Annotated in this window: 59 protein-coding genes, 3 tRNA genes and 1 pseudogene (2 of these 63 only partly in view); 26 read left to right on the top strand and 37 right to left on the bottom strand. The window is 70.4% G+C overall.

Features of this window, described 5'->3' with window-relative positions:
• Nucleotides 1-289 carry the 5' end (the start) of a CCA tRNA nucleotidyltransferase gene (gene cca / locus FGM06_RS13355; RefSeq protein ID WP_144799722.1) on the bottom strand. 1,130 nt of this gene lie to the left of the window's left edge, so the window shows 289 of its 1,419 coding nt (coding positions 1-289); its start codon is at nt 287-289; its stop codon lies off the left edge, out of view.
• Nucleotides 290-454: 165 nt separating this feature from the next.
• On the opposite strand from cca, the gene FGM06_RS13350 reads away from it, so the two are divergent.
• The 3 genes from FGM06_RS13350 (at nt 455) to FGM06_RS13340 (ending at nt 1,209) form a co-directional block, all read left to right on the top strand.
• Nucleotides 455-562: transfer RNA gene (locus FGM06_RS13350), tRNA-Asn, on the top strand.
• Nucleotides 563-624: 62 nt separating this feature from the next.
• A complete protein-coding gene (locus FGM06_RS13345) occupies nt 625-1,089 on the top strand; it encodes a group I intron-associated PD-(D/E)XK endonuclease (RefSeq protein WP_144799721.1) in 465 nt (154 codons plus the stop codon).
• Between the two features lie 44 nt (nt 1,090-1,133).
• Nucleotides 1,134-1,209, top strand: a tRNA-Ile gene (locus tag FGM06_RS13340).
• Nucleotides 1,210-1,259: 50 nt separating this feature from the next.
• Here FGM06_RS13340 and FGM06_RS13335 read toward each other — a convergent pair.
• Both FGM06_RS13335 and FGM06_RS13330 read right to left on the bottom strand, forming a co-directional pair.
• Nucleotides 1,260-2,123, bottom strand: a complete 864-nt coding sequence (locus FGM06_RS13335) for a TIGR01548 family HAD-type hydrolase (protein ID WP_144799720.1) — start codon at nt 2,121-2,123, stop codon at nt 1,260-1,262.
• 64 nt (nt 2,124-2,187) lie between these two features.
• Nucleotides 2,188-2,691, bottom strand: coding sequence for a UPF0146 family protein (locus FGM06_RS13330; protein ID WP_144799719.1), 504 nt, complete (start codon nt 2,689-2,691; stop codon nt 2,188-2,190).
• A gap of 39 nt (nt 2,692-2,730) precedes the next feature.
• On the opposite strand from FGM06_RS13330, the gene FGM06_RS13325 reads away from it, so the two are divergent.
• From FGM06_RS13325 to ygfZ, 3 genes are read left to right on the top strand one after another with little or no spacing between them, the layout of a single operon-like run.
• On the top strand, nt 2,731-3,252 hold the full coding sequence (locus FGM06_RS13325) for an archaemetzincin family Zn-dependent metalloprotease (protein WP_092564926.1): 522 nt from the start codon (nt 2,731-2,733) through the stop codon (nt 3,250-3,252).
• 43 nt (nt 3,253-3,295) lie between these two features.
• Entirely contained in the window at nt 3,296-3,595 is a 300-nt protein-coding gene (locus tag FGM06_RS13320; RefSeq protein ID WP_144799718.1) for a DUF6432 family protein, read from the top strand.
• A gap of 51 nt (nt 3,596-3,646) precedes the next feature.
• Entirely contained in the window at nt 3,647-4,801 is a 1,155-nt protein-coding gene (gene ygfZ, locus FGM06_RS13315; protein WP_144799717.1) for a CAF17-like 4Fe-4S cluster assembly/insertion protein YgfZ, read from the top strand.
• A gap of 307 nt (nt 4,802-5,108) precedes the next feature.
• Here ygfZ and FGM06_RS13310 read toward each other — a convergent pair whose 3' ends face one another.
• The 8 genes and pseudogenes from FGM06_RS13310 to FGM06_RS13280 form a co-directional block, all read right to left on the bottom strand.
• Nucleotides 5,109-6,287: an inorganic phosphate transporter gene (locus FGM06_RS13310; RefSeq protein WP_144799716.1), complete on the bottom strand. Its 1,179-nt coding sequence runs from the start codon at nt 6,285-6,287 to the stop codon at nt 5,109-5,111.
• Nucleotides 6,287-6,430 (bottom strand): annotated as a pseudogene (locus FGM06_RS16360) (DUF7859 family protein); the annotation flags it as partial. The gene FGM06_RS13310 and the pseudogene FGM06_RS16360, both read right to left, overlap by 1 nt.
• 285 nt (nt 6,431-6,715) lie before the next feature.
• Complete coding sequence (locus FGM06_RS13305) at nt 6,716-7,243, bottom strand: metallophosphoesterase (protein ID WP_144799715.1); 528 nt, start codon at nt 7,241-7,243, stop codon at nt 6,716-6,718.
• A 176-nt stretch (nt 7,244-7,419) separates the two neighbouring features.
• The gene (locus FGM06_RS13300) at nt 7,420-8,403 is read right to left on the bottom strand and encodes a replication factor C small subunit (protein ID WP_144799714.1); all 984 of its coding nucleotides are present in this window, start codon (nt 8,401-8,403) and stop codon (nt 7,420-7,422) included.
• Between the two features lie 79 nt (nt 8,404-8,482).
• Nucleotides 8,483-9,421 carry a DUF5995 family protein gene (locus FGM06_RS13295; protein WP_144799713.1) on the bottom strand — a complete coding sequence of 313 codons (939 nt, stop codon included), beginning with the start codon at nt 9,419-9,421 and terminating at the stop codon, nt 8,483-8,485.
• 87 nt (nt 9,422-9,508) lie between these two features.
• Nucleotides 9,509-10,456 carry an electron transfer flavoprotein subunit alpha/FixB family protein gene (locus FGM06_RS13290; RefSeq protein ID WP_144799712.1) on the bottom strand — a complete coding sequence of 316 codons (948 nt, stop codon included), beginning with the start codon at nt 10,454-10,456 and terminating at the stop codon, nt 9,509-9,511.
• Entirely contained in the window at nt 10,456-11,244 is a 789-nt protein-coding gene (locus tag FGM06_RS13285) for an electron transfer flavoprotein subunit beta/FixA family protein (RefSeq protein WP_144799711.1), read from the bottom strand. Before FGM06_RS13285 ends, FGM06_RS13290 begins: the two co-directional genes overlap by 1 nt.
• Nucleotides 11,245-11,349: 105 nt before the next feature.
• Nucleotides 11,350-12,669: a helix-turn-helix transcriptional regulator gene (locus FGM06_RS13280; protein WP_144799710.1), complete on the bottom strand. Its 1,320-nt coding sequence runs from the start codon at nt 12,667-12,669 to the stop codon at nt 11,350-11,352.
• Nucleotides 12,670-12,813: 144 nt separating this feature from the next.
• Between FGM06_RS13280 and FGM06_RS13275 the strand changes: the two genes are divergently transcribed.
• Nucleotides 12,814-14,115: a DUF7094 domain-containing protein gene (locus FGM06_RS13275; RefSeq protein WP_144799709.1), complete on the top strand. Its 1,302-nt coding sequence runs from the start codon at nt 12,814-12,816 to the stop codon at nt 14,113-14,115.
• Between the two features lie 196 nt (nt 14,116-14,311).
• The gene (locus tag FGM06_RS13270; RefSeq protein WP_144799966.1) at nt 14,312-14,764 is read left to right on the top strand and encodes a type IV pilin; all 453 of its coding nucleotides are present in this window, start codon (nt 14,312-14,314) and stop codon (nt 14,762-14,764) included.
• A gap of 31 nt (nt 14,765-14,795) precedes the next feature.
• On the opposite strand, the gene FGM06_RS13265 is transcribed toward FGM06_RS13270, so the two are convergent.
• On the bottom strand, nt 14,796-15,419 hold the full coding sequence (locus tag FGM06_RS13265; protein ID WP_144799708.1) for a methyltransferase domain-containing protein: 624 nt from the start codon (nt 15,417-15,419) through the stop codon (nt 14,796-14,798).
• A 179-nt stretch (nt 15,420-15,598) separates the two neighbouring features.
• Here FGM06_RS13265 and FGM06_RS13260 point away from each other — a divergent pair, with 179 nt between their 5' ends.
• Nucleotides 15,599-16,462 (top strand): DUF6663 family protein, encoded by an 864-nt coding sequence (locus tag FGM06_RS13260; RefSeq protein ID WP_144799707.1) that lies wholly within the window; start codon nt 15,599-15,601, stop codon nt 16,460-16,462.
• Nucleotides 16,463-16,500: 38 nt separating this feature from the next.
• On the opposite strand, the gene FGM06_RS13255 is transcribed toward FGM06_RS13260, so the two are convergent.
• Entirely contained in the window at nt 16,501-17,475 is a 975-nt protein-coding gene (locus FGM06_RS13255) for a C-terminal binding protein (RefSeq protein ID WP_144799706.1), read from the bottom strand.
• Between the two features lie 151 nt (nt 17,476-17,626).
• Between FGM06_RS13255 and FGM06_RS13250 the strand changes: the two genes are divergently transcribed.
• Nucleotides 17,627-17,935: a DUF7536 family protein gene (locus FGM06_RS13250; RefSeq protein WP_449405047.1), complete on the top strand. Its 309-nt coding sequence runs from the start codon at nt 17,627-17,629 to the stop codon at nt 17,933-17,935.
• Between the two features lie 201 nt (nt 17,936-18,136).
• Here FGM06_RS13250 and FGM06_RS13240 read toward each other — a convergent pair whose 3' ends face one another.
• Nucleotides 18,137-18,418, bottom strand: a complete 282-nt coding sequence (locus FGM06_RS13240) for a MarR family transcriptional regulator (protein WP_144799705.1) — start codon at nt 18,416-18,418, stop codon at nt 18,137-18,139.
• Nucleotides 18,419-18,709: 291 nt separating this feature from the next.
• Here FGM06_RS13240 and FGM06_RS13235 point away from each other — a divergent pair, with 291 nt between their 5' ends.
• From FGM06_RS13235 to FGM06_RS13210, 6 genes are all read left to right on the top strand, one after another.
• Nucleotides 18,710-19,018, top strand: coding sequence for an EMC6-like membrane protein (locus tag FGM06_RS13235; RefSeq protein WP_144799704.1), 309 nt, complete (start codon nt 18,710-18,712; stop codon nt 19,016-19,018).
• Nucleotide 19,019: 1 nt separating this feature from the next.
• A complete protein-coding gene (locus FGM06_RS13230) occupies nt 19,020-20,840 on the top strand; it encodes a ribosome biogenesis/translation initiation ATPase RLI (RefSeq protein WP_144799703.1) in 1,821 nt (606 codons plus the stop codon).
• 286 nt (nt 20,841-21,126) lie between these two features.
• Nucleotides 21,127-21,813, top strand: a complete 687-nt coding sequence (locus FGM06_RS13225; protein WP_144799702.1) for a DUF4129 domain-containing protein — start codon at nt 21,127-21,129, stop codon at nt 21,811-21,813.
• On the top strand, nt 21,810-22,727 hold the full coding sequence (locus tag FGM06_RS13220) for a DUF7269 family protein (protein ID WP_144799701.1): 918 nt from the start codon (nt 21,810-21,812) through the stop codon (nt 22,725-22,727). The genes FGM06_RS13225 and FGM06_RS13220 overlap by 4 nt, the downstream gene beginning before the upstream one ends.
• Before the next feature lie 365 nt (nt 22,728-23,092).
• Entirely contained in the window at nt 23,093-24,220 is a 1,128-nt protein-coding gene (locus FGM06_RS13215) for a DUF58 domain-containing protein (RefSeq protein WP_241662576.1), read from the top strand.
• A complete protein-coding gene (locus tag FGM06_RS13210) occupies nt 24,217-24,966 on the top strand; it encodes a DUF7519 family protein (RefSeq protein WP_144799699.1) in 750 nt (249 codons plus the stop codon). Before FGM06_RS13215 ends, FGM06_RS13210 begins: the two co-directional genes overlap by 4 nt.
• 141 nt (nt 24,967-25,107) lie before the next feature.
• Here the strand turns inward: FGM06_RS13210 and FGM06_RS13205 are convergent, their stop codons facing one another.
• Nucleotides 25,108-26,061, bottom strand: a complete 954-nt coding sequence (locus FGM06_RS13205; protein WP_144799698.1) for an AAA family ATPase — start codon at nt 26,059-26,061, stop codon at nt 25,108-25,110.
• A 293-nt stretch (nt 26,062-26,354) separates the two neighbouring features.
• On the opposite strand from FGM06_RS13205, the gene FGM06_RS13200 reads away from it, so the two are divergent.
• Nucleotides 26,355-26,621 (top strand): HAH_0734 family protein, encoded by a 267-nt coding sequence (locus FGM06_RS13200; protein WP_144799697.1) that lies wholly within the window; start codon nt 26,355-26,357, stop codon nt 26,619-26,621.
• A 32-nt stretch (nt 26,622-26,653) separates the two neighbouring features.
• On the opposite strand, the gene FGM06_RS13195 is transcribed toward FGM06_RS13200, so the two are convergent.
• From FGM06_RS13195 to FGM06_RS13185, 3 genes are all read right to left on the bottom strand, one after another.
• Nucleotides 26,654-27,316, bottom strand: coding sequence for an L-threonylcarbamoyladenylate synthase (locus tag FGM06_RS13195; RefSeq protein WP_144799696.1), 663 nt, complete (start codon nt 27,314-27,316; stop codon nt 26,654-26,656).
• A 108-nt stretch (nt 27,317-27,424) separates the two neighbouring features.
• The gene (locus FGM06_RS13190) at nt 27,425-27,934 is read right to left on the bottom strand and encodes a redoxin domain-containing protein (RefSeq protein ID WP_144799695.1); all 510 of its coding nucleotides are present in this window, start codon (nt 27,932-27,934) and stop codon (nt 27,425-27,427) included.
• A gap of 1 nt (nt 27,935) precedes the next feature.
• Complete coding sequence (locus FGM06_RS13185) at nt 27,936-28,265, bottom strand: glutaredoxin family protein (protein WP_144799694.1); 330 nt, start codon at nt 28,263-28,265, stop codon at nt 27,936-27,938.
• A 151-nt stretch (nt 28,266-28,416) separates the two neighbouring features.
• Between FGM06_RS13185 and FGM06_RS13180 the strand changes: the two genes are divergently transcribed.
• On the top strand, nt 28,417-29,787 hold the full coding sequence (locus FGM06_RS13180; protein ID WP_144799693.1) for a hemolysin family protein: 1,371 nt from the start codon (nt 28,417-28,419) through the stop codon (nt 29,785-29,787).
• A 251-nt stretch (nt 29,788-30,038) separates the two neighbouring features.
• Here the strand turns inward: FGM06_RS13180 and FGM06_RS13175 are convergent, their stop codons facing one another.
• On the bottom strand, nt 30,039-30,770 hold the full coding sequence (locus tag FGM06_RS13175) for a DUF5781 family protein (RefSeq protein WP_144799692.1): 732 nt from the start codon (nt 30,768-30,770) through the stop codon (nt 30,039-30,041).
• A gap of 81 nt (nt 30,771-30,851) precedes the next feature.
• On the opposite strand from FGM06_RS13175, the gene FGM06_RS13170 reads away from it, so the two are divergent.
• Complete coding sequence (locus FGM06_RS13170) at nt 30,852-31,898, top strand: WD40/YVTN/BNR-like repeat-containing protein (RefSeq protein ID WP_144799691.1); 1,047 nt, start codon at nt 30,852-30,854, stop codon at nt 31,896-31,898.
• A 23-nt stretch (nt 31,899-31,921) separates the two neighbouring features.
• On the opposite strand, the gene FGM06_RS13165 is transcribed toward FGM06_RS13170, so the two are convergent.
• From FGM06_RS13165 to FGM06_RS13150, 4 genes are all read right to left on the bottom strand, one after another.
• Complete coding sequence (locus FGM06_RS13165; protein WP_144799690.1) at nt 31,922-32,647, bottom strand: queuosine precursor transporter; 726 nt, start codon at nt 32,645-32,647, stop codon at nt 31,922-31,924.
• Nucleotides 32,640-32,846: a ribbon-helix-helix domain-containing protein gene (locus FGM06_RS13160; RefSeq protein ID WP_144799689.1), complete on the bottom strand. Its 207-nt coding sequence runs from the start codon at nt 32,844-32,846 to the stop codon at nt 32,640-32,642. The genes FGM06_RS13165 and FGM06_RS13160 overlap by 8 nt, the downstream gene beginning before the upstream one ends.
• 397 nt (nt 32,847-33,243) lie before the next feature.
• The gene (locus tag FGM06_RS13155) at nt 33,244-35,712 is read right to left on the bottom strand and encodes an efflux RND transporter permease subunit (RefSeq protein ID WP_144799688.1); all 2,469 of its coding nucleotides are present in this window, start codon (nt 35,710-35,712) and stop codon (nt 33,244-33,246) included.
• Complete coding sequence (locus tag FGM06_RS13150) at nt 35,713-37,422, bottom strand: COG1361 S-layer family protein (RefSeq protein WP_241662575.1); 1,710 nt, start codon at nt 37,420-37,422, stop codon at nt 35,713-35,715. It lies immediately after the preceding gene.
• A gap of 247 nt (nt 37,423-37,669) precedes the next feature.
• Between FGM06_RS13150 and FGM06_RS13145 the strand changes: the two genes are divergently transcribed.
• Nucleotides 37,670-38,284: a TetR/AcrR family transcriptional regulator gene (locus FGM06_RS13145; protein WP_144799687.1), complete on the top strand. Its 615-nt coding sequence runs from the start codon at nt 37,670-37,672 to the stop codon at nt 38,282-38,284.
• A gap of 220 nt (nt 38,285-38,504) precedes the next feature.
• Entirely contained in the window at nt 38,505-39,095 is a 591-nt protein-coding gene (locus FGM06_RS13140; RefSeq protein WP_144799686.1) for a 50S ribosomal protein L15e, read from the top strand.
• Nucleotides 39,096-39,479: 384 nt separating this feature from the next.
• Here FGM06_RS13140 and thsB read toward each other — a convergent pair whose 3' ends face one another.
• The 5 genes from thsB to FGM06_RS13120 form a co-directional block, all read right to left on the bottom strand.
• The gene (thsB, locus tag FGM06_RS13135) at nt 39,480-41,108 is read right to left on the bottom strand and encodes a thermosome subunit beta (RefSeq protein WP_186311037.1); all 1,629 of its coding nucleotides are present in this window, start codon (nt 41,106-41,108) and stop codon (nt 39,480-39,482) included.
• 394 nt (nt 41,109-41,502) lie between these two features.
• Complete coding sequence (locus FGM06_RS16095; protein WP_186311021.1) at nt 41,503-41,667, bottom strand: hypothetical protein; 165 nt, start codon at nt 41,665-41,667, stop codon at nt 41,503-41,505.
• 262 nt (nt 41,668-41,929) lie between these two features.
• Nucleotides 41,930-42,011 (bottom strand) — tRNA-Ser (locus FGM06_RS13130).
• A gap of 41 nt (nt 42,012-42,052) precedes the next feature.
• Nucleotides 42,053-42,355 carry a hypothetical protein gene (locus FGM06_RS13125; protein ID WP_144799685.1) on the bottom strand — a complete coding sequence of 101 codons (303 nt, stop codon included), beginning with the start codon at nt 42,353-42,355 and terminating at the stop codon, nt 42,053-42,055.
• The gene (locus FGM06_RS13120; protein WP_144799684.1) at nt 42,356-42,736 is read right to left on the bottom strand and encodes a Rid family detoxifying hydrolase; all 381 of its coding nucleotides are present in this window, start codon (nt 42,734-42,736) and stop codon (nt 42,356-42,358) included. It abuts the gene before it with no gap.
• Between the two features lie 103 nt (nt 42,737-42,839).
• Here FGM06_RS13120 and FGM06_RS13115 point away from each other — a divergent pair, with 103 nt between their 5' ends.
• Entirely contained in the window at nt 42,840-43,256 is a 417-nt protein-coding gene (locus FGM06_RS13115; RefSeq protein WP_144799683.1) for a DUF7577 domain-containing protein, read from the top strand.
• 38 nt (nt 43,257-43,294) lie between these two features.
• On the opposite strand, the gene ubaA is transcribed toward FGM06_RS13115, so the two are convergent.
• Nucleotides 43,295-44,107, bottom strand: coding sequence for an SAMP-activating enzyme E1 (gene ubaA, locus FGM06_RS13110; RefSeq protein ID WP_144799682.1), 813 nt, complete (start codon nt 44,105-44,107; stop codon nt 43,295-43,297).
• A gap of 184 nt (nt 44,108-44,291) precedes the next feature.
• Between ubaA and FGM06_RS13105 the strand changes: the two genes are divergently transcribed.
• Both FGM06_RS13105 and FGM06_RS13100 read left to right on the top strand, forming a co-directional pair.
• Nucleotides 44,292-45,350: an ornithine cyclodeaminase family protein gene (locus tag FGM06_RS13105; protein WP_144799681.1), complete on the top strand. Its 1,059-nt coding sequence runs from the start codon at nt 44,292-44,294 to the stop codon at nt 45,348-45,350.
• A 62-nt stretch (nt 45,351-45,412) separates the two neighbouring features.
• Nucleotides 45,413-46,027: a dihydrofolate reductase gene (locus FGM06_RS13100; RefSeq protein ID WP_144799680.1), complete on the top strand. Its 615-nt coding sequence runs from the start codon at nt 45,413-45,415 to the stop codon at nt 46,025-46,027.
• Nucleotides 46,028-46,079: 52 nt separating this feature from the next.
• Here the strand turns inward: FGM06_RS13100 and FGM06_RS13095 are convergent, their stop codons facing one another.
• The 5 genes from FGM06_RS13095 to gatB form a co-directional block, all read right to left on the bottom strand.
• Nucleotides 46,080-46,862, bottom strand: a complete 783-nt coding sequence (locus tag FGM06_RS13095) for an RlmE family RNA methyltransferase (protein ID WP_144799679.1) — start codon at nt 46,860-46,862, stop codon at nt 46,080-46,082.
• Between the two features lie 169 nt (nt 46,863-47,031).
• Complete coding sequence (locus FGM06_RS13090; RefSeq protein ID WP_144799678.1) at nt 47,032-47,481, bottom strand: hypothetical protein; 450 nt, start codon at nt 47,479-47,481, stop codon at nt 47,032-47,034.
• A gap of 81 nt (nt 47,482-47,562) precedes the next feature.
• Nucleotides 47,563-48,099 (bottom strand): GNAT family N-acetyltransferase, encoded by a 537-nt coding sequence (locus FGM06_RS13085; protein ID WP_394348619.1) that lies wholly within the window; start codon nt 48,097-48,099, stop codon nt 47,563-47,565.
• Nucleotides 48,096-48,344, bottom strand: a complete 249-nt coding sequence (gene samp2 / locus FGM06_RS13080) for a ubiquitin-like small modifier protein SAMP2 (RefSeq protein WP_144799677.1) — start codon at nt 48,342-48,344, stop codon at nt 48,096-48,098. Before samp2 ends, FGM06_RS13085 begins: the two co-directional genes overlap by 4 nt.
• Nucleotides 48,345-48,351: 7 nt before the next feature.
• Complete coding sequence (gatB, locus tag FGM06_RS13075) at nt 48,352-49,839, bottom strand: Asp-tRNA(Asn)/Glu-tRNA(Gln) amidotransferase subunit GatB (protein ID WP_144799676.1); 1,488 nt, start codon at nt 49,837-49,839, stop codon at nt 48,352-48,354.
• 532 nt (nt 49,840-50,371) lie between these two features.
• Here gatB and FGM06_RS13070 point away from each other — a divergent pair.
• On the top strand, nt 50,372-51,067 hold the full coding sequence (locus FGM06_RS13070) for a phosphoribosyltransferase (protein WP_144799675.1): 696 nt from the start codon (nt 50,372-50,374) through the stop codon (nt 51,065-51,067).
• A gap of 9 nt (nt 51,068-51,076) precedes the next feature.
• Nucleotides 51,077-51,718: an HD domain-containing protein gene (locus tag FGM06_RS13065; protein WP_144799674.1), complete on the top strand. Its 642-nt coding sequence runs from the start codon at nt 51,077-51,079 to the stop codon at nt 51,716-51,718.
• Between the two features lie 25 nt (nt 51,719-51,743).
• Here the strand turns inward: FGM06_RS13065 and FGM06_RS13060 are convergent, their stop codons facing one another.
• From FGM06_RS13060 to FGM06_RS13050, 3 genes are all read right to left on the bottom strand, one after another.
• On the bottom strand, nt 51,744-52,553 hold the full coding sequence (locus FGM06_RS13060) for a nucleoside phosphorylase (RefSeq protein ID WP_144799673.1): 810 nt from the start codon (nt 52,551-52,553) through the stop codon (nt 51,744-51,746).
• 38 nt (nt 52,554-52,591) lie between these two features.
• Entirely contained in the window at nt 52,592-53,197 is a 606-nt protein-coding gene (locus FGM06_RS13055) for a class I SAM-dependent methyltransferase (protein ID WP_144799672.1), read from the bottom strand.
• A gap of 138 nt (nt 53,198-53,335) precedes the next feature.
• Nucleotides 53,336-53,781 carry the 3' portion of a helix-turn-helix domain-containing protein gene (locus FGM06_RS13050; RefSeq protein ID WP_144799671.1) on the bottom strand. The gene runs 289 nt beyond the window's last position, so only the last 446 of its 735 coding nucleotides appear in the window; its start codon lies beyond the right edge, outside the window; its stop codon occupies nt 53,336-53,338.

The following is a 53,781-nucleotide window of genomic DNA, read 5'->3' as shown; positions in this document are numbered from 1 at the left end:
GCCCGTACTCCTCCAGCTCGGCGCGGTCGAGGTCCGGTTCGAACCGAACGAACAGGTCGACGTCGCGGTCGCCGGAGACCCACGTCCCCCGGGCCGTCGACCCGACCTGCACCACGTCCGCCTCGACGGGGAGATCGGCGATCGCCTCGCGGGCGCGCTCGACGAGCTCGGCCGCGACCGCCCGCAGGTGCTCGCGTTCCTCGGATTCCGGGATCACCCGGTCGCGGACGCGCGCGAGGACCGCTTCGAGGTCGTCGGACCCGGGATCGTCCGACTCGGGATCGTCCATACCCGTTTCTCTCGCGGTCCGGCCGAAAACGTGTCGGTCGGTGAGGGCGGCGGAGCGGTCCGCGGATCGATGGCGGCCGCGTTCCCCGTCGCCTTGTCAACCCGTCTCCCCCGAGTCAGGCGGAAACGAAAGCCATATCAAAACAACGCGAGTACCGGAAGATGAGCCGAAGTAGCTCAGTTGGTAGAGCGCCTCGCTGTTACGACGCTCGGCGGACTTCCCCCGAACGTCACAGTCACGAGGCGGTCCCAGGTTCGAGTCCTGGCTTCGGCGCTTCCTTTGCGCGGCTCTGATCGTGACCATACACTTTGTACGATATCGACGTAACAGGTCGTATGTCGCGCTCCGAACAGTACGACCGGCTTGATGAGCCACAGAAACGCGGTCAGGCAACCGAAGCGATCGTCACGGGAGAACTGATCGCTCGTGACGTCTCCGTTCTTACACCGGCATGCGACAACGAACCGTACGACCTCGTGGCGGAGGTCGCCGGTGAATTCTATCGACTTCAGGTCAAAACTGCTTATGATAGCAAACGCGATGGCGCCGTGGTATTTCGGACCCGAAGCGTCCGAACCAAAAGCGAGGGATACGAGCGGGAAGGATACGAGGGCGAGATCGATTACTTCGCCGTGTTCAACGTCGGAGAAGAGGAGATATATCTCGTCCCGATCGAGGACGCCGGAGCGACGACGACCACGATCCGATACGAACCCGCCGCGAACAACAATCGGGCGAACGTGAACTGGCACGCGGAGTATCGGCTCGATACCGTCCTCTCTCATCTCCGATCGGGGTAATGCGGTAATCTAAAGAGTGCCGCTCGTATAACACGGATCGACGCGGGCCTTTAGCTTAGTCTGGCTCAAAGCCCTCCGCTCATAACGGAGTGATCGCCGGTTCAAATCCGGCAAGGCCCATCCTTCCGCGGTGAGCGTCCCCGCGAGCCACGGGTGCGACCTCGTCTCGGCTACTCCAACAGCTCGACCAGTTCGTTCACGTCGTCGACGACCGCGTCGGCCCCGTTTTCGGCGAACTTCCGGCGACCGTCCTCGCCGGTCAGGCCGCCCGTCAGCACGCCGATCCCGTAGTAGACCCGGCCCGGGTCCTCGTCGTCGGCGTTGCGCGCGGTCCGGACGTCGTCGAGGGTGTCGCCGGCGAACGCGACGCGCTCGGCGCCGAACCGCTCCGCGAGCTCGACGAGCGCCCGCGGATGGGGTTTTCCCTCCTCCCAGTCGTCCATCGTGAACCGCCGGTCCTCGGGGACGTCGAGGCCGACGCGCTCCAAGGCGATCTCCGCCTCGGCCGCGGGCCGCCCCGTCAACACGCCCACGTCGAACCGCTCGGTGAGGTTCGCGATCGTCTCCGGGTCGACCAGCGTCGGCTCGTCGTGGATGTACCCCGGCGCCGACAGCGGCGGTTCGCCCCCCTCGAGCTCCCGGTACAGCTCCTCGCCGAGGTACAGCGCCTGGAACGTCTCGCGGAGGAGTTCGGTGTCCCACTGGTCGCGGACCCGCGCCTGCGCGACTCGGGGGAGGTCGCCGACGACCGCCTTCGCCGCGGCGAGGCCGCCCCCGGCCTCGGCGACCCGGTCGGTGAACGCGTCGGGGTCCATCCCGAGCCCTTCGCGGCGCGCCAGCACGTACAGCGCGGCCGCGTCCGTCAGCTCCCAGTCGTTGTTGAATCCGCCGGCGTCTTTGAACGCCTGGACCGTGTCGCGGTCGATCGTCTTGCCGCACACCCTGTCGACGGACTCGATTATCGCCCGCCGGTACGAGTCGCCCACGTCGACGAGGACGCCGTCGATGTCGAGAACGACTGCGTCGACCTGCATACCCGTACGCCGGCAGGTGAGGGAAAGAACGTTCGGGTTCGCGGCCGATTCGGCCGGAAGCGCGTCACCGTCCGCGGCCGGTTCCGGGGGAGCCGCTTCCCGCCGAGCCGCCGCGAGCGACGTAGACGGTGGTTCCGGCGAGCGACCGGCGACGGACCGGCACCGTCGGCTCCTCGAAGCCGAGGGTGGTGAACAGGCACGCGGCGTCGAGGCGCTCGGCGAGCGCGACCGTCGGGCGCTGGAGCTCCGCGGGGAGGTTGCAGGCGTACACCGCGTCGGGGTCGCCGACCGTCTCGCGGAGGTCGGGATCGACCCCGCCGCCCGCGGCCTCCGCGAGACCCAGCACGTCGGCCTCGACGGCGCGGAGCGAGCCGGTGACCGTCGACGCCTCCGTCTCGCCGGCGGCCGCCAGCGTGCGCTCGCCGACGGCGACGTCGATCGCGACGACGTCGCGGCCGCGCTCGGCGAGCGATCGCGCGACGCCGGGACGGTCGCCGACGCCGACCTCCAGCAGCCGGTCGTGGCGGGCGAGCTCCTCGACGAGCGCCCGACGGGGCGGTGAGACCACGGCGCGGGCTTTATGATTGGGGCGGTCATAAGCGGTTCCATGCTCGTGGACATCGTCCCCGTCGGGGAGGTCACCCCCCGCGTGAAACGGGAGGCCTCCGGCGCGCTCCGATCGGTATACGACTGTGACGTCACGGTCCACGACGATCAGCCGATCCCCGAGACCGCCTACGACGAGGGTCGCGACCAGTACCGCGCCGAGGACCTGATCGAGACGGTCAGTCGGGTCGGGGGCGGCGAGAAGAACATCGGTATCACCCCGCAGGACCTCTACTACCGCCGCCGGAACTACGTGTTCGGGCTCGCGTACCTCAACGGCAACGGCTCCGTGATCTCCACCCACCGGCTCCGCACCTCCTCCGACGGGGGAGTGTCCACGAAGCCCGCGGTCGACGTGTTCTCGGACCGCGTCCGGAAGGAAGTGGTCCACGAGATCGGCCACACGCTCGGGCTGGAACACTGCGACAACAGCAAGTGCGTCATGTCCTTCTCCCCGACCGTCCGCGAGGTCGATGTGAAAGAGGAGAACCTCTGCGGCTCCTGTTCTCGGCTCGTGCGGTAACCCCGCCGGTAGAAGTAAACCCCGTCCTGTTCAACTAACGCCCATGGCCGCAAAGCCGGAATACCGCGACCGCCCCGACGTCGAGGTCGCGCTGCTGGACGCCCTCGTCGACCGCGGCGACGAGGGGATGACGGTCTTGGAGCTCCGCGCGGCCGTCGACGCCGACATCGACGCCGTCGAGGAGGCGCTCTCCGCGCTGAAGGAGGACTCGCTCATCACCGTCGAGAGCGAGGAGAGCGTCCGCGTCTACGCGCACGACCGCGTGATCCCCGACCCCGATGCGCCGAGCGAGGAGCGCCACGGCGGGCTCGTCGACACCATCCGCGACCGGCTCGGGCTGTAGGCTCGTCCGCGAGCCAGCGACCTTTTGCCGCTCCCCGGCCTCCGTTGCGGTATGACTCTCGTCTCCGGCACGCACGGCGCCCACGGCGCGACGTACCGCGACCGCGGCGGCCGCCGCGTGGTCGATCACTACGGGAAGCCAGAGCGCGTCGGGAAGGCGGTCCGCAACGTCGTCGGCGTCGTCGAGATGGGGTACGGCGTGCTCGCGATCACCGGCGAGGACCGCGTCGAGTTCGTCGACAACGCCGTCACCAACCGCGTCCCGGCCGAGGACGGACAGGGGGTGTACGCCCTCCTGCTCGATCCGCAGGGCGGCATCGAGACGGACATGTACGTGTACAACGCCGACGAGCGGCTCCTCGTCTTCCTCCCGCCCGAGCGCACCGACGACGTCGCCGAGGACTGGTCGAGCAAGGTGTTCATCCAGGACGTGACGGTCGCGGACGCCTCCGACGAGTTCGGCGTCTTCGGCGTCCACGGCCCGAAGTCGACCGAGAAGATCGCCTCGGTCCTCGGCGGGCCCGGCGCCCCGGAGAAGCCGCTCTCGTTCGTCCGCGGCTCGATGGTCGACGCCGGCGTCACCGTGATCGCGACCGACGCGCCGCTCGGAGAGGAAGGGTACGAGGTCGTCTGCGCGGCCGACCACGCCGAGGAGGTGTTCGACACGCTGATCAACCGCGGGCTCAACGCGGCCCCGTTCGGCTACCGGACGTGGGACGCGCTCTCCGCCGAGGCCGGCACGCCGCTCTTCGAGTACGAGCTGGAGGGGACGGTGCCGAACGTCCTCGGGCTCCGGAACGCCTTAGACTTCGAGAAGGGGTGTTACGTCGGCCAGGAGGTCGTCTCCCGCGTCGAGAACCAGGGTCGCCCGAGCCGCCGACTCGTCGGGCTCAGGCTCGGCGGGCTCGCCGACGCGACCGCCGAGATCGACGGCGACGCCGACCCGGAGGGGTACGACGAGGTCCTGCCGACCCCCGGCGCGGCCGTCTTCGCCGGCGACGAGGCGGTCGGCGAGGTGACCCGCGCGGCGGTCGGTCCCGCCTCGGGCGAGCCGATCGCGCTGGCGCTGGTACGGTACGACGCCGACCTCGACCCCGTGACCGTGCGCGTCGACGGCGACGAGGTCGCGGCGGCCCGCGCCGATCTCCCGTTCGTCGACGGGAGTGCTCGGTCCGGACGGATTCCGACGTACCCGAGCGACGAGTAGCCACACCGGGGTTGCGGTCGGCGCGTGCCGCCGAGCGCCTGTAAGGCGCGAGGTGCACGCGCGAGGGAGCCGGTGAGCGCTCGGAGAGCGCGAACCGCGAGGCTGGGGAGGCGTGAGGCTGCGGTGCGGAGCGGTTGGGTGGGACTCAAAGGGGCAGCCTCACGGCTGGGGCTTTGGAGGCGTTCGATATGGATCCCCAATCGACTGTTTATAAACGATCAGCTGGATGTTCGGCGGTGTTCGCCGACGCTCCGCCGATACCATCGGTGTATAGCGAATCACCTCAGTCAGACGGTCCGGTCGCTCGTCAGAGCACGAACCGCACCGCCGAGTAGATCCCGTAGCCGAGTGCGAGCGACCCGACGAGCGATCCGATCCACGCGAGCACCGTGTACCCCATCTTCGCCCGGCTGACGCCCGCGTCGCCGGCCGCGTAGCCGGCGCCGACGATCGCGGAAACGATGATCTCGTTGAACGAGACGGGGATCCCGAACGCGACCGCGGTCTGTGCGATCGCGAACGACGGGATGAGCGCCGAGATCGATCGCCGCGGCCCCATCGAGGCGTAGTCCTGCGCGATCGCCTTGATCATCCGCGGCGCCCCGGTCCACGAGCCGGCCAGCAGGCCGACGCCGCCCCCGACGAGCAGCGCCCACAGCGGGATGCCGGCGTCGCCGACGAACAGGGGCACGAGCGGACCGATCGCCAGCCCGACCTGCGACCCGCCGGCGGAGAAGGCGACGAGCCCGCCCATCGCGAGCAGGAACCGCCGCTGGGCGCCCTCGCGGTCGCGGCCGAGGTCGAGGTACACCGCGGCGGTGACGACCGCCGCGACCGCGACCGTGACGAGGGGCGTTCCGATCGCGCCGACGCCGAGCGCGGGGCCGACCGCCTCCGAGAGCGACGCCTGCTCGCCCGGCGGGCCGAGCAGCGCGAATCCGACGTTCGCAACGATCGCACCGACGAGTCCCGCGAGCGCCGCGGTGAGCGGTCGCTCGGGGAGGCGCTCGCCGATGAGCGAGCGCGCCACTGCGTAGGCGATGCCGCCGCCGACGAACGGGGTGAGCACCCACAGCGTGAGTATCTCCCTGTACTTCGGCCACGCGGGGTCGCCGCCCATCGCGAGGCCGACGCCGACCACCGCGCCGGTGACCGTGAACGCGGTCGCGATCGGGTACCCCGCGAAGACGCCGATCGCGACGAGCCCGGCGGCGGTGACCAGCGCGACGATGGCCGCGCCGGCAGTGAGCGTGACGCCGCCGATCAGCTCGGTGCCGACCGCCTCGGTCACGTTCGCGCCCTGCAGCACCGCGCCGAGCAGCCCGAGGACGCCGACGACCAGGCCGGCGCGCATCACGGAGATCGCGTTCGCGCCGACCGCCGGCGCGAACGGGGTCGACCCCGACGAGCCGGCGCCGATCGACCACGCCATGAAGAGGCTCGCCGCGCCGGCGACGCCGAGGGTGAGGACGGTGGCGACGACCATTACCGCTGGCCGTCCTCGTACCCCTCCCGGAGTCCGGTCAGGGTGCGCCGGACGAGCAGAAACCCGAAGAAGAAGAGCCCGAGCAGGCCGACGAGAATGATGACGAACAGCGGTTCGACCGAGAGCATACCGTTGAATCCGTCGGAACGGTGTTATGCGTTTCGGCAGCCGCCTCTGTCGCCGGTGATCGCCGGTGACTAAAGCGCGCTTTTGTCCCTAAGCTAGGTATAAGCTATCTCCGGCGGAAGGTCGAAACGCGACCCCCCGCTTCGGCCCTCCCCCCGCGATCGCTCCGCGTCGAGCGGACCGGTCCGACGTTCGTGCCGCTCTCCCCTGCCCACTCCACCGATCGCTCCGGGCCGCCGACGCGGTCCGGCCCGCGGGGCGTCGCGTCCCGCCCGCTTTCCCCCTCCGCGGGCGGTGCCTTCTCACGCCTGAATCCGGAACGTCTCGAAGACCTCGCCGGTCGGCGTGACGAGCCGCCCCTCGAGCGTTCCGTCGCCGCCCTCCCCCTCGCCCGCCGGCTCCAGCTCGGCGTGCGCCGGCCGGTTCCCCCGCGGCTGTGCGTGGCTCCCGGGGTTCAGGAGCGGGAGCCCCCCGGTGTCGTCGAACCGCGGGCGGTGGCTGTGGCCGCAGATCACGGCGTCCGCGTCGCGCCCGCGCCCGAGCATGACCAACCCCGTGTCACCGCTGCGATGACGGTGGGTGACCGCGAACCGCACGCCCGCGTACTCGACCGTGCGGACCTCCGGGAGCCGGTCGCGGATCGCGGCGTCGTCGTTGTTCCCGTACACCCCCCGAAGGGTCCGCGCCGCCGACTCGAAGGCGTCGAGCACCGGCTCGCGGTAGAAGTCGCCGGCGTGGACGACGAGGTCGGCGGCGCGGACCGCCTCCGCGGTGCGCCCCTGCAGCTTCGACTCCTCGTGCGAGTGGGTGTCTGAGACGACGACGAGCATACCTGCCGTCCGTGCGCGCCCGGCTTAAAAAGCGCGTCCCGGAACAGCGATTTCGGTTTATAAATGAAGACGGCCGTGGCTTCGGAGGAGGTAAGTCCGCCACTGCCAACGCCAATCCCATATGAATAATCGAGTTCGCACGCCACAATCAAAACGAGACCGCGACCGCAACCGGTTTACTCTCCCAATGAGAGCGACGCGAGCAGCGACTCAAGCTGCACCTGCTCGTTGGCGCCCTCCGCGATCCGGTAGTCGGCCTCGCCGATCCGCTCCATCAGCGCGACGGCCTCGCGCTCGCTCAGGTCGAACTCCCAGACGGAGCGGTGAAGCTGGTCGATCACGTCGCCGCCGGCCATCCCCGTCTCCGTGAGGAGGGTGTCGAGGGTCGCCCGCGCCCGCGAGAAGTCGCCCTCCAGGGCGTTCGTCACCATCGACTCGATCTCCTCGGGGCGGGCGGTGGCCGTGATCGCGTACACCGCCTCCTCGTCGACGACGTCGCCGGTCGTCGCCGCCGCCTGCAGCGAGTTGATCGCGCGGCGCATGTCGCCGTCGGCCGCGTACACGAGCGCGTCGACCCCCTCGTCGGTCACCTCGATCCCCTCCGCCGCGGCGATCTCGCGGGTCTGCGCGGCGACGGCCGCGTCCGAGAGCGGCGAGAAGCGGAAGACGGCGCACCGCGACTGGATCGGGTCGATGATCTTCGACGAGTAGTTACACGAGAGGATGAAGCGGGTGTTGTCGGAGAACTGCTCCATCGTGCGGCGGAGCGCTGACTGGGCGTCAGACGTGAGGGAGTCTGCCTCATCGAGAAACACGATCCGGAAGTCGCCGCCGAACGACGAGCGCGCGAACCCCTTGATCCGGTCGCGCACCACGTCGATGCCGCGCTGGTCGGAGGCGTTGAGTTCGAGGAAGTTCCCGCGCCAGTTGTCGTCGCCGTACACCTGGCGGGCGATGGCGGTGGCGGCGGTGGTCTTTCCGACGCCGGCCGGGCCGCTGAAGAGGAGGTGGGGGATGTCGTCCTGCTCGATGTAGCTCTGGAGCCGCTCGACGATCTCCTCCTGTCCGTGGATGTCGTCGAGCGACTGCGGCCGGTACTTCTCGATCCAGATCTCCCGGCCGGTCGCGGTCGCAGCCGTCTGCTCGTCGGCCTCGCTCATGCCGGATCGGAGGGTCGGCGGGGTGATAAACGAACCGAGAACGGACCGGCGGTCGGAACGGTTTGCTCCTCCGCGTCCCCTACGTCCGCCGCCGGATCGCCTCGCGGAACGCGGCCACCGTGTCGGCGCCGGTCTCCCAGTCCCGCAGGCGCGCGCTCGCGTCGGTCTCGTCGCCGCCGACCTCGAAGTCGAGAGAGAGCACGACCGCCGCGGCGCCCGTCGCGACGGTCTCCGTCCGCCAGTCGACGTACGGCTCGCCGACCCACGCCGGGAGGTCGGCGCGCAGCACGGCGTTCCGCCAGGCAAACTCCCGGGTCCCTTTCAGTCCGAGCAGGGCCAGCCGGTCGTCGAGGGGGTCCAGCAGCCGGTCGATCCCGTCGATCTCGGCCGCGGCGTACGTCTCGACGAGCGCGTCCTGCGCGATCTGAACGAGCCGAGCGAGGACCGCGTTTATCCGGTCGTGGTCCTCGCGCTTCGCGTCGCGGTCGGGGTCGATCCCGACGTCGCCGAGCGTGTACGTGAGGTCGTAGGCGATGTGCGCGTTGATACCGAGGAGAGCGTCCTGCGCGACGAGCGTCTCGCCCCGGGCCGCGGCGGCGAAGGCGATCAGCCACGGCCGCGGGAGCGCCTCGAACGCTCGCCGCTCGAACGCGACCAGCGCCCGGCGGTAGCGCTCCGCGAAGGCGACGAGGTACGACGCGGTCCACTCGGGGTCGAGGAACGCGCCGTCGTCGATCGCGTCCCGAACGGTCGCCGTCATCCGGCTGTACACCGTGAGGAACACCGCGCGCCGGTCCCCGCGCTCGCGGAGGTACGACTCGGTCCCCGCCAGCCGCTCGTCGACGTCGGCGACGGACGCGAACGGGGTCGCGACGAGGTCGAGCAGCGCAGGGTCCGGCTCGCCCCCACGGAGGCCCGCGGCGACGGCGTCGGGATCGACGTCGGTCGCCCGTCGGATCCCGACGAGCAGCGCTCTCGCTTCCTCGGCGGTCGGGACGGCGGCGCGGATCGGGATCATTTCGAGTCGACGGGAGCGTCGTCGGACCGTCCGGTACTCCGCGGGAGTCAAAGAGCGTTGCTGCCGAGGCGGGGACTCGCCCCGTCCCTACGCGAACTCGTCGATCAGCTCGGGGACGACCTCGAACAGGTCGCCGACGATGCCGTAGTCGGCGATGTCGAAGATCGGCGCGTTCGGGTCGGTGTTGATCGCGACGATCGTGTCCGACCCCTTCATGCCGGCGACGTGCTGGACCGCGCCGGAGATGCCGACGGCGATGTACACGTCGGGGGTGACGACCTTGCCCGACTGCCCGACCTGCCGGTTCTTCGGGAGCCAGCCGTTGTCGACGATCGGCCGGGAGGCGGAGAGCGTCGCGCCGAGCGCGTCGGCGAGCTCCTCGACGAGCTCCAGGTTCTCCTCCTCCTCGATGCCGCGGCCGACCGAGACGAGCACGTCGGCGTCGGCGATGTCGACGTCGCCGCCGCCGACCTCCTCGAAGCCGGTGACGCGCGCGCCGGACTCGGGGAGGTCGACCTCGACCGACTCGACCGGCGCGTCGCCGACGCCCTCCGCGGGCGCCCACTCGCCGCCGCGGACCGTGAGGACGTGGCGGTCGCCGTCGACGTCGACGGTCGTCTCCACCTTCGAGCCGTACATCTCGCGGGTGACCGTCAGGCCGTCGTCGTACTCGAACCCGATCGCGTCCGTCACCAGCGGCAGGCCGCGGTCCTCGGCCACCGCGGGGACGTAGTCGAGCCCGTTGACGGAGTTCGGCGTCACGACCGTGCCGGCGTCAGTCCGGTCGAGCAGGGCCGCGATCGCCGTCTGGTAGACGTTGTGGTCGAACTCCTCGCCGTTCTCGACCGCGTGGATCGCGTCCACGCCCTCGCGGTTCAGGTCCTCCGCGAAGCCGTCGACGTCGCCGCCGATGACGGCGACGTGGAGGTCGCCGTCGCGCGCGTCGGCGAGCTCTCGCCCGGCCGTGATCGCCTCGTAGGAGACGTCTCGGAGCTCCCCGCGGCGGTGTTCGGAGACGACGAGCACGTCGGACATCACGCGCCCACCCCCTTGTCACGCAGGACCTCGGCGAGGCGTCCCGCCGCCTCGCCCGCGTCGCCCTCGATGATCTCGGCGTCGGACTCGCTCTCCGGCTCGTACATCGACGTGATCTCGAGAGCGCTCTCGACGTCTCCCGGAGTCAGCCCGAGGTCGGCCAGGTCCTTCGCGTCGATCTCCTTGCGCTGGGCCTGCCGGATGCCGCGCAGGCTCGCGTACCGAGGTTCGTTGAGCCCGGTCTGGACGGTCAACACGGCGGGGAGGTCGACGTCGGTGAGCTCCTCGACGCCGCCCTCCAGCTCGCGGCGGACGTGGGCGATCCCCGCGTCCGCGTCCACCTCGAGGTCGTTGACGACCGCGGCGTGCTCGAAGCCGATCCGCTCGGCGAGCGCGACGCCGGTCGCGCCGAACCCGGTGTCGGCGGCCTGGACGCCGCCGAGCACGAGATCGGGCTCCTCCGCCTCGACGACGGCCTCGAACGTCGAGACCTTCGCGGCCACGTCGGCGAACCCCACCTCGAAGGCGTCGTCCCAGACGCGGACCGCGCGGTCTGCGCCCTTCGCGAGCGCCATCCGGACGGTCTCGTCGGCGCGCTCCGGGCCGATCGTGACGGTGACGACCTCGTCGGCGACGCCGGCCTCGGCCAGCTGGACCGCGGCCTCGACCGCGTAGTCGTCCCACTCGTTGAGGTCGTACTCGAGGTCGGACGCCGCGATGTCGGTCCCCTCGATCGCGAAGTCGTCGTCCGCCTCCGCGACCTCCTTGACGGTCACCAGAACTTTCATGATACTCACTCGGTCGCTCGCCCTGTAAGGGTTTTCGGAACGCCTCACCCGCCGAGAAGAGTTGGCTTCGCCCGGATCCAGACCGGACGCCGAGCGACGCCCTCGCTACCGTTCGTCGCGGTCGGCGTTGCCGTCGTCACCGCCCGCGTTGCCGGCGGGGTCGCCCCCGCTGCCGTTGCCGTCGCCGCCGTCGTCAGCGTCGTCGGGGAGCGAGATCAGGTTCTCGCGACCCAGGCGGAGCTTCTCGACGCGTTCCTCGTCGGCCATCGCCGACAGCAGCTGCGAGACCTTCGCGTCGGACCAGCCGGTCTCCGCGACGATGTCGGCCTGTCGCATCCGCCCGCCGTTGTCGGTCAGGAGCCGCTCGACGCGTTCCTCGTCCGAGAGCAGCGAGAGGTCCTCCTCGGGCTCTTCTCCCGCCGCCGCGTCGCCGTTCTCGTCGTCGGCGGAACCGGAGGCAGCGGCCGCGCCCGCGCTCGCGCCGGCGCCCGCCGATCGGGAGCCGCCGTCGCCGTTCGCCCCGTTCGCGCGCGCTCCGCCGGGCCCGCCGCCCTCCATCCGCCGGTACCCGACGACGCTCCCGGCGATGAGCAGCGCGGCGACGACGATCGCCGCGGTGAGCATCTCCCACGGCGGCCCCACTGTCCCGGTCGGTGCGTACACCACCGCGACCCGCTCGTCCTCGCCGAACGTCCGCGGTCCCTCGATTATCACGGCGTTGTCGCGGAGCGGGACGGTGGCTCCGGGGGTTCCGGTGACGGTGTACCCCTCCGGCGTCGCCACCTCCAGCGTCTGCCCCTCGCCGAGCGACCGGAGCCACGTCCCGTCGGGGGTCGTCAGCGCGTCGCCCAACACGAGATTCTCACCGTCGGTCCCGAGGAACTCCGTCCAGACGAACGTCAGGCGGAGTTCGCCGACCGCGGCGGTCTCGTCCCCGGCGACGTCGAACTCGGACGGGTCATCGTGGACCCTCACCTCGCGGGCGACGTCCTCGATCCGCATCATCCGGTCCACGTTCCGGCTGGCCTCCCGCGCGAACCCCTCGAACAGCGACGGACCGGGGCCGACCTCGCCGTCGAGGAACCGTTCTCCGGCGGTCTCGAACGCCTCGACCTCCGTCTCGTCTGCGAGCGCGAACCTGACGGACACCTCCCACCGCGCGTCGCGGTCCGGCGTCGGTTCGATCCGGATCCGCGTCGCCGTCTCCGGGTCGAAATCGGAGTCGATCTGGCCGACGGGGTTCGCGGTCGTCCCGAGCGCCGCCGTGACGGGCTCGATCGCCGGCTGTCCGTCTGCCGGCGCGGAGTCGGACGCGAGTGCCGGGGCGGTCGCGACCGCGTCTCCGGCGACCGGCGCCACGGCGCCGCCGACGAGGAGGAGGGCGAACAGCGAGACGAGGAGGACGCGAGACGGAGGGTTCCGCATGCACGTCGGTTCTCACGTGGACCGGGCAAAACGCTTTCCATAGCCTGTTTCGCCGGACCGCGTGGTCGGCCGCCGCCGGGCGTGCCCCCGCCGCGCGGCCGCGTTGAGGTGGATTTTTTATATCGGGAGGCGAATCTACGCGTGATGAGAGCCCTCCCGGTCGTCGTCGCGGTCCTGCTTCTGGTCGTCCCGGTCGCGGGGACGACGTCCCCGGTCGGCGGGTCCGAGCAACCGGCGGTCGTCGGGGCGACCGACCCCGTTGCCGCCGACTCCGTCGATTCGGCTGCGGTCGACCCGTCACGACACCAGACCGACCCCTCGCAGATCGACGAGTCGAACCTCACGTTCCGCACGCTCTCCGCACCGGTCGACGCCGACGCCCGAGTCGCCAGCGCCCCCCGCGGCGCCAACCTCGGTCCGGCGCTCTCGTTCTCCGTCGACGACGTCGACGCCGCCGTGGAGACCGCGGCGGTCGTGGACCGGATCGAGAACGCCGAGACGAGCACCGAGCGACAGCGGCTGATCCTCGCAGCGCTCAGCCGCGTCGAGCGCGACGAGGTGAGCCTCCACAGCCGGCAGGCGGCGGCGTTCCAAGCGCACGCGTCCGGTAACATCTCAGACCGGGAGCTGCTCGACGAGCTCGTCCGGATCTCCGCCACCGCCCGGGAGTACGACCGGCGGCTCGAGGAGATCGACGCGCTCGCGGAGGAGACCGACGGCTTCAGCTCTCCGACCCGGCTCGACGAGCTTCAGGTCGCGCTTCAGGTGTACAGCGGCCCCGTTCGCGACCGCGCGCTCGCGACCGCTCGCGGCGAGGTCTCCGCCGCCGAGATCCACGTCGAGTCGACCGACGACTCGGTGACGCTGGCGACGATCGTCGACGGCGAGTACGTCCGAGAGACGTTCCGGAACGACCGCTGGGACCGAGGCGGCGGCGAGATCAGCAACGACGAGGCGATCAACGTCACCACGGCCGCGTACCCCGAGACGGCGGCGCTCCGCGAGCCGGACGCGTTCGGGGCCGGCTCGGTCCAGCGGATCACCATCCCGCACGAGTACGGCGTCCTCCGCGCGTTCGTCAGCGGCGGGACCGAACGGGTGTTCGTCGAACACCAGCGGATCGACCTCAACACCTTCCCCGACACCGAGCGGGCCTCCGAGACCGGGGACGGGTTCAACGTCACCGTCGAGCGGAGCTACGCCGGCGGACCGGTGACCGTGACCGTCCTCGACGAGGAGACGGGCGAACCCGCCCCCGACGTCACCGTCACGAAGAGCGTCGGCGACGGCGACAGCAGGGCGATCGGGACCACGGACGCCGACGGGGTCGTCCGGACGCTCTCGCCGGCGGAGCCGTACCGTATCACCGTCGTCGACGAGCCGCGGGTCGTCGTCGTCGACGGCCTCCGACCGATCGCGACGCCGCGGCTCGTCGACGACGAGTAGCGGAGCCGCGGTCCGACCCGCTCGTCTCCCCCGGCTCGTCCGTCCTCCCTCCCCGACCCTTTTAGGTCATCCCGCGGCCAGCCCACCCGTGCCTCTCGACCGCTCACCGCCGCTGTCACGTTCGCCGTCGCGTCGGAACCCCGCGGGCGACGCTCACCGCTCCGTCGCGGGCGACGCTCACCGCTCCGCCCGCGCTATCGCCCCCGTCGCCGGCGTCCTGCTGCTCGCGATCACCGTCGTCCTCGCGGTCGGCGTCGTCACCGTCGCGCTCGGCGCCCCCGCCGAGCCCGTCGAGCCCGCGCCGACGACGTCGCTGTCGCTGTCGGCGACCGACGACCGGATCACGGTGACGCACCGCGGCGGCGACGCCCTCGACGCGAGCGAGCTGGACGTGCGCGTCAGCGTCGACGGCGAGCCGCTCGCCCGCCAACCGCCGGTGCCGTTCTTCTCGGCGGCGGGGTTCCACCCCGGTCCGACCGGCGCGTTCAACGCCGCCAGCGACGGCGACTGGCGCGTCGGTGGGTCGGCCTCGTTCCGGGTCGCGGAGACGAACGACCCGGCCCTCGAACCGGGCCGGACGGTCGTCGTCGAAATCTCGGCCGACGGTCGACCGGTCGCGACGCTGGAGGCGGTCGTCGAGCCGAGCTAGAAGAGCGGTGGACCCCTCCCGTCCGCCCGCGCTACTCCTCGGGGACCCGTGCGACCGTCGTGATCGCCCGGGGGCTCCGCGGCGTCGCCCGCTGGATGTGGTGTTCGAACTCCACGTAGCCCGCCGCTTCGAACATCCGGTCGGCCTCCTCCTCGTCGTAGAAGAGCATGATCGCGTCGGCGACCCGCTGGAGGACGCGGTTGTGCGGGTAGTCGGGGCCGACGACGAGCACCTGCCCGCCCGGCTTCGCGACGCGGCGCAGTTCGCGGAGCCCCTCGACGGGGTTCGGCCAGTACTCGATCGAGCCCGACGACCAGACGACGTCGAACGCGTCGTCGCGGAAGGGGAGCCGCTCGGCGTCGCCGCGGTAGAAGTTCACGCGGTCTCGTTTGCCGAACTTCTCGAACGCCTTCTCCATCTGGTGGACGCTCTGGTCGAGCCCGTGGACGTCGTCGGCGTGTTCGAGCAGTCCCTCGGTGCCGAATCCGGTGCCGCACCCGACGTCGAGCACCTTCGGGTCGTCGCCGAACTCCAGCCAGGAGAGCGCCTCCGCGCGCATCTCCTCGTTCCAGTTGAACCGGTTGACCTGATCGTACACCTTCGAGAGGTACTTGTAGAACAGGCGGGCGTTCGACTTGTCCTCGAGGATCCCCATTTACCGTTCCGTTGGGTCGCCCGCCCCATAACGACACGGATCCGCCGGTGTGACGGTCCCGGTGCGCCGCGGACGCGACGCCGGGAACGCGATCCGATACGGACTCGGCCGCGACCCGATATCGACCGGTTTCCGACCCGGTCCGACCCGCTTATCCGCCCGCCGACCGATCCCCGCGTATGGACCCGACGACGAGCGGCCGGTTCCGCGTGCACGACCGACGGCCGCGCCCGGACATCGAGGACGAGCCCGACGTCGACGCTGTCGCCGGCAACGAGGCGTCCGCGGACGACGGCGGGGCGCCCGCCGAGACCGCCGACGCCCCCGAGGAGTTCGTGCTCGTCGAGCTCCCGGACGGGCCGATCGATCCGACGGCGCCGGACGCCGAGGACCAGTTCGATCCCCTGTACGCGACCGCCGAGGGGTACGAGGACGGGCTCGCCGAGCGCGTGGCGTCGCTGGAACCCGGTAACGTCGTCGACGCGACGCTGGCGTGGACGGACGCCTCGGCGCGGTTCGTCGACGTCGAGGTCGTCCGCGAGAGCCGGTTCCGGTTCGCCGACGGCGTCGAGGGGATGTTCGAGGCGGCGGTCGAGACGTGGGAGCAGATCCACGCCGAGGGGGAGGCGGTCGGCTCGATCACGACCCGGTCGAACGACGGCGAGCCGAACGGCGCGCTGTACCTGTTCGCCGACGCCCCCGGCGGCGACGCCTTCGCGGACCTCCGCGCGGGCCGGCTCCCGATCGAGCCGCTCGTCGACCGCGTCAACGAGTCCCGCGAGGACGACGACCCGCGCGAGGTGTTCGTCCTCAACCCCGCCGCCCACGACTTCGTGGCCGTCTACGTCGTCTTCGACCGCGACGGCGTGCTCGCACAGACCGTGCGAGACACGTACGACCTCGGCCCCGGACTGGCGGCGGGGCTGGAAGCCGGCGAGTTCGAGGCGGCGAAGGCGGACGACAGCGGAACGGTCGACGGCGGCGGAGAGGGGGACAGCGACGGCGAGGGCGACGACGACTTCGACGCGCTCGATCGGCTGTAGCCGGTGCTCGCCCCGGTCACCGTCGCCGCGCACCGCTCCTACAGCCAGTCGGCGTCGGGGTCGACCCGCCCGGCCGGCGTCTCGCCGTTCAGGACGGCGGCGACGTCGACCGCGCCGCTCCGGTTCAGGTCGTCTCTCGCCTCCTCGCTGTACCACGCCGCGTGCGGCGTGACGATCGTGTCGTCGCGGCCGACCAGCGGGTCGTCCTCGGGGGGTTCCTCGGCGAGCACGTCGAGGCCGACGCCCTTGATCGCCCCGCGCTCTAACGCGTCGAGTAGGGCGTCTTCGTCGACGACCGGGCCGCGGCTCACGTTGACGACGACCGAGTCCTCGCCGAGCCGCGCGAGCGCGTCGGCGTCGACGATCCCGCGGGTCGCGTCGGTCAGGGGCGCGTAGACGCCGACGTGGTCGGCGCGGTCGAACAGCGCCTTGAGCCCGACCTTCTCGACGCCGTACTCGGCCATTTCGTCGGCGTCCACGAACGGGTCGTGGGCGACCAGCCCGGCGTCGAAGCCGGCGAGCTGTTCGGCGGCGCGCCGGGCGATGGGGCCGAACGAGAGCAGCCCGACCGTCGACGCGCTCACGCGGCGGACCGGGCGGCCGGTCTCCCAGTTCCAGCCGCCGGCGGCGACGTCGTCGTCGTACGCCTTCAGCGACCGCAGACAGGCGAAAAGCAGCGAGACGGAGTGGGTCGCCACCTCGTCGGTGCAGTAGTCGGGGACGCGGGTGACGGTGACGCCCTCGTCGGCCGCGGCGCCGACGTCGACGTTGTCGACGCCGACGGCCGATCGGACGACGACCGACAGATCGAGCGCCGCGAGCGCCTCGGCGGTGACCGGCGTGTTGATGTCGGTGACGACCGCGTCGGCGCCCGCGGCCGCCTCGATCACCCGCTCGGCCGACCCCAGGTCGGCGACCTCGATCTCGACTGGGCCGTCGACGCGCTCGTCGAGCACCTCGCGGTACGTCTCCGGGTCGATCATCGGGAACGACGACAGGACGACCTTGGCCATGGCCCCGCTTCGCCCCGACCCCACTTGATGGCTGGTATTGACGTGGTTAGGGGCTCAGACGTCGATCTTCGATCGTGACGTTCCCGGTTCGGGGCGTCGTCCGCCGCGCCGTTCCGGAGGCTCTTTGCGCGCCGGGCGGCTACGTCTCCTCGTGACCGACGACAGTTCGACCAAGCCCCCGATGCTCGTCCTCCTCGAGTCGCTGGCGTTCTACCGGAACGTCCGGATCGGGCTCGTCGCGGGCGCGGGCCTCGCGCTCCTGCTGTACCTCGTCCGGACGCTGGAGCTGCTCGGCCCCGTGATCGACATGCGGGAGTACCCGCTGTTCGGTCCGGAGGTCTGGTTCCTGTTCTTAGCGTTCGTGCTGGCGGCGACGTTCGCGCTGTTGGTCGCCGTCGCGCTCACGATCGCCGAGGCGGCGCGGGGGGCCGGCGAGGTGTCGACGGAGCGACTCGACTGACGGGAGAGCGAGCGAGCAGTGACGAACGGGCCGATCAGCGACTCGAACGACCGGAAGATCGATCGGTGCGGTCGGGGACGGAGGCGGGTCGAGCGGGGACGGAGGCGGGCCCGGTGGGGGCGGAGGTAGGCCGGACGGGGCGGAGGTAGGCTCGGTGGGGACGGAGGCGGGCCGGTCGGGGACGGATCGGTCGGTGCGGTCTCAGTCGGCGGTACAGGAGGCGTCGCTCTCCTCGCCCGTGAATTCCTGTGCGGGCTCGGTGAGCTTGTAGAGGTTCTGTCTGGCGTCCGCGAAGTAGACGTCCTCGTCGACGACGTCGATCCCCTCTAACCGCTCGAGGGCGTACCGGACGGTCCGGGCCGACAGCATCGACTCCTGCACGATGCCTTTCTGCGTCAGCGGGCCGTTGTACTCGAGCACCTTGAAGACGAGCTTGGCGCTCGGCGGGAGGTCGTCGAGGCCCTCCGTTTGGGTTCCTTCCATCGTTACGATTCGAAACCGCACATCGGCATAAATGTTGATGGCTCACGCCCCGAATTCGGCGATTTCGCCGCCAAAACCGGACTATTTTGCTGGTTATCCTGCTGACAACCGGCAAGAAACGCTGCTATCTCCCCGATCGACTGACCAGTCAGTCAGCGGTGCGGCTCGCGCGCGCTCTCTCTCGTCGGACCGGTTCGCGCCCGTCGCGACGGCCGCCCCTCGCCTTCGCGGTCCCCGGCGTCCGACGGGCGGAACGAACGGCTTTTCACGTGCGCTCGCGGATCCGTTGATATGAGCGACGACTCGGGCATCTCCGGCCACGCGCGCGGCGTGGTCGTCACGACGATCTGCTGTCTGGCGGGGATCGCCGCCGGCGTCGTCTCGGCCGCCTACGTGGGCACGACCGTGGCCGCCGCCCAGAGCACCACGGTCGTGTTGGTCCTCGGCGCGTTCGTGCTCGCCCAGTACCCCCTGTACAAGGTCATCGGCGTCGGCGATTTCGGTGTCAAGGACAACCTCTACGTGGCGTTCCTGACGTTCACGCTGTGGTTCATCAGCTACACCGTGCTGGCGACGGCCGGCGTCCAACTGGTGGCGTGAGATGGCCGACGACAGCATCGCCGTGGTCGATCTCGATCGGTGCCAACCCGACCGCTGTAACTACGAGTGCGCGAACTACTGCCCGCCGAACCGGACGGGCAAGGAGTGCATCACCGAGCGCGGCGAGGACGCGGTCGAGGGCGACCCGGACCAGATCCACATCTCCGAGGAGATCTGTCTGGGCGAGACCTGCGGGATCTGCGTCGAGAAGTGCCCGTTCGACGCGATCGAGATCATCAACCTCCCGTCCGAGCTCGACGAGGAGCCGGTCCACCGCTACGGCGAGAACGCCTTCTCGCTGTACGGACTTCCGACCCCCGAGCCGGGCAACGTCACCGGGATCTTGGGCCCGAACGGGATCGGGAAGTCGACCGCGGTCCACGGGCTCGCGGGCGAGATGGTCCCCAACCTCGGCGACCACGAGGAGGAGGCCGACTGGGACCGCGTGCTCGACCGGTTCCGCGGCACGGGCCTGCAGAACTACCTCAAGTCGCTGAAGGAGGGCGACGTGAGCGTCTCCCGCAAGCCGCAGTACGTCGACCAGATCCCAAAGCAGTTCGACGGCAACACCCGCGAGCTGCTGGAGCGCACCGACGAGCGCGGCGCGCTCGACGAGCTGATCGAGCGGCTCAACATCGCCCCGGTGATGGACCAGGACATCGACTCCATCTCCGGCGGGGAGCTCCAGCGCGTCGCCATCGCGGCGTGTCTCGCCCGCGACGCCGACTTCTACTTCCTCGACGAGATCACGCCGTACCTCGACATCGGGCAGCGGATGATCGTCGCCCGGCTCATCCGCGAGCTGGCGGACGACGACGCCGCCGACCGCTCGATGCTCGTTGTCGAGCACGACCTCGCTATCCTCGACCTCCTCGCCGACACCCTCCACGTCGCCTACGGGGAGCCGGGCGCGTACGGGGTCATCACCGACCCGAAGTCGGTGCGCAACGGGATCAACGAGTACCTGAAGGGGTACCTCGACAACGAGAACATGCGTATTCGACCCTCCGCGATCACGTTCGAGGAGCACGCGCCCCGCGTCGCCTCGCGCAGCGAGACGCTGGTCGAGTATCCCGACCTCTCGAAGTCGTACGGCGATGGCGAGTTCGAGCTCCACGTGGAGGGCGGCGCGATCAACCACTCGGAGGTGCTCGGCGTCGTCGGCCCGAACGGGATCGGTAAATCGACGCTCGCGAAGCTGTTCGCGGGGTCGCTGGAGCCGGACGAGGGCGAGCTCGACTTCGCGCTCGACATCGCGTACAAGCCGCAGTACATCGAGATCGACCAGCCGATGCGCGTCGACGCCTTCCTCTCCTCGATCACCGACGAGTTCGGCAGCTCCTACTGGAACACGGAGGTCGCCCAGCCGCTCCAGCTAGAGCGGATCATGGAACAGAACCTCGCCGACCTGTCCGGCGGAGAGCGCCAGCGCGTCGCCATCGCGGCGTGCCTCTCCGAGGACGCCGACCTCTACCTGCTCGACGAGCCCTCCGCGCACCTCGACGTCGAGCAGCGCGTCCGCGCGACGACGGCGATCCGCCGGTACGCCGAGAACCACGACGCGACCGTGATGGTGATCGACCACGACATCTACATGATCGACCTCCTGGCCGACCGCCTGATGGTGTTCGACGGCGAGCCGGCCCAGCGCGGTCACGCCGCGCCGCCGCAGGACATGCGCGACGGCATGAACGAGTTCCTCGCCGATCTCGACATCACCTTCCGCCGCGACGAGCGCACGGGGCGCCCCCGGATCAACAAGCCGGGCTCGCAGCTCGACAGCAAGCAGAAGCGCGAGGGCGAGTACTACTACTCGGGGTAGTCGCCCGGATCGTGCCCTCGGTCGCCGGAGGCTGTTCACTCGCAGTTCGCCGTCTCATCGAGCGCGCCTCGCTGACGGCGGCACCGGCAGTCTAGCAGTCGGGAATCTGCACCTGGCAGATCGCGCCGTCACCGGCACTCTCCGGCGCGGTTCCGGTGAGCGCCTCGCGGTCGTTACGGTGTGTATAATAAACCCTCTTTGAGGTGTCCGTCCTGAAAATGCAGTCGGCCCTCATCGAGTCGTCGCCGAGTAGCCGCTGTCAGTCGGTCACACCGCCCTTCGCTTTATGAATCGGTCACGCCTCCTGTCGGCGCTGATAGCGCTGTTGGCGGTCACGTCGTTGAGCGTCGCGTCGACGACGCTGGAAACGAGCCTGACGACCGATCCGGCCGACGAGATAAACCCGGATTGGGACAGCCTGCCGATCGACCAGAGCGACGCGGCCGCGATTCGGGAGTCCATCGAGAGCGGAGGGGAGGCGGGCGCCGACGGGGCCGGTGGCGGTTCCGCCGACGGCCCGGGCTCCGCGGTCGACGAACCCTCGCTCTTCGACCGCCTGATCGCGCTGTTGAGTCGTCTCCTCCGCCTCCTCCTCCCGGTTGCGGCGATTCTGGCGGCGGCCGCACTGACGTATCGGTACCGGGGCGTTCTGGTCGGTTTCCTCGATCGCAACTCCCGAACGACACCTGCCGTCGAGCCGCGATCGGCGGCCGGACGCTGGCCCGGGACGGCCCCCGAACACGACGTGGACCGGGCCTGGGTGGAGGTGATACGTCGGCTGAATCCGGAGCGGCCCGAGACGACGACTCCGGACGAGTGCCGGGCGCTCGCTCGCGTTCGAGACGTCGATCGCGACGCCGTCGAGTCGATCGTCTCCGCGTTCGAGCACGTACACTACGGGGGGCGCTCGGTCGACGCGGAGCTCGACCGGGCTCGCGAGGGGCTCCGCGGGCTGGAGCGTGGCGTGGAATGACCGACAGAGCCGCCGCTCGCGACCCCGAAACGGTCCGGACCGACGCGACCGACTCGAGCGACGCGGAGACACGCCGAACCGACGCCGGAGGGCTGCTCGCCCGCCTCGGTCGGGCGACCCGCGTCCTGCTTCTCCTGGTGGGGGTCGCGACGCTCGGCGTCGGACTGCTCGTCGCCTTCGATCCGGAGACGGAGGACGTGCTCCGGATCGACGCGGCGATCGAAGCCCTCGGGAGCGACTACGTGGTGCTGGCGGCGCTCGGCCTCCTCGCGGTCGGTCTCGCGCTGCTCCTCGTGGCGGCACGGCGCGTCCGCGGCGTCAGCGAGGCGACGCCGCCGGCCGTCGAGGGCGTCCTGACGGCGACGTATCCCGGTGCGTCGTTCGACCGCGCCGGCGGCGGGCGACTGAGTCGGTTCCTCTCCGCTCGGTCGGCGAACGACCGTCGCCGTCAGCTCCGGGAGGCGGCGATCCGGGCGACGATGCGCGCGGAGGGGTGTTCGCGGACCGACGCCGGACGTCGCGTCGACGAGGGCACCTGGACGAGCGACCCCGTCGCCGCAGCCTCCCTTTCCGCGTCGGGACGCGGAGTCACGGGCGGTACCCTCTCCGCTCGGGGGGTCACCCGCGACGGCGACCGGGTCGACCGAACCGTCGACGCCATCCTCGCGAAGACGACCGGCGAGAGATCGGTGGTCCGAGACGGCGATCGGGCCGGGAACGAGGACCCGAACGCGGCGGCTGTTCGAAACTCGAACCGGGGTACCGGCCGGGGCTCGAAGGGGGACGCAGTTCCAAATTCTGGCCGGGACGCGGACACGGGCTCGAATACTGACTCGGACGCGGATCGGGACGCCGATCGAGCTTCGGACCGCCGCTCGGAGGGTCGCTCAACGACGCAGGAGGAGGTCCAGTGACGCCCGGCATCGCCGTCCTCGGCCGCTGGATCGATGGTTCGGCGCGTCCAGAACGGACCGCGGGTGACGGTGGTCCCCGACGGGGCTCGGCGGCCAGAACCGACGGCGGGGACACGGTCGAACCCGCGTCCGAGACGGGCCGACCGTCGTCGGTTCGGCGGACCGGTCGCTGGCGGGGGATCGCCGCCGTCGCGCTCCTCGCGGTGGCGGTCGGCGTCCTCGCGGAACGACCTCCGCTGTTGCTGGTCGGCGCTCTCGCCGGCGCGTACGCCGCCTACCCGCGAGTTACCGCGGTTCCCGACCCCGATCTGTCCATTCGACGAGAGATAGATCCGATATCGCCGGAGGACGGTGAGAGGGTGTCAGTGCGGACGACGATCACGAACGAGGGGGACGCGCCGCTCGCCGACGTCCGGATCGTCGACGGGACCCCGCCGATGCTCTCGGTTTCGGACGGATCGCCGCGGCGTGCGGCGGCGCTGCTCCCGGGCGGAGAGGTGACGATACGCTACGACCTCCGGGCGCGCCCGGGTCGTCACGTGTTCCAGCCGACGACTGTGCTCTGTCGCGACGCGAGCGGGTCGGTAGAGGTCGAAAGCTCGCTCACCGAGGCGAGTTCCTTCGAGTGTGCGGCAGCGGTCCCGACGGTCCCGCTGCGCGCACAGAGCGGTCACTATCCGGGTCCGTTAGTCACCGACGACGGGGGCGAGGGGATCGAGTTTCACTCCGTCGAGAAGTACCGGCGCGGGGACCCCGCGAACCGGATCGACTGGCGCCGATACGCGCGGACGGGCGAACTCACCTCATTGACGTTCCGCACCGAACGGCTCGCGGAGGTGGTGGTGTGCGTGGACGCGCGACCCGCGTCGTATCGGGCCGCGGACGCGACCGAACCCCACGCAGTCGCGCTGGCCGTCGACGCGGCGGACCGCATCGGCGACGCGCTGTTCGACGCGAACCACCGGGTCGGACTGGCCGGGTTCGGACGGCACGTTTGCGTGCTTCCGGCCCGGAGCGGTCGCGAGCACGCCAACCGGTTCCACCGTCGGCTGGCGACGGCTCCGGCCTTCAAGCTGGACCCTCCGAACACGGCGCGCACGGCCGAGCGTGAGGGCGGGGAAGCCCCGTCTCGGCTCGTTGCCGGAGACGGCCCGAACGGCACTGGCGCGGGTGCCGACGAGACCGTACCGATCGACACCCAGCTGTCCAGAATTCGGGCCGAGTTCGGGCCGAACACGCAGGTCGTGTTGATCACGCCGCTGTGTGACGACGAGGCCTCCCGCATCGCCCAGCGGTTCGAGAGCGGTGGGACCGCCGTCACGGTCGTCAGTCCGGACGTCACCACGGGGGAGACCACGGGCGGGCGGCTCGCCCGACTGGAGCGGACGCAGCGGCTGAGCGTACTACGGAACGCGGGAATCCCCGTCGTGGACTGGACGCCCGCCCAGTCGCTGGGTGCTGCGATGTCGACTATCGAGGGGAGGGGCCGGTGACGGCGTCAGATGCGACGGAAGCGACGGCGGTGTCCGACGGGGTAACCGCTCGGTTCGTTCGCCGACCGGCGGTCGGGAGCAGCGCCATCGCCATCGCTGCCGGCAGCGTCGCCGCGGCGCTCGTCGCCGACACGACCCTCCAACGGGAGATCCTTCGGCTCGCCCTCGTCGGCGTCCTTGCCTTCGGGATCGGCGGACGATCGGCTCGTCGCGGCGGGACGGCCCTCGGGGTCCTGGGTGCGCTGGTCGCGCTGGGTGGGGGGCTCGTCGTTCTCGTCGCGATGGGGCGGGCGGTCACGCAGCCCCCGCAGGTCACCCACCGGATCGAGTTGCTCCCCGGGATCGTGGGTTTATGGGCGCTTTCAGCGTCTCTCGCGCCGGTTCGGTTCGGATGGAGTCGGGCCCTGATAGACGTCGGCACCGGCTTCGTGTTCCTCGGCGTCCTCGCGACGGGAGTGACGCAGGGGGTGGGAACCACCGCGCTCCTGCTCGCGACGCTCGCGACGATCCTCGCGTGGGACGCGGCCGAGAACGCGGTGTCCGTGGGCGGGCAGATCGGCGTTCAGCGCGGCGCGAGGACCGTTCGGACCGAACTCGCTCACGTGGGGGTCGCCGCGGGCGTCGGCGCGGGTGCCGTCGCGGTCGTGCTCGGGGTGGCCGGTCTCGACATCGACGGCCTCCCGTTCGGCGCGCTCGTCGCGCTCGTCGCGGGCAGCGCGATCCTGGTCCTCGGATCCGACCGATAGCCCGCGCTCGTCGGTCGGTGTCACGCCGGGGCGAGCGTCCGGTACGGGATCCGTCGGTATCTCTCTGAATTGGCAGCGCCGGCCGAGTCGACGGGGTCGACCGGGACGAGCGAGTCGATCTCGAGCGTGCAGTCGTACCGCTCAGGCGCGAAGCTGCGGCACCGGCATATCCGAGAGGATATCGTCGACGATCTCGGTCGTCGAGACGCCCGAAACGCGCGCGTCGGGGGTCACCACTATCCGGTGGGACAACGCGGACGGCGCCATCGCCTTCACGTCGTCCGGCGTCGCGTAGGTCCGACCCATGAGCGCGGCGTGGGTTCTCACGACCTCGAAGAACCGCTGAACCCCCCGCGGCGACACGCCCGTGTTCACGCGCTCGTCCGTTCGCGTCGCGCGGGCGACGTCGACGAGGTACTCCCGAACGCCGCTCTCCACGCGAACCGACTCCGGAACGCGTCGGAGCTGAGTGAGCGTGTCAAGCGAGCAGACCGTTCGGACTGATGGCGAGGAGGCCTCTCGACCCGCGCGGCGGTCGATCAGTTCGAGTTCGCCGGCTCGGTCGGGGTAGCCGAGGCTGGTCTTGACGATGAATCGGTCCTTCTGGGCGGCCGGGAGCTCGAAGGTCCCGTCCATCTCGACGGGGTTCTGCGTGGCGACGACGACGAACGGGTCAGGGAGCGGGTGGGTCTCGCCGTCGACGGTGACCTGCCCCTCCTCCATCGCCTCCAAGAGCGCAGCCTGCGTCTTCGGCGGGGCTCGGTTGATCTCGTCCGCAAGCACGACGTTCGCGAACACCGGCCCCGGCTGGAACTCGAAGCTCCGGGCCTTCTCGTCGAAGATGTTCGAGCCGATGACGTCGGACGGCAGCAGGTCGGGGGTGAACTGAATGCGCGAAAAGGAGACGTCGACCGCGTTCGCGAACGACCGAGCCGTGAGCGTCTTTCCGGTTCCCGGGACGTCCTCGAGCAGGACGTGGCCGTCGGAGAGCACCCCAACGAGAACGGTCTTCAGCGTCGCCCGCTCGGTGACCACGGCCGCGGCGATCTCGTCGAGGATTTCGTCGCTTCGTCGCTGTACAGTCGTCGGATTCATACCGGCCGGACGGGTGTCGGCCCGTTGGTTATACTCCGGATAAACGTAGGTTCGGTCGGCGTAATCCGCTGCTTCGCGAGGGTGTGGTCCCGCGCGCCCCCGAACCGGAAACCGCGAGGCGGCGTACTATGACGTATGTTAGCAATTGATGGCAGTTAGTCCGACGCGTCGTCTCCTCGCCGCGCCTGTGGACACCGCCGTCATCGGATTCAGCGACGCGGCCTCATCGGTCTTCGAGGCCGACGACCTCCCGTATCGAAGCGATTAAGCACGGAACCCGCGAACGACGGGATATGCAACACCTCATCATTCGCGGCGACCCCGGGATCCGGCGGGACGCGGTGATAGAGTACGAGGGCGAGGAGCTGGTCTGTTTCGGCATCAACGTGCAGGGCGGCTGGCACGGCCCGGACGAGCCCCAGCTCTGGTGCACCGTCGGCACCGAGGACGAGCGCGAGGCGTACGACAAGCGCGAGTACGTCCCTCACTGGCTCGACGTCGACGCGGTCGACGCCGAGGAGGTCGAGGTGCTGAGCGAGAAGGGCGAGCTCGCGGTCTGAGGCTCGCGGTCTGTTCTACTCCCACTCCCGCGTTACACCGGCGGGTCCGCCAGCCACGCCTCGGTCGCGCCGGCCATCGCGCCGCGGCGGTGAATCGTTCCCGCCTCCGGGTCGACGACGGTGCTCTCAGTCCCGGGCGTCTCGCCGTCGTCGATCACCGCCCCGACGCCCTCCCGGATCCGGTCGTCGAGGTCGTCGAGGCGCGTGACGCTGCCGGTCCCGGAGACGTTCGCGCTCGTCGCGGTGAGCGGGCCGGTCTCGCGGAGGAGCGCCCGCGCGACCGGCTGGTCGGGGACGCGGATCCCGACCCGGTCGCTCCCGGCGGTGAGCGCGTCGGGGACCGCGTCGCCGCGCTCGACGACGACCGTCACGGGACCGGGGAGGAACGCCCGGGCGAACGCCACCGCGAACTCCGTCGGGCGGGCGTAGCGCAGCGCGTCGTCGACGCTCGCGACGCCCAGTGAGAGCGGGTTCGACCGGTCGCGGCCCTTCAGGTCGAACACGCGCTCGACGGCGTCCGGGTCGAGCGCGTCGCCGCCGAGCCCGTACACCGTCTCCGTGGGGTAGACGACGAGCTCGCCGTCGGCGACCGCCGCGGCCGCGCGCCGCACGTCCTCCCGGCGATTCGCCGCGTCGCGTCCGGGGTCCGGATCGGACCCGGTGCGAGGCTCCCGGTCCTCGGCGTCGTCCGTCATACGCGAACGTTCGACCGCAGTTTAAAAAAGGATGACGTGTGTGGACGAAGCGGTCGCAAGCGAGACGCGTCGACGGCGGTTTCAGTCGAGTCGACGTCGACAGCGCTCTCAGTCGACGAGCCGGTCGATCGCGTCGTCGATCGCCTCGGCGTCGGGGAACTCGGGGTGTTCGCTCGCGACCCACGCGTACTCGACGGTGCGGTCGGCGTCGAGGAGGAACACGGCGGGGCGCGTCTCGGTGATCCCGGTCATGCCGTCGATGTCGTGGGCGACGCCGTACTCCTCGATCACGCCCGCGCCGGGGTCCGAGAAGATCCGGACGCCCTCGCCGCGCTCGGCGAGCAGGCGCTTGTGGGCGTACGGCGACGAGATCGAGAGGCCGAGGACGTCGAGGTCGTCCGCCCACCCGTGGTCGTCGATCGTGTTGTAGAGGTACGTCGCCTGGAAGGCGCCGTCCATCGGATGGAAGACGAGGAGCGTCGGCCCGCTCACGACGTCGTCGAGGGCGCGGTCCCCCCAGTACTCCTCGTTCACGAGAGGTCGGGTGAAGTCGGGGGCGGCGTCGCCCTCGGAGACGTGGTCCGTCTCGGGAAGCGAGACGACGTCGAAGTCGGGCATCTCAGGCACCTCCCTCGGCGTCGACCGCGCGGCCCCCGTCGGTCGCCGCGTCGTCGGCTGCGCGGCCCCCGTCGGTCGCCGCGCCGCCGTACGTCCCTTCCAGGTACTCCACGATGTTCGCGCTCTCGGACATCGTCACGCCGGTCTCGCGGTCGACGATCGCCGGGACGCTCCGGGCGCCGGAGACGCGCTTCACGACGTTCCGCTCCGAGTGCATCGGCTCGACGTACCGGGACTCGTACTCCAGCCCGAACCGGTTCAGGGTCCGGACGACGCGCTCGCAGTAGGGGCACGCCTGCAGTCTGTACAGGGTGATCTGTGGCTCCGTCATGGCGATCGGTTCGGCCGCGGGACGTGTAATCGTGTCGGCCGCGGCACGCTCCGTGACTCGTCCGATTCCGCCGTCGATCCGTCGGATCGTCCGGCGACCCGGGGTGTCGAAGGTAATCCTTTAACCATCCGCCGACGGAAGACGAATGAACATGGGCTTGCCGCCGAGCGCGCTGACGGCCGATCTGCTACAGCTGCCGATGCCGGGGGAGAACGCGGTGACGGTCCTCGGCGTCCTCGCCATCCTGACGCTGATCGGCCTGTCCGCGTTCTTCTCCTCGTCGGAGATCGCGATGTTCTCGCTGCCGCAACACCGCGTGGACAGCCTCGTCGACGAGGGGGTCACGGGCGCGGAGACGATCCGCGACATGAAGGCGAACCCCCACCGGCTGCTGGTGACGATCCTCGTCGGCAACAACATCGTCAACGTCGCGATGACCTCCATCGCGACCGCGCTGTTCGGATTTTACCTCTCCAGCGGGCAGTCCGTCCTGGCGACGACGTTCGGGATCACGACGCTGGTGTTGATCTTCGGCGAGAGCGCGCCCAAGTCGTACGCCGTCGAGAACACCGAGTCGTGGGCGCTCCGGATCGCGCGCCCGCTGAAGGCCTCTGAGTACGCGCTCTACCCCCTCGTGGTCCTGTTCGACTACATCGTGAAGGGCGTCAACAGCGTCATCGGCGGGTCGGCGGCCATCGAGTCGACGTACGTCACCCGCGACGAGATACAGGACATCATCGAGACGGGCGAGCGCGAGGGCGTCATCGAGGAGGAGGAACGCGAGATGCTCGACCGCATCTTCCGGTTCAACAACACCATCGCCAAGGAGGTGATGACGCCCCGCCTCGACGTCACCGCGGTCGCGAAGGAGTCGTCGGTCGAGGAGGCGATCGAGACGTGCATCCAGGCGGACCACGAGCGCGTCCCCGTCTACGAGGGGAACCTCGACAACATCATCGGCGTGGTGACCGTCCGGGACCTGGTCCGCGAGCTGCGCTACTCCGAGGGTGAGCCGTCGCTGGCGCGGGTCGTCAAGCCGACGCTGCACGTCCCCGAGTCGAAGAACGCCGACGAGCTGCTCGCGGAGATGCAGGACAACCGCCTCCAGATGGTCACCGTCATCGACGAGTTCGGCACCACGGAGGGGATCATCACCCTCGAAGACATGGTCGAGGAGATCGTCGGCGAGATCCTGGAGGGAGACGAGGAGGCGCCCGTCGAGTTCCTCGAGGAGAACGTCGCCGTCGTCCAGGGCGAGGTGAACATCGACGAGGTCAACGAGATCCTCGGCATCGACCTCCCCGAGGGCGAGGAGTTCGAGACGCTCGCCGGCTTCGTCTTCAACCGCGCCGGCCGGCTCGTCGAGGAGGGCGAGGAGATCGAGTTCGACGGGGTCCGGATCCGCATCGAGCGCGTGGACAACACCCGGATCATGTCGGCGCGCGTGACTGTGCTCGACGTCGACGACGGCGAGAACGCGGGAGTCGGTGAGGCGGAGACGACGGCCGACGACGCGGCATAGGACGGTTATACACGTGGTTTCGTCGGTGACGCAGTGACGAGGTCCGGTCGCTTGTTTGTCTATTTATAATGGTCGACGGTGGACCAGCGGTGAACGCCCGCAAAGCCCCACCCGACTGCAACCGTACGGCACCTCACCCCTTCCCAGCCTCGTCAGGCGCCCTCCGCGTTGCTTCGGGCGCCTGACTCCCTCGCGCGTGCTCCTCGCGGGCCGATGGCCCGCTCGGAGGCACGCGCCGCCGCGAGTCGTTTTTATACCGCGTACGCCCGCGCGGCGGCGACGAGCGCCTTCCGGTAGTCGCTCTCGGAGGGGTCGGGACCGAGCGCGAGGAAGCGCTCCTTGAACGCGTCGACGTCGACCGCGTCGGTGTCGCTGCCGGCGGCGCGCGCGAGGTCGTATATCCGGTGGTCCGCCCCGGCGATGTCGTGGCGCTCGACCAAGGCGAGCGCGAACGCGGCGTTGACGGCGGTGATCTCCGGGTCGGCGCCGGCCGTCACGGGCGGCGAGCCGTCCCGCGAGACGGCGGGGCGGTCGGCGACCGCAGCCGCGAGGGTGGATTCGAGGAAGCCGAGGAGCTTGTCCGCGGGCGCGACGGAGAGCGTGATGTCGTCGGCGTAGATGTCCTTCATGTGGTTCGCGATCTGGTAGCAGTGCGCGAGCTTGCGGCGCTCCACCTCCTCGCCGGAGAGCCCCAGATACAGCGCCTCCTCGGTCGACTGGACGTGGGAGGCGTGGCCCTCCTCGTACCGAGCCATGTGCGAGAGCTCGTGAACGGCCAGCTCGCGGGCCATCGCGCTGGTGGCGGCGCGCTTCGAGACGTTAAGGACGTGGTAGCCGTCGTAGTGGCCGGCCCACGTCCGCTCGTCGGGGTCCTCGCGCACCTTCACGTGGACGGGGTCGGCGAGCGAGCACTCGGTCTCAAACAGGTCGGCGGCGCCGAGGAACGGATCGGGGGGAACGTCACCCTGCACGCGGAGGTCCATGCTTACCGTTCACACGGCGGCGGCCGATAAGTCTCTTGCGCCCGTCGAAGGCTTTTGTCGCGAGGCGTCGAACTCTCCTTCATGTCCACGCGCCTCTACGCGGCCTACGGCGACGGGCTCCGCCTCGTCGATCCCGAGACGGGCGAGGTCGACGAGCGGCTGGCGGACCGCGCAATCGAGTGCCTCTCGGTCACTTCCGACGCCCGCGTGCTCGCCGGCACCTTCGACGCCGGGCTGTTCCGCTCCGTCGACGGCGGCGAGACGTTCGAGCGGGTCGCTGCCGAGACGCTCGGGCCCGGCGGGACGGGGCCGGACGCGGTCACCGCGGTCGCGACGAGCCCGCACGACCCCGCGGTCGTCTGGGTCGGAACGGAGCCCTCGCGGATATACCGGTCGACCGACGGCGGCGAGACGGTCGAGCCGGTCGCGGGCCTGACCGACGTTCCCTCGTCGTCGGAGTGGTCGTTCCCGCCGCGCCCGGACACCCACCACGTCCGGTGTCTCGAGCCCTGTCCGGCGGACCCGGAGCGCTGGTTCGTCGGCGTCGAGGCGGGCGCGCTCCTCGTCACGCCGGACGGCGGCGAGACGTGGGTCGACCGGCCCGAGGGCTCCCGGCGCGACAACCACGCGCTCGCGACGCACCCGAACGCGCCCGATCGGGTCTACTCGGCCGCGGGCGACGGGTTCGCGGAGAGCCGCGACCGAGGGCAGACGTGGCGCGTCGTCGCTCGGGGGCTCGACCACGCCTACGTCTGGGGGATCGCGGTCGACCCGGGCGACCCCGAGACGGTCCTCGTGAGCGCGGCGTCGGGCGCGAACGCCGCCCACCGCCGCGGCGAGGCGTACCTCTACCGGCGGACGACGGACCGAACCGACGGGGACCGGGCGAGCGGCGGTTCGACCGCGGGGCCGCGCTTCGAGCGTCTCGACGACCGGGGGATGCCCACTGGATCGGGGACCTACCGAGCGGTCCTCGCGGGCGGCCGGGAGCCCGGGGAGGTCTGGGCGCTCAACGACGAGGGACTGTATCGGACCGACGATGCCGGCGACGCCTTCGAGCGCGTGCCCGCTGACCTCCCCGCGCGACCCGCGCGTGAGCTGGCGGTCGGCGGTGGCTGGGCGATATAAACGGCGGCGGAGAGTCGGGTCGTCTACTCGCGCACGGCGCCGACGACGAGGTAGACGATCGGCGTGTCGAGGACGGCGATCGCGAGCTTGAGGAGGTACTGGCCGAGCCCGAGCGCGAGGAGGACGCTCCCCGGGAGGGGGTCACCGACGCCGAGCAGGACCGGGGCGGCGTAGAAGGCGACGCCGACGAATATCGCGGTGTCGAGCGCCTGACTGCTCGCGGTCGAGGCGACGTTGCGCAGCCACAGCAGGCGCTCGCCGGTGCGCTCGCGGATCGCGTGGAAGACGAACACGTCCCAGTTCTGGCTCACGACGTACGCCAGCAGGCTCCCGGCGACGACGTTCGTCGCGGGGCCGAGCGCGGTCTCGAACGCGGCCGAGACCTCGGGGTTCACGCCCGGCGCGGCGAGCGTCGACCAGACGAGGGCGAGCACGAGGAAGTTCGCGAGGAACGCGACGTTGACGACCACCTGCGTCGCGCGGCGGCCGTACAGCTCGGCGTAGCAGTCGGACGCGAGGAACGTGAGCGCGTACGCGAGCGCGGCGCCCGGCAGGACGATCTCGGGGCCGACGACCGGGAGTGCGACCGGCAGCGGGAGCGCGATCACCTTCGCGGCGGTGAGCTGCGCGGTCGCGAGCGCGACGACGAACAGGGTGATCAGTCCGACCGCGGCCACCGCGGAGCGGTCGAACGGGTCGGCCGCGAAGGGACCGTCGGTCCCGGCGGCTCCCCGGGTCCGGCTACTCATCGTCCGCCTCGTCGTCGCCCGCGTCGCTCGCGGAGTCGAGCCGGTCGTGGCGCGCGTCGATCTCGTCGAGCAGGTCGAGCGTCTTCCGGATCGACGCTCGGACGGCGTCGCTGCGGTTCACGAACTTCCCGTCGTCGCCGACGTGCTCGTCGAGGTCCTCGAGCAGTTCGCCCGGGATCTCGACGCTTATTTTGGGCATACCGCTCCGTCCACCCCGGATTTATAAGAGGGTTCTTATTCGGGGATTCTCTCGAGAATATCTCACGAGACGGCGCCGCGGTTCGGCCGGTTCGCTGTCGCCGCCGACCGACCGGACTGCGGGCCGCGCGAACGCGGCGTGTGCCTCTGTGGTCGATCCGCGGCGAATCGACGTCCGAGGGGTTCGCCCGAGGCGAGTTCCCGGAGCGTCGGGGGAAAGCGACGCGGCCGAGCGGGACTCCCCACCCGAGATCGTCGGGATCGCGCCCGGCCGCGTCGACCGAACCGTACGCGCTTCACGGTGTTGACGCTCCCGCAGGTGGGCGTCGCCGGCGCACGAACGGCGCGGGCGTCGGCGACGGACGGCGCGAGGGCGAACCGCTGTCGGCGGTCGACCCTCAGGCGCCGCGAGCGCGGCCGCCGAGCGAACCGCCGTTCTGGTAGCGGTCCCACAGGAACAGCGCCGGCGGCAGCGCGACCACCGAGAGCACGAACGAGTAGACGACGCTCAACGCGATCAGCAGCCCGAAGTCGCCGAGTACGGGGGTGATGGCGAGCGCGAGCGCGCCGGTCCCGAGCGCCGTCGTGAGCATGCTGCCCGTGAGCGCGCCCCCGGTTCCGGTCAGCGTCGTGCGGAGCGAGGCCGCGACGTCGTCGTTCTCCTTGAACTCGTCGATGAACCGGGCGGTGATGTGGACGGAGTAGGCGATCCCGATCCCGATCGCGATAGAGAGGATCGTCGCTGTCAGGGCGTTGAGCGGCAGCCCGAGCAGCCGCATCGTACCCACTAGCGACGCGACGGCGATCACGATCGGGAACACGTTCACGATCCCCAGCAGGGGCATTCCCTCCAGGATGCCGTACGTGATCACGAGGAAGACGCCGGTCAACACCACGGCGAGGACGAGCCCTTGGATCGCCGACTCGAAGATGATCCCCGTGATCGCGTCGAAGACGACGATCTGGCCGGTCGCGGTCGCGGTGTAGCGGAACCGGTCCGCCTGCTCCGTCGCGTCCGCGGCGATCTCCCCCTGCGTCGCGCCGCTCTCGACGGTGTACTCGATCTGTGCGCCGCGGCGGTCGTCGGTGAGGTACCGCGACGCCCGGTCCCCGGCGGGCGAGTCGAACAGCTCCTCGTAGATCCGTTCGAGGTTGCGGTCGGGGATCCCGTTCCCGTTCCGGTCGTTGCGCGCGACCAGCGCCGCGAACTCCTCGTCGGACCGCGCGTGCGACCGGATCACCGTCACGATGCTCGTCGTCTCGGCCCCGCCGTTCGGGCCGACGGCGAGCGTCCCCGGCGGATCGTTGTTGGGCTCGGCGAGCGCCTCCAAGGCGTGGTCCTCGCGTAGCGGTCCCTCGACGAATATCGTTATCGACGCGTCCTGGCTCGCCGCGAAGTTGTCCTCCAGCAGGTTCAGCGTCTCCGTCACGGTGTACTCGCCCGGCGCGAACGGCTCCGGGATGTACTCCACGTACCCCGCCTCCTCCTCCGGCGGGAGGAAGTCCTCCTGTTCGAACGTCGTATCGATGCCCGCGCCGTACGCGCCGAGCCCCGCGGAGGCGACGAGGAGGACCGCGATGAACACCGCGGGCGCGCGCTCGCCGATCGTGACGGAGACGGACAGCAGCCGGCCGAGCGCGGAGTCCTCCGAGGCGATCGGCGTCGACCCGAACTCCGGGACGCCGTACCGCTCGCGGAGCCGGTCGACCTCCAGCTTCGCCGCCGGGAGAAACAGCCCGAAGATCAGGAACGTGAACACGATCCCGACCGCCGAGACGATCCCGAGGTTCCGGATCGGGTCGAGGTCGGAGGCGACGTTCGCCCCGAACCCGAACACCGCGGTGACGGTGACGATGACGAAGGCGATCGCCAGCTGGTTCGCCGCGATGCGCATCGCGGGGACGGCGTCGTACCCTTGCACCGTCTCCTCGCGGTAGCGGTTGACGAAGTGGATCCCGAAGTCGACGCCGACCGCCAGCAGCAACACCGGGACCGCGATCTGCTGTTGGTCGAACGGGATCCCGGAGAAGCCTAAGAATCCGAACGTCCAGATCAGCGTCATCAACAGCGCGAACAGCCCGAGCGCGAGGTCGATCGGGTCCCGGTAGGCGACGACGAGGAAGCCCAGCAACAGGACCACGACGATGGGCATCACGATGAGCAGCGAGTCACCGATGATCTGCCCCGTCTCGGCGTTGATGATCCCGGCCCCGAACACGCGCACGTCGGCGGGCTCGTCGTCCGCGAGCTCGCGGACGTCCGTTTGGAGCCCCTGCAGGTCGTCGAATCCGCGCGGAACGTCGTGGGAGATCACCGTCACCGTCGTCGACGCCGACGCCGCGTTCGGGTTGAAGTCGTCGGAGACGACGGCCGAGAACCCCTCGCGCTCGCTCGCCCGCCGGATCGCTCGACGGACCTCCGCGTCGGTCGCCGACTCAACCGCGCGACGCTGGGAGGCCGGCGTCCGCGCCGTCGGATCGAGCGTCTGCGCGACGATCGTCGCGGGGCCGTTCGCGGACGCCACGCGCAGGTCCTCCCGCTCGTCGAGGCGCTCCAACAGCCGGAGCATCGTGAGCAGTTCCTCGCGGTCCAAGACGTTCGTCCCGTCGTGGATCAGCTGGGTGGTCTCCCCGTCGGTCGCGAACGGCTCCTCGAACTCGGTCTCGATCGCGTCTAACGCCTCCTGCTCCGGGAGGTTCTCGGAGAACCCCTCGGTGGCGTCGGTCTGCGTCTCGACGGCGGTCATCCCGCCGGCGAAGACGGCCGTCGCCACGAGGAACAGCGCGACGACGGTCCGCGGTCGCGTGACGATCAGCTCGTTGAGCAGCTCGACGTTCGCTTCGACCCACTGGCCCGCTCGACCCATCTATTCCCTCTTGAGGACGTACGCGCCGGCTCCGATCACGACCACCGCGACGAGCGCGACGAGACCGAGCCCCACCGGGAGGCCTCCCTCGCTCTCCACGACGGTGACCGGCACCCGCGTCGTGTCCGACAGCTGGCTGTTCCCGTCCGCGTCGTCGTAGCGGAAGTCGAACGAGATCGGGTACGTCTTCGCCGTGCTCGAGCCGGCCGCCGACAGGTCGAACGTGAGCGTCGTCGACTCGCCGGGCTCGAGCTCGGAGACGAACCCCTCGTCGTTGCCGCTGTCGAGGGGCGCGTCGGCGAACAGCCGCGCCTCGACGTCTCGGACCGGCTCGTCGAGGTTGTTCGTCAGCGTCACCTCGAGGGCGCGCTGTCCGCCCGCCTCGATCTCGCGGTCCTCGACCTCCACGAGGAACTGATCGCGTTCCGGCTGCACCTCGTACAGCAGCTCGACGTCCTGGTACGCGCGGGTCTCGAACTCGGCGTTGCGGTACTGCACTGCGATGTCTGCGGTCCGGTCGATCGCCTTCGCCTCCTCGCCGATCTCGATCGGGAGCCGGAACTCGCCGGACTCGCCCGGCGCCAGCGTGCCGACCGCGACGCTGCGCTCGATCGGGATCACGTTCTGGGACTGCTCGGCGAACTGAATCACCACGTTGCGGGCCTCGTTCGGGCCCTCGTTCGTCACGGTGCCGGTGACCTCTCCCTCCTCGCCGACGCGCAGGTCGGAGTCGACCCCGGTGACCGAGAACCGCTGTTCGGGTCCGGGGACCACGCCGGCGGAGACGCCCTCGTCGACGCGCTGGAGCCCCTCGCTCGTCTCGAACGAGACGGTCCCGTCCAGGGCGTACTCGCGGACGGGCGCGCCCGGCGCGAACGCGACGTCGTACCGCACGGTCGTCGTCTCGCCCGGCGCCAGCTCGTCGACCCGGGCGGCGTCGCTGGCGCGGTCGCCGAACGCGAGGCCGCCGCTCGCGGACTCGAACGCGACGGTCGCGTCGCGAGCGACGTCGGCGCCGACGTTCTCGATCTCGGCCTCGAGCGTGCCCTCGCCGCCGACGTGGGCGTCGGTCGTGACGTTCACGACCTCGAAGCGCGCGTCGTCGGAGATCCGCACGTCGACCTCGGCGTCGACGGTCTCCTCGCGGTCGATGGTGACGCCGCCGGACTGCTGGTAGGTGTACGAGTACTCCAGCTCGACGTCGAGCTCGTAGGTCCCCTGCTCGACGTCCTCGGGGACGTTCACCGCGACGGTCGCCTCGCCCGGCCGGTTCTCGGTGACCGAGCCGATCGCGAGGGTGCCGGTCTCGACGTCGAGGGGGGTGCCGCCGGCGTCGGCGGTCACGCGCACGTTCCGCGCGGTGGTGACGATCTCGCGGGTCTGGGCGGTGCCGAGGTCCATGTCGCCGTCGTTCGAGACCTGGAGGGTGAGCTCGTTCGTCCGCCCGGGGGTGAGGGTCGCGCTCGGGGTCGTCACGCTCAGCTCGGGCGAGCCTCGGACGAGCCCGCCCCCCGTCTGGAAGGGCGTCGTCCCGCCGGTCGCGGCGTCGGCGGTCGGCGTCGCGGTCGCCGCGTCCGCGTCGAGGCTCGCCGCGCTCGCCTCCTCGGTCGGCGTTCCGCCGGTCGGCGCCGCTCCCACGGCGAAGCCGGCCGTTCCGCTCGTTACAAGCGCCAGTGCCACGACCGCGACGAGAACTGTGTTGCGTCTCATGCTGAATCGAACCTCGCGGCGGCGCCCCGCGGGCCCGCGTCGGGACCCGTGCGGACCGAAACCGGCGCCGGACCGGCGTCGCGGCTCCGCGTCGGCCGATCGCGTCGAGCCGGTCCGGGCGTCGTCGCCGCGCGTTTCACATCCCATCATGAATCCACGAATCAATAACGTCTTTGTTTTTGGATTCCTAGAGCGCGTCAATGAGCACACACCGATCGGGCGGCGTCGACGGGAGCGGAGGCGGGCGATGAGCGGGTTCTCCGAGGAGGAGCGCGAGCGGATCCGCGCGGAGCTGGTCGCTGCGGGTCGGGAGCTGTTCGAGCGGTTCGGCTTCGAGCGCACGCGGGTCAAGGACGTGACCGAGGCGGTCGACATCGGGACGAGCACGTTCTACCGCTTTTACGACTCGAAGGAGGCGCTGTACGTCGAGGTGCTCCGCGCGGAGCGCGAGGCGCTGGAGGCGTCGATCGCCGAGGCGGTCGCGGCGGCCGACACGCCGCGCGAGGAGGTGCGGGTCCTCCTGAAGACCACGCTGCGGGAGGTGCGGTCGAACCCGCTCATCTCCTCGCTCATCGTCGACGGGGAGCTCCGGTCGTTACAGGAGCGGATCGTGGACTCCGAGGGCGACGAGGGGATCGAGCGGGCAGCGTACGACTCGAACATGCCGTTCGCCGCGCGGTGGGCCGAGCTCGACGCGTTCCGGTACGACGACCCGGAGCTGGTCGACGAGCTGTTCGTCTCGCTCGTGTTCACCGCGCGTTCGCGGAACGCGCCGATCGGCGCCGACGGCGACGCCGCCCACGAGCGCGTCGAGGACGCGCTGATCGAGACGGTCGTCGACGGGCTGTTCGTCGACGGGTGACTCGCGCCGGCCGCCTTCGCGCGTGCCACTCCCACCCACGCGAACGCCGTAGCGAAGCGGTTAAGGGCGAACCGCGGGAAGTACGGGCAACTCGCTGGTGCGGACACAGCGGGCACTCGCCGCCGGGACGTCGTCGATGTCGTCAACGTCGTCGACGCCCCGGGACGAGACGACATGTGGCCGCTTCGCGGCTGAATCGCAACCGTCCGCGGACACACCAATGGCACGAAGCTTCTACTCGCACATCAAGGAGGCGTGGCGGTCCCCCAAGGAGGGGAAACTGGCGGAGCTGCAGTGGCAGCGCAAACAGGAGTGGCGCGACGAGGGCGCCATCGAGCGCATCGAGCGCCCCACGCGCCTCGACAAGGCCCGCGAACTCGGCTACAAGGCCAAGCAGGGCGTCGTCGTCGCTCGCGTGAGCGTCCGCAAGGGCGGCTCGCGCAAGCAGCGCCACAAGGCCGGTCGCCGCTCGAAGCGCCAGGGCGTCAACCGCCTTTCGCGCCGCAAGTCGATCCAGCGCATCGCCGAGGAGCGCGCCTCGCGGAAGTACCGCAACCTCCGCGTGCTCAACTCCTACTGGGTCGGTGAGGACGGCTCGCAGAAGTGGCACGAAGTAATCTTAGTGGACCCCGCCCACCCCGCGATCGAGAACGACGACGACCTCGGGTGGATCACCTCGGACGACCACCGCGGGCGCGCCTTCCGCGGGCTCACCTCCGCCGGCACGAAGGGCCGCGGCCAGCGCACGCGCGGCAAGGGCACGGAGAAGACCCGCCCGAGCGTCACCGGTAACGACCGTCAGGGCAAGTAAGCCGACCGCGGTCTCGCTCGGATTCTCTCGTTTATCAGTCGGGTAGTGACGACGCCGTCGCGTTCTGCGCTGCCGTTCGATACCGACGAGCGCCGCGGCTCTCCAAGCTGTGATTTAAAAAATGAAACCGGGGAACGCGAGCGTGCGTGTTCGAAGTGTAGTACGCGGTCGGAACGCGTCAGGGGGCTGTGAGTTTCCTACTCGGAGCTCACACCTCGCGGGTCGCGTTCGCTCACGGGGCGACGCGCCCCGTTCGCTCCGAGGTCTCCCTGCGGTCGACCTCGCTCGCTCCCCGCTCGGTAACGAGGTTCCTACGGAACCTCGCTTACATCGACTGCGTCAGGCGGAGCCTGACGGTCTATGGAAATCTGTCTCCGACAGATTTCACATAGCACCGCCCATACCGCCCATACCGCCCATGCCGCCGGCCGGGGCGCCGCCCTCGTCGCCGTCGCCGCCGGTCGACAGGTCGCCCGCGGAGATGATGTCGTCGATTTTGAGGACGAGGTTCGCGGCCTCGGCGGCGGAGGCGATCGCCTGCTCTTTCGCCTGCGCCGTCTCCACGACGCCGGCCTCGGCAGTGTCCTCGACTTCGCCGGAGAAGACGTTCAGCCCGGCGTGCGCGTCGCCGGCCTCGTGGGCCGCGCGCAGGTCGACGAGCAGGTCGATGGCGTCGAGCCCGGCGTTCTCGGCGAGCACGCGGGGGATCAGCTCCAGCGAGTCGGCGAACGCCTCGACGGCGAGCTGCTCGCGGCCGGAGACGGAGTCGGCGTAGTCCCGGAGCCGGCTGGCGAGTTCGACCTCGATGGCGCCGCCGCCGGGGAGCGTGCGTCCGTCGGAGACGGTCGCCGCGACCACGTCGATGGCGTCCTCGATGCCGCGCTCGAGCTCGTCGACCACGTGGTCGGTCGTGCCGTACAGCAGGAGGGTGACGCCGTGGGCGTCCTCGCCCTCGACGTAGAACAGGCCCTCCTCCTCGTCGCGCTCGACCGAGCCGACCGCGAGGTCGTCGGCCGTGAGCGAGTCGAGGTCGGTGACGATCGGCGCGCCGAGCACGTTCTTGAGGAAGCTCAGGTCGGACTTCTTCGTCCGGCGGACGGCGAGGATGCCCTCCTTCGCGAGGTAGTGCTGGGCGAGGTCGTCGATCCCCTTCTGACAGAAGACGACGTCGGCCCCGCTGTCGACGATCTGGTCGACCTTCTCGCGGAGCTGCTTCTCCTCCTGGTCGAGGAACTTCTGGAGCTGGTCGGGGGAGTCGACGTTGACGGAGGTGTCGACGTCGGCCTCCTCGACCTCGATCGGGTCGTTGAGGAGGAGGACGTCGGCCGACTCGAAGTCGGTCGGCATGTCGTCGTGGACGGGGTCCTTGTCGATCACCGCGCCCGAGAGGAGCTCGGACTCGCCGGCCGCGCGGCCGGTGCGGGTCTCGATGTTGAGGTTCGCGAGGTCGACGACGTGGGAGCCGTCGTCGGCCTCGACGGTGACGCCCTGGATCGCGCGGACGACGAGGTCCGCGAGCGTCTCCTTGTCGAGCTCGGCGCCCTTGCCGGTCATCGACGTCTCGGCGACGTTCTTCAGCGTCTCCGTGTCGTCGGCGTCGACCCGCGTGGCGACGTCGTCGACCTGCTCGCGGGCGTACTCACTCGCGAGGTTGAATCCCTTGATGACGGCCGTCGGGTGGATGTCCTGCTCGAGGAGGTCCTCGGCGTTCTTGAGGAGCTCGCCCGCGATGGCGACCGCGCTCGTCGTGCCGTCGCCGGCCTCGTCCTCCTGGGTCTCGGCGACCTCGACGATCATCTCGGCGGTCGGGTTGTCGATGTCCATCGTCTGCAGGATGGTGACGCCGTCGTTCGTGATGGTGACGTCGCCCATCGAGTCGACGAGCATCTTGTCCATCCCTTTCGGTCCGAGCGTCGAGCGTACGGACTCGGCGACGCCGCGCGCCGCGGAGATGTTGTACTCCTGTGCGTCACGATCCTTGACGCGCTGGGCGTCCTCGCCCATGATGATCATCGGCTGCCCCTGCTGCATTCGCTGGCTCATACAGCGTTTGATTGATTGTGATTCTATATAAACCCGTCGTTGGGAAGCGATCGGCCGGGATCGAGCTCGACCGCTCAGGCGCCGCGAAAAACGCCCGACTCCGGCGCGCTCATTCGCTATTTGTGCGGATAGTTAGCACGGATCTTCACCGGGGTTCGGACGCTCGCACTCGCTCATTTATATATGTCGCCGCTCGCCGCGGCGCAAGGGCTCAGCGACGGACGGAACGCGGCGCTCGGCGACGCGTCGCTCTCGGACGCGGGGGCGCGGGCGCGTCGCTCGCGGAGTGTAGGGCGTAGACGCGTCGCTCTCGCGGGATTCGATTACGAACTGAAAAGCGGAGGCGGCGTTCGGTCGCGAGCGCTCACCAATCGAGCTCGTCCTCGTCGAGGTACTCCGAGTCGACCTCGTCGAGGGACGGCTCCGGCGGTTCCTCGGCGGCGTCGAGCTCGCGTTCGTTGAGGCGGCTCTCCAGCTGTCGGCGCTTGTTCCTTCCCTTCCGCTCGCGACCCGATTTCGTGTCTGGCATCGTCACCCGTGACAACTGTACCCACACATATGAGTCTTGTGTCGGCGTGCGAGCACGTCGAGGGGCGGAACGGGGGCGGCGCCGCGGCTACGCGGGTCGCGCTCGTCGCAAAAACGCCAGGAGAGGGATTTGAACCGGAACCAGACGTGCTCGCTCGCTTCGCTCGCTGTGCGCGACTGGCAGGGTTCAAATCCGGTCGGGTCTCAACGTCGCGCGGCTCCCTCGTCGCTCCGCTCTTCGGTCGTTGCGCGACGGTGAAAGACGCCAGGAGAGGGATTTGAACCCCCGATCCCGGAAGGGAACACGCTTTCCAGGCGTGCGCCTTACCACTCGGCCATCCTGGCTCAGTCCGAGATAATCCGCTGCGACTGTTAAGTCCTTCTCTTCACGCGTTCGCCCGCAGCCGGTGTTCCGTCGCGTAGGCGATCCCGCCGGACGCGACGGCGACCGACGCGGCGAGCCCCGCGAGTCCGACGTATCCGACCGGGAGGTCGCTCGCGACGAGCAGGAACCCCTGCGCGAGCGCGAGGAACGCGAAGCCGCCGACGAGCCCCCACAGCGCCGCCGACTTCGCTCTGGCGCGCCTCGTCGGCCGAGCTGCGGGCTTCTCCGGGCGTTCTCGGACTCCTCTCTCGGCGTCGGTCTCGTCGCCTTCGTCGCCGGTCTCGCCGCCGCCCTCGATGCCCATCTACTCGACGACGGCCACCGCCTCGATCTCGACGCCGACGCCCTTCGGGAGGGCGCCCGCCTGCACCGCCGACCGGGCCGGAGGGGACTCGTCGAAGTAGCCCGCGTACGCCTCGTTCATCGCGTCGAAGTCGTCGATGTCGGCGAGGAAGACCGTCGTCTTCAGCACGTCCGTCGGCGCCGCGCCGGCCTCGTCGAGCACGGCGACGAGGTTGTCGAGCGCACGCTCCGTCTGCTCGGCGATCGGCGCGTCGTCGAGCAGGTCGCCGTCGGGCGTCAGCGGGATCTGCCCGGCCGTGAACACGAGCTCGCCGTTCGTCGTCGCCTGGCTGTACGCCCCGACCGCCTCGGGCGCCGCGTCGGTGTGGACGATCTCCTTCATACGTCCACCCGTTCGGCGGGCCGCCCTAAGAGTGCCGGGGACCGAGGCGGATCCCCCGCGATCACCGCTGGTCATATATTCTTCGCCTGCTAACACACGACACATGACGGGAGGTGACCTCCTTCCGGTCGCCGCGGTGCTCGTCGCGGTGATCGCCGCCAACGTCGCGCTCGCGTGGCTCCTCGCGAGGCGGGACTGGGAGCCGCCCGGGACGCTCGGGTCTCTCGGCGACTCGCCGCCCTCGGACGGGGACGCCGACGCCGAGGGCGACGCGGACGGCGCGGTCGCCGCCGGCCCGGAGTTCGCCGTGGGCGCCGACGCCGGCTCGGCGGCGGCCGGGACCGACCCGAACGGGGACCCGCCGCCGCTCGACGCCGACGGCGAGACCGTCGTCTGCCGGCACTGCGGGGCCGAGAACCGCCCCGACTTCCGCTACTGTCGGTGGTGCGTCCGGTCGGGGTTCGCCGCCGACGGCTCTGGCGCGGGCGGCGGCCCGGCGATGACCGAGCGCTCCCTGTGAGCGGCGGTCGGACCGACGCGGGAGCCTCGCCGGAGACGCTAGTCCGCGTCCACGCGACAGCCGCCCGAGTAGTCTATCCCGTCGATCGTCTCGATGCCGTCGTCGCCGCACACCGGACAGTCCGGATTCCGGCGGTAGGGGACCGTCTCGAAGGTCAGGTCCATCGCGTCGTAGAAGAGGAGCCGGCCGTCGAGCGTCTCCCCGGCGTCGAGGAGGAGCTTGATCGCCTCGGTCGCCTGGATGCACCCGACCGTACCCGGGAGCACGCCGAGCACGCCCGTCGCCGCGCAGTCGGGCACCGTTCCGGGCTCCGGCGCCTCCGGGAACAGACACCGGTAGCAGGGGCCGTCGGGGACGAGCGTCGTCGCCTGCCCCTCGAACTTGTAGATCGCGCCGTGGACGACGGGTAGCCCCTCGATCCGGGCCGCGTCGTTGACGACGTACCGCGTCCGGAAGTTGTCCGCGCAGTCGACGACGACGTCGTGGCCGGCGAGCAGGTCGTGCACGTTCCCCTCGTCGAGGCGGATCTCGTGCGTCGCCACGTCGACGTCGGGGTTGAGCCGGTCGACGCACCGCGCCGCGGACTCGACCTTCGGCTCGCCCACGTCGGCGTCGCCGTGGACCACCTGCCGCTGGAGGTTCGAGCGCTCGACGACGTCGTCGTCGACGATCCCGAGCGTCCCGACTCCCGCGGCCGCGAGGTACTGGATGACGGGGGCGCCGAGCCCGCCCGCCCCGATGACGAGGGCGCTGCCGTCGAGGAGGCGTCGCTGTCCCTCCGGGCCGACCTCGTCCATGATGACGTGCCTGGAGTACCGGTCGAGCTGGTCGGCGTCGAGCGAGAGACTCATGGGTCGATATGGGCGGTGAGCGCGTATAATCGTGTTCCCGACTGTACTACGTCGCTGCCGGTGGTACGGTGAACGCTTCCGAATCCCCGGTCACGTCGCTCGCTGCACTCGCGACTCCACGGGGATCCCTCCGTCCGCGGCCGATCCAACAGGGTTCAAGTACCCGACCGGCAAAGCTTGCGACATGCAGACGCTGCTTCTCAACGCCGACGACGTCGACGAGAACGCCCGCATGGACCGCGTCATCGACGCGGTGCGCGGCGCGTTCACGGCCTACGAGCGCGGGAACGCGAAGATGCCCGCGAAGTCGTACATCGACCTCCCGGAGTACAACGGCGACTTCCGGTCGATGCCCGCCTACCTCGACGTCAGGACCGAGGACACCGCCGAGGAGACCGGCTGGGACGCGGCCGGGATCAAGTGGGTGAACGTCCACACCGACAACCCCGCCGACCACGACCTCCCGACCGTGATGGGGACGATGATCTACTCCGACCCCGAGACGGCGTTCCCGCTCGCGATCCTCGACGGCACGACGCTCACGATGAAGCGCACGGGCGCGGCCGCCGCGGTCGCCACCGACCACCTCGCGGTCCCCGACGCGACCTCGCTCGGGATCGTCGGCGCGGGCGTCCAGTCGTACACGCAGCTGGAGGCCATCTCGGAGGTGCGCGACATCGAGGAGGTCGTGGTCAGCGACCTCGACGAGGAGCGCGTCGCCCGCTTCGTCGACGCCTTCGACGACCGGTTCGACGTCAGGGGCGGCTCGATCAGCGAGGCCGGCCACTGCGACGTGCTCTCGACGGTGACGCCCGTCGAGGACCCCGTCGTCGGCCTCGACGACGTCGGCGATCACACCCACGTCAACGCGATGGGCGCCGACGCGGCGGGGAAACACGAGCTGGCGGACGAGCTCCTGCTCGACGCCACGGTCGTCATCGACGACCGCGAGCAGTGCACCCACTCCGGCGAGATCAACGTCCCGTACGCGGCGGGGACGCTCACGGACGACGACATCTACGGCGAGATCGGCGAGATCGTCGTCGGCACCCGCCCCGGTCGCGCGGGGATCGACGCCGGCGGGAACGCCCCCGGCACGGGCGCGGATGGCGTCACGGGCGTCACCGTCTTCGACTCCACCGGGCTCGCGATCCAAGACGTCGCGGCCGCCCGCGTCGTCTACGAGCAGGCCGACGAGGTCGACAACGGGTACCCGTTCGATCTGCTCGGACTGGCCGAATAGCCGCGGTCCCGACGCAGCACCCTCGCCGACCGCTTTTTACCGCCGCCGTCCCTATCGCTCCCGTGCAACTCGTCAGCGTCGCGGCGCTCGCGGAGAACCGGGTGATCGGGAACGACGGCGGCGTCCCGTGGCCGGCCCTCCCCGAGGATGTCCGTCAGTACCGCGAACGCGTCGCCGACTCGCCCGTCGTCTTGGGCCGCCGAACCTTCGAATCCATGCGCGGCGACCTCCCCGGACGCCGGCAGATCGTCGTGAGCCGCAGCCTCGACGCGATCGACGAGCCGACCGCGGTCGTCGCCGGCGACGCGGACGCGGCGATCGATCTCGCCCGCGTGCTCGTCGGCGAACCTCCCGCTTCGGGTGCGATCGACGGCGTCGCCGGCGAGTCGCACGCCGCCGTCGACGTCGCCGGCGAGACGGCGCCCGTCGGAACGGGACCGGCCGACGACGTTACGGACGCCGACCCCGACGCCCCCGTCTACGTCCTCGGCGGCGGGGCGATATACGAGCTGTTCCAGCCGCGCGTCGACCGGATGGTCCTCAGCCACGTCGACGGCGCCTACGAGGGCGACACCCGGTTCCCGGCGTGGGACGAGACGGAGTGGCGCGTGGTCGACGAGACGGAGTACGAGGGGTTCACCCTCCGCGAGTGGGTCCGGCGCGCGGACGCGGCCTGAGGCCGACGCGTCCTGAGGCCGATACGTCGCCGGTCGTCTGCGAACGTGACAGCTACTCGTCGTCGCCGTCCACGCGCTCGGCGAAGCCGAACCGCGGCTTCGCCTCGTCGATCTCGACCGTCAGCGTCTCGCCGACCGCGGCGTCGGGGACGAAGAGGGAGTACCCCTCGACGTACGCGATCCCGTCGCCCTCGTCGCCGAGCTCCTCGATCGTCACCTCAAGCCGGTCGCCCGCCTCGACGGGGGCCGTGTTGAGCCCTTTGGCGACGAGGTACACCTCCGAGGAGGAGTCGCGGGAGGCCGGCGGGGAGACGGTCCGGAGGTACTCGAACTCGGCGCGTACGTCCTCGCGGAAGGCGTCTAAGTCCTCGCCCTGGAACGCCTTCACGACGAAGTCGCCGCCGGGGGCGAGCAGCTCCTCGGCCACGTCGAACGCCTGCCTGGCGAGGTGGATCGACCGGGCGTGGTCGAGCGCGTACTCGCCGGTCATGTTCGGCGCCATGTCGGAGAGCACCACGTCGGCGCCGCGCTCCCCGACCGCCTCGCGGAGGTAGTGACGGGTGCGCTCCTCGGTCATGTCGCCGCGGATCGTCTCCACGTCGTGCTCCTCGAGGTCGTCGATGCGCTGGAGGTCGACGCCGACGACGGTCCCCGACTCGCCGACCTCCTCGGCGGCGACCTGGAGCCACCCGCCCGGCGCGGCACCGAGGTCGACGACGGTGTCGCCGCGCTCGAACAGGTCCGCGTCCTCGTCGAGCTGTTTCAGCTTGTAGGAGGCCCGACTCCGGTACCCCTGCTGTTTCGACCGGTTGTAGTACTCGTCTTTTCCGCTCATGCGTCTCCCACCACTGATCGCGGCCCAGTGCTCGTCGAAACCGCTGGCGAATCGGCGTTCATGCCCGGAACGACGGGGTCGACCCGGAAATGGACATCGGATGCGAGCTCCCCTCCGGACCGACGCGCCCCGAAACGGATGTGCGCCCCGAAACGGACGCGGACTCCGGTCAGTCGTCCGAGCGTCGCAGCCGCGCCACCGCTCGTCCGATCCGGGACGCGACCGCCGCCAGCGGTCCCCGATCCGTGGCCTCCCTCTCCGCGGGAGCCTCCGCTCCGCTCTCGCGGTCGGCCTCCGACCGCTCTCTGACGATCGTCTCGTAGCTGTCGATGACCTGCTGCCGCTGCCGTTCCTCCGACTCGACGGCTCGTTCGAGCGCTTCCACCTCCGCTTCGAGCGCCTCCATCTCGTCCGTGAGCGCGGTCACCCGCTCGTCGAGCACTTCGCGTTCGGCCGCGAGCGCGGCGATGCGGACGCGGTGGTGATAGTCGGAACGGGGGTCGCTGTCCGGGCGAACGCCCGCGGTCGCGCTCGGTCTGCGCTGCCGACCGTCCTCGGGGTCCGCCGTCTCGACGTCGATACCACCGGACGTCTCGGATGAGCCGGATGTAGAGGGCATTCTTTGAGCAAGATATGAGTACACATACCACGCGGAAAAAGGTCAGTCAGCCGCGAGTCGGACGCACCGCTTGCGCGCGGTTCACGTCGGCTCGCGCCCGTTTACCGACGCCCGCCCCGCGAGGCGGTCCGATCCGCCCGCCGCGGTGTCGTCCGCGTCGTCGACGGGTCGGACCGCGAATCCGAGTCCCTCGTAGAAATCCCGCAGGCCGGCCTCGAACGCCGCGGTGACGACCGCGACCGCGGCGTCGCGCTCGGCGCGCCGGACCGCCGCGGCGACGAGCGCGGAGCCGACTCCGCGACCGCGACGCGCCCGCCGGACGGCCACGGCGTCGACGTGGAGCCGCCCCGGCTCGGGGCGCGTCGCGACCAGCGCGCCGACGACCGCGCCCGTCCGTTCGAATCTGGCGACGAGCGCGTCGCCCGCGTCGATCGCGGCGTCGACCGTCTCGGCCTCCGTCTCCAGCATCGCGGCGTCGAGCACGCGGAGGACGTCGAGCCGGTCGTCGGGGTCGGCGGGCCCGATCGCGAACCCGTCGGGGGCCGATGTTGCGAGGTCGTCGACGTCGTCCGCGTCGTCCGCTTCGCCCGCTTCGTCCGCATTGCGCTCCCCGCTCACGCGCCGTCGTCCGTCGCGGTTCGGTCCCGCACGCCGCCGTCCGTCGCGCCGCCTTTTATCAGCCGGAGCAGTCGGACCTCGTCGGCGTCGACGACGCGGTCGCCGGGGACCGGGGAGCCGTCGACGAGGACCGACGCCTCCTGCGGGTGGTACCCCGTCTCGCGGATGAGATCCGCGTAGGTCGCGTCGTCGGCGAGGTCGACCTCGCGGGTCCCCTCGCCGACGACCTCGACGGCGACGTTCATCGGGGACTTACCCGTCCAGCCGCTCGCGGAGCAGCCCGTTCACCTCGCCGGGGTCGGCGCTGCCGCCCGTCTCCTGCATCACCTGACCGACGAGGAAGTTGATCGCTCCCTCGTCGCCGTCGTGGTAGTCGGCGACCGCGTCGGGATTGTCGTCGATTGCGGCGTCGACGGCGGTCTCGACCTCTCCAGATTCGGCGACGCCGAGCCCCTCGCGTTCGATGACCGTCTCGGGGTCCTCGCCCGCGTCGAGCATCTCGCGCAGGACGACCTCCTCGGCGTTCTTCACCGTGAGCTCCCCGGCGTCGACCAGCTCGATCAGGCGCGTGAACTCGTCGAGGCGCCCCTCGACGTCCGTGATCGCCATCTCGCGGTAGTTCAGCTCGCCGAGCAGGTTGTCGGCGACCCACGTCGCGGCGAGGTCGGGGTCGAACGACTCGGCGACGTCCTCGAAGAAGTCGGCGACCGCCTTCGTCGAGGTGAGCTTCGAGGCGGACTCGCGGTCGAGTCCGTACTCCTCGCGGAAGCGCTCGCGGCGGGCGTCCGGCAGCTCCGGGATCGGAATTCGCGCCTTCCAGTCCGACACCTCCAGCGCGGGGAGGTCCGCCTCCCGGAAGTAGCGGTAGTCCTTCTCGGCCTCCTTCGAGCGCATCGAGACGGTGACCCCGCGCGCCTCGTCCCAGTGGCGGGTCTCCTGTTCGATCTCGCGGCCGCGCCGGAGCACGTTCTCCTGGCGGGTGACCTCGTACGCGAGCGCCTGCTCGGCGCCCTTGTGGCTGGAGATGTTCTTCACCTCCGCGCGGTTCACGTCCGCGAGGGCCTCGTCGGTGATCGTCCCGTCGTCGTCGACCTCCTCTTCCGGGACTAAGGAGACGTTGGCGTCGACGCGCAGGCTCCCGTCGCGGGTCGGGTCGAAGACGCCGAGATATTCGAGGACCTCTTCGAGCTTCGCGAGGAACGCCCGGGTCTCCGCGGGCGACCGGAAGTCGGGCTCCGTGACGATCTCCATCAGGGGCGTCCCGGCGCGGTTGTAGTTGACGAGCGTGTGCGTCGCCGACTCGATGGAGCCGCCGGCGTGCTGGAGGCTTCCGGGGTCCTCCTCTAAGTGCGCCCGGGTGATCCCGATGGTCCGGGGCTCGCTGTCGACGCGCACCTCCAGCTCCCCTGACTGGCAGATCGGGGCGTCGTACTGGGTGAGCTGGAAGTTCTTCGGCAGGTCGGGGTAGTAATAGTTCTTCCGGTGGAACGTCGTCGTCTCGGGGATGTCGGCGTCGATCGCCTTCCCCACCTTCACGGCGGCCTCGACGGCGCCCTCGTTGAGGACCGGCAGCGCGCCCGGCAGGCCGAGGCAGGTCGGACACGTGCGCGTGTTCGGTTCTTCGTCCGCCTCGGGCTCCGTCGAACAGCCGCAGAAGATTTTCGTGTCGGTCTCGAGCTGGACGTGGACCTCCAGCCCGATCACGACCGTCCGCTCCTCCGTCGCGGCCTGAGTGCTCATTACCGACCCGTTGCGGGCGGGTCACCTAAATCGTGTCGGGACCGATACGATGCGTAATCGAGTCTAGTCGGCGTGATTTCTGAAATTTGTTTTCGCGGTTCCCGGCGATGCGCCACTGTTGCTAACACGGTGAAGGTCTTCAAAGCCCCAGCCGCTTACTTATAAATCGTTGACAGCGGATCGACACTGAACACCTCCAAAGCCCCAGCCGGGAGGGCAACGCACACTCGCTGCGCGCCTCACTCGGTCGCTGACGCTCCCTCGTTGCGGTGCTTGCGTCGTCTGCGTTGCCCTCCCGGCTGCCCCTTTGAGTCCCGCCCCGCACTGCAACCGCGCCTCACGCCTCCCCAGCCTCGCGGCTCCCTTCGGTCGCCGCGTCCCTCGCGCGCGCTCCTCGCGGGCCGATGGCCCGCTCGGAGGCGCACGCCACCGCCGTAACCCTGCGCGGACCAGTGTGGGGATCGTCGCCGTCTCCTCCCCTCCGGCAGCGTTGCTAAACCCTTATGAGCGCGCGGGTGGGAGGAACGGCCGTATGAGCGACCTCCCGGACGACTTCGACTGCACCCTCACCAACTGGGAGTACATCTACGGGCTCTGCCGCAACGTCTCGAACGCGGTGAAACGGGCCGACTTCGAGCCGGACATGGTCGTCGCGCTGGCCCGCGGCGGCTGGTTCGCGGGGCGGTGCGTCTGCGACTTCCTCGGGCTCAACGACCTGACGAGCCTCAAGATGGAACACTACGTCGGGACCGCCGAGAAGAGCGGAGAGCCCCAGATCCGCTACCCGATGCCGGAGGGGAGCGTCGAGGGGAAGAACGTCCTGATCATCGACGACATCGCGGACACCGGCGGCTCGATCCGCCGCGCCGAGGAGTACGTCCGGGACCGCGACGCCGCCGAGATCCGCACCGCGACGCTCCAGCTGCTCGGCACCTCCGAGTTCCAGCCGGACTTCGTCGGCGAGCGCCTCGAACAGTGGACGTGGGTCGTCTACCCGTGGAACTTCCTCGAGGACATGATCGACCTCACCGAGGGGGCGATGGAGCGCGCCGACCAGGACGCCTTCGACCGCGAGGACGTCCGCCACTACCTCGAGGAGTACCACAGCATCGGCCGCATCGAGATGGAGGTCGCCCAGCCCGGCCGCCTCGACGAGGTGCTCGACGAGATGGTCCGCCGCGACGTGGCCGTCGCCGCCGGGGACGACGCCTGGCGACTCGCCGAGTAGCCGCCAGCGATGCCGGGAGACGAATCGAAATCCGATCCCGAACTCGCCCTCGACGCCCTCCTCGACGCCTACGCGCTCAAAGACGAGCGGCGCACGGGCTGGCAGCTCCGCGGCGTCGACGAGCCCGAGTCGGTCGCCGCGCACGCGTGGGGCGTCGCCTACCTCGTCTTAGCCCTCGGCGACCGATTCCGCGAGGACCTCCCCGGGCTCGACCTCGACCGCGCGCTCCGGCTCGCCGTGGTCCACGACGTCGCCGAGGCGGAGACGGGCGACGTCGCGACGCGCGCCGACTCGACCGCGGACCCGGTGGACCGGGCCGCGAAGGAGGCCGCCGAGCGCGAGGCGATGCGCGACCTCGCCGGCCCGCTCCCCGACCGCGTCCGCGACGCGTGGGAGGCGTACGAGGCCCGCGGCTCGCCGGAGGCCGTGCTCGTCAAGGAGTGCGACCTGCTCGACGTCTGCCTGCAGGCGGTGGTCTACGAGTGCGACGCCCGGTACGACCCCGCCGCCGGCGAGCCGGACGCCTTCCGCGAGTACGACGACCTCGACGAGTTCTTCGCGACGACGGAACCCCGCCTGCGAACCGCGACCGGAAGGGCGCTGTTCGATCGCCTCCGCGACCGGTACCGGGGCGCTCGCGACGGGGCGTGAGCGCCCCGGTCGGCTCCGAGGGCGCTCAGTCCGATCCGCGCCAGGCCGCGGCGGCCGCGTCGATCGCCTCCAGGGCGTCTCGGCTGCCGTCCGCCTCCCCCTTCTCGAAGTCCTCCTCGGTCTGCCCCATCTGGTTGGTCACGTGCGCGAAGCAGACGACCGGCCGGTCCCGAGCCTCCGCGAACGCGTATAGCGCCGCCGCCTCCATCTCCACCGCGAGCACCCCCTCGGACCGGGCGCGTTCGATCGCGGTCTCAGTCTCCCGGAAGGGGGCGTCCGTCGTCCACGTCGCGCCAGCGTACACCGGCCGAGACACCGATTCGCACGCCCGCTCGACCGAGTCTCGGAGGTCGGGATCGAGGCGCGCGTACCGACCCGACGACCGGTAGTGATGACTCGTCCCCTCGTCCCGGAGCGCGCGCTCGATGAGCACGAAGTAGGGAGGGTCGTCCCTCGGGACGATCCGCCCCGAGGAGGTGACGCTCACGAGGAGCTCGCAGCCGGCGGCGAACAGCTGCTCCGCGACGAGGACGGCGAACGAGGCCCCGACGGCGCGCCCCACGATCCCGAACTCCTCGCCGTCCCGTTCGAACCGATAGAGGTCGGTGTGGTAGCCCGGCCACGTCTCGTCCTCCCGCGCCGCGCCCGTGGCCGCCAACTGGCGGACGACGTCCCCGTCCGGGTCGAGCACGCAGATATCCGGGACCGGCCGCTCCGGGAGATCCTTCTGCCGTCGGGCGTTCTCCATGAGGGCCTCCGGCGCGAAGACGGACGGCTCGTCGAACGCCTTCGCCTCGAAGAGCGGGGACGCGTCCGAGTCGGACGGGTCGGTCATGTACCGGCGTTCGCGGAACCGACGAAAGGGTGTTGCGGTCAGTCGACCGGCTCGCCGACGACCGCCGCGATCGCCGCGGTCTCCGGGTCGCTGCTCTCGAACACCTCTTCGCCGGAGACTCCCAGGAAGTACTCCCGCTCGCCGTCGACGCGTTCCAGTATCCGCTCCGTCAGGGCCGCCGAGTCGCGGTGGACCATCCGCCGGAAGTACGAGCCCTCTCGCCGCAGGTTCGACCGGACGTACTCGGAGCGCGTGTTCAACACGAGCGCGACGAAGGTCCCGTCCGACGCGAGGACGCGGGTCGCCTCGCTCAGCGCCGCCTCGGCGTCGGGGAGGAACTCGAGCGTCGAGACGAAGACCACGGCGTCGACCGACCCGGTCGCGACCGGCAGCGCGGTCGCGTCACCGAGGACGAACGGCGCGTCGACCCGGTCCCGCGCCGTCCGGACCATCGCCGCCGACCGGTCGAGTCCGATCATATCGCGGCCGGGGACTCGCTCCTCGAGCGACCCGATGCCGCACCCGACGTCCAGCGCCCGGTCGCCCGCGGCGACGTGTCGGCGCACGTACATCGCTTCGCGGTCCATGACGGCGCTCCCGAACTCGCTGTCGCAGAACCGGACGAAGCTCTCGACGTCGCTCACGGCGCGGCCCCCTCGGAGACGCGCGTTCGTCGACCTTCGATGCGCCGAGCGGTCGCGAGACCGCGCTCCGGTGTGGTTCTCGTAGTCATCGTGTCTTGAGGTTCCGTCTCTCGGCGGTCTCGGTGTGCTAACGGCGGACTAATCGGCGGCACGTTCGGCCCGACGGGTTTCCTCTACCTCCAGCGGGTCGCCCGTCGACGTCGCGGTGACCAGTCGCAGGTACTGTCCCGCGCTCGTGAGCAGCTTGTTCTCCGCCTTCCGGAGGTGTTCCTCGTACGTCGAGCGAGCGACGGCCGTCTGGTCGGCGAGCTCCCGCAGCGAGGTCTTCCGCGGCTGGGTGTAGTAGCCGCGCTCCAGCGCCAACTGGAGCGCCGCCAACTGTCGGTCGGTGATACCCTCGAACAGCTGGTTGGCCGGCGCCAGCATGCTGTGCGGGACCTGCTGTTCCGAGATCGAGGTCTTCGAGAGCAGTTCGATCTCCCTGTCGGCCCGCAGGTCGTCGAGCAGCTCCCGGACGTCCGCGTCGTCGAACGCGACCACCGTGTAGTGCTCCCAGCCCTGCCGGTAGATCGTCGGCGACTGAT

The sequence above is a fragment of the Halorubrum depositum genome (assembly GCF_007671725.1).
Taxonomy (GTDB): domain Archaea; phylum Halobacteriota; class Halobacteria; order Halobacteriales; family Haloferacaceae; genus Halorubrum; species Halorubrum depositum.
Note: the sequence above shows the minus strand (reverse complement) of the source record. Positions and strands in the feature narration are given on the sequence as shown.

Excerpts from the sequence above, each read along its gene's own strand:
- FGM06_RS13345 (WP_144799721.1), top strand. The coding sequence starts at position 625 with ATGTCGCGCTCCGAACAGTACGACCGGCTTGATGAGCCACAGAAACGC.
- FGM06_RS13335 (WP_144799720.1), bottom strand. The coding sequence starts at position 2,123 with ATGCAGGTCGACGCAGTCGTTCTCGACATCGACGGCGTCCTCGTCGAC.
- FGM06_RS13325 (WP_092564926.1), top strand. The coding sequence starts at position 2,731 with ATGCTCGTGGACATCGTCCCCGTCGGGGAGGTCACCCCCCGCGTGAAA.
- FGM06_RS13320 (WP_144799718.1), top strand. The coding sequence starts at position 3,296 with ATGGCCGCAAAGCCGGAATACCGCGACCGCCCCGACGTCGAGGTCGCG.
- ygfZ (WP_144799717.1), top strand. The coding sequence starts at position 3,647 with ATGACTCTCGTCTCCGGCACGCACGGCGCCCACGGCGCGACGTACCGC.
- FGM06_RS13310 (WP_144799716.1), bottom strand. The coding sequence starts at position 6,287 with ATGGTCGTCGCCACCGTCCTCACCCTCGGCGTCGCCGGCGCGGCGAGC.
- FGM06_RS13305 (WP_144799715.1), bottom strand. The coding sequence starts at position 7,243 with ATGCTCGTCGTCGTCTCAGACACCCACTCGCACGAGGAGTCGAAGCTG.
- FGM06_RS13300 (WP_144799714.1), bottom strand. The coding sequence starts at position 8,403 with ATGAGCGAGGCCGACGAGCAGACGGCTGCGACCGCGACCGGCCGGGAG.
- FGM06_RS13295 (WP_144799713.1), bottom strand. The coding sequence starts at position 9,421 with ATGATCCCGATCCGCGCCGCCGTCCCGACCGCCGAGGAAGCGAGAGCG.
- FGM06_RS13290 (WP_144799712.1), bottom strand. The coding sequence starts at position 10,456 with ATGTCCGACGTGCTCGTCGTCTCCGAACACCGCCGCGGGGAGCTCCGA.
- FGM06_RS13285 (WP_144799711.1), bottom strand. The coding sequence starts at position 11,244 with ATGAAAGTTCTGGTGACCGTCAAGGAGGTCGCGGAGGCGGACGACGAC.
- FGM06_RS13280 (WP_144799710.1), bottom strand. The coding sequence starts at position 12,669 with ATGCGGAACCCTCCGTCTCGCGTCCTCCTCGTCTCGCTGTTCGCCCTC.
- FGM06_RS13275 (WP_144799709.1), top strand. The coding sequence starts at position 12,814 with ATGAGAGCCCTCCCGGTCGTCGTCGCGGTCCTGCTTCTGGTCGTCCCG.
- FGM06_RS13265 (WP_144799708.1), bottom strand. The coding sequence starts at position 15,419 with ATGGGGATCCTCGAGGACAAGTCGAACGCCCGCCTGTTCTACAAGTAC.
- FGM06_RS13260 (WP_144799707.1), top strand. The coding sequence starts at position 15,599 with ATGGACCCGACGACGAGCGGCCGGTTCCGCGTGCACGACCGACGGCCG.
- FGM06_RS13255 (WP_144799706.1), bottom strand. The coding sequence starts at position 17,475 with ATGGCCAAGGTCGTCCTGTCGTCGTTCCCGATGATCGACCCGGAGACG.
- FGM06_RS13240 (WP_144799705.1), bottom strand. The coding sequence starts at position 18,418 with ATGGAAGGAACCCAAACGGAGGGCCTCGACGACCTCCCGCCGAGCGCC.
- FGM06_RS13235 (WP_144799704.1), top strand. The coding sequence starts at position 18,710 with ATGAGCGACGACTCGGGCATCTCCGGCCACGCGCGCGGCGTGGTCGTC.
- FGM06_RS13230 (WP_144799703.1), top strand. The coding sequence starts at position 19,020 with ATGGCCGACGACAGCATCGCCGTGGTCGATCTCGATCGGTGCCAACCC.
- FGM06_RS13225 (WP_144799702.1), top strand. The coding sequence starts at position 21,127 with ATGAATCGGTCACGCCTCCTGTCGGCGCTGATAGCGCTGTTGGCGGTC.
- FGM06_RS13220 (WP_144799701.1), top strand. The coding sequence starts at position 21,810 with ATGACCGACAGAGCCGCCGCTCGCGACCCCGAAACGGTCCGGACCGAC.
- FGM06_RS13205 (WP_144799698.1), bottom strand. The coding sequence starts at position 26,061 with ATGAATCCGACGACTGTACAGCGACGAAGCGACGAAATCCTCGACGAG.
- FGM06_RS13200 (WP_144799697.1), top strand. The coding sequence starts at position 26,355 with ATGCAACACCTCATCATTCGCGGCGACCCCGGGATCCGGCGGGACGCG.
- FGM06_RS13195 (WP_144799696.1), bottom strand. The coding sequence starts at position 27,316 with ATGACGGACGACGCCGAGGACCGGGAGCCTCGCACCGGGTCCGATCCG.
- FGM06_RS13190 (WP_144799695.1), bottom strand. The coding sequence starts at position 27,934 with ATGCCCGACTTCGACGTCGTCTCGCTTCCCGAGACGGACCACGTCTCC.
- FGM06_RS13185 (WP_144799694.1), bottom strand. The coding sequence starts at position 28,265 with ATGACGGAGCCACAGATCACCCTGTACAGACTGCAGGCGTGCCCCTAC.
- FGM06_RS13180 (WP_144799693.1), top strand. The coding sequence starts at position 28,417 with ATGGGCTTGCCGCCGAGCGCGCTGACGGCCGATCTGCTACAGCTGCCG.
- FGM06_RS13175 (WP_144799692.1), bottom strand. The coding sequence starts at position 30,770 with ATGGACCTCCGCGTGCAGGGTGACGTTCCCCCCGATCCGTTCCTCGGC.
- FGM06_RS13170 (WP_144799691.1), top strand. The coding sequence starts at position 30,852 with ATGTCCACGCGCCTCTACGCGGCCTACGGCGACGGGCTCCGCCTCGTC.
- FGM06_RS13165 (WP_144799690.1), bottom strand. The coding sequence starts at position 32,647 with ATGAGTAGCCGGACCCGGGGAGCCGCCGGGACCGACGGTCCCTTCGCG.
- FGM06_RS13160 (WP_144799689.1), bottom strand. The coding sequence starts at position 32,846 with ATGCCCAAAATAAGCGTCGAGATCCCGGGCGAACTGCTCGAGGACCTC.
- FGM06_RS13155 (WP_144799688.1), bottom strand. The coding sequence starts at position 35,712 with ATGGGTCGAGCGGGCCAGTGGGTCGAAGCGAACGTCGAGCTGCTCAAC.
- FGM06_RS13150 (WP_241662575.1), bottom strand. The coding sequence starts at position 37,422 with ATGAGACGCAACACAGTTCTCGTCGCGGTCGTGGCACTGGCGCTTGTA.
- FGM06_RS13145 (WP_144799687.1), top strand. The coding sequence starts at position 37,670 with ATGAGCGGGTTCTCCGAGGAGGAGCGCGAGCGGATCCGCGCGGAGCTG.
- FGM06_RS13140 (WP_144799686.1), top strand. The coding sequence starts at position 38,505 with ATGGCACGAAGCTTCTACTCGCACATCAAGGAGGCGTGGCGGTCCCCC.
- thsB (WP_186311037.1), bottom strand. The coding sequence starts at position 41,108 with ATGATCATCATGGGCGAGGACGCCCAGCGCGTCAAGGATCGTGACGCA.
- FGM06_RS16095 (WP_186311021.1), bottom strand. The coding sequence starts at position 41,667 with ATGCCAGACACGAAATCGGGTCGCGAGCGGAAGGGAAGGAACAAGCGC.
- FGM06_RS13125 (WP_144799685.1), bottom strand. The coding sequence starts at position 42,355 with ATGGGCATCGAGGGCGGCGGCGAGACCGGCGACGAAGGCGACGAGACC.
- FGM06_RS13120 (WP_144799684.1), bottom strand. The coding sequence starts at position 42,736 with ATGAAGGAGATCGTCCACACCGACGCGGCGCCCGAGGCGGTCGGGGCG.
- FGM06_RS13115 (WP_144799683.1), top strand. The coding sequence starts at position 42,840 with ATGACGGGAGGTGACCTCCTTCCGGTCGCCGCGGTGCTCGTCGCGGTG.
- ubaA (WP_144799682.1), bottom strand. The coding sequence starts at position 44,107 with ATGAGTCTCTCGCTCGACGCCGACCAGCTCGACCGGTACTCCAGGCAC.
- FGM06_RS13105 (WP_144799681.1), top strand. The coding sequence starts at position 44,292 with ATGCAGACGCTGCTTCTCAACGCCGACGACGTCGACGAGAACGCCCGC.
- FGM06_RS13095 (WP_144799679.1), bottom strand. The coding sequence starts at position 46,862 with ATGAGCGGAAAAGACGAGTACTACAACCGGTCGAAACAGCAGGGGTAC.
- FGM06_RS13090 (WP_144799678.1), bottom strand. The coding sequence starts at position 47,481 with ATGCCCTCTACATCCGGCTCATCCGAGACGTCCGGTGGTATCGACGTC.
- samp2 (WP_144799677.1), bottom strand. The coding sequence starts at position 48,344 with ATGAACGTCGCCGTCGAGGTCGTCGGCGAGGGGACCCGCGAGGTCGAC.
- gatB (WP_144799676.1), bottom strand. The coding sequence starts at position 49,839 with ATGAGCACTCAGGCCGCGACGGAGGAGCGGACGGTCGTGATCGGGCTG.
- FGM06_RS13070 (WP_144799675.1), top strand. The coding sequence starts at position 50,372 with ATGAGCGACCTCCCGGACGACTTCGACTGCACCCTCACCAACTGGGAG.
- FGM06_RS13065 (WP_144799674.1), top strand. The coding sequence starts at position 51,077 with ATGCCGGGAGACGAATCGAAATCCGATCCCGAACTCGCCCTCGACGCC.
- FGM06_RS13060 (WP_144799673.1), bottom strand. The coding sequence starts at position 52,553 with ATGACCGACCCGTCCGACTCGGACGCGTCCCCGCTCTTCGAGGCGAAG.